This window comes from Zhenpiania hominis, assembly GCF_014333425.1.
GTDB classification, from domain to species: Bacteria; Bacillota; Clostridia; order Peptostreptococcales; family Anaerovoracaceae; genus Hominibacterium; species Hominibacterium hominis.
The window spans coordinates 115,344-172,760 of the sequence record NZ_JACRYT010000002.1 but is presented as its reverse complement, the minus strand read 5'-3'; the positions used below and the strand labels follow the sequence as shown (position 1 = coordinate 172,760).

Annotated in this window: 62 protein-coding genes and 3 pseudogenes (2 of these 65 running past the window's edge); 56 read left to right on the top strand and 9 right to left on the bottom strand. The window is 50.4% G+C overall.

Annotated features, from left to right (window positions below; genetic code table 11):
• A protein-coding gene (locus tag H9L42_RS03660) for a S8 family serine peptidase (protein ID WP_187302049.1) crosses the window boundary here: on the bottom strand, window positions 1–48 show its beginning. Its footprint begins 2,157 nt before the window's first position; 48 of the gene's 2,205 nt are visible here — the first part of the coding sequence; its start codon is at window positions 46–48; its stop codon lies beyond the left edge, outside the window.
• Window positions 49–233: 185 nt separating this feature from the next.
• On the opposite strand from H9L42_RS03660, the gene H9L42_RS03655 reads away from it, so the two are divergent.
• From H9L42_RS03655 to H9L42_RS03490, 34 genes and pseudogenes are all read left to right on the top strand, one after another.
• Window positions 234–1,334 carry a glycosyltransferase family 2 protein gene (locus H9L42_RS03655; RefSeq protein WP_187302048.1) on the top strand — a complete coding sequence of 367 codons (1,101 nt, stop codon included), beginning with the start codon at window positions 234–236 and terminating at the stop codon, window positions 1,332–1,334.
• A gap of 521 nt (window positions 1,335–1,855) precedes the next feature.
• The gene (locus H9L42_RS03650) at window positions 1,856–2,800 is read left to right on the top strand and encodes a DUF6017 domain-containing protein (RefSeq protein ID WP_007860264.1); all 945 of its coding nucleotides are present in this window, start codon (window positions 1,856–1,858) and stop codon (window positions 2,798–2,800) included.
• A gap of 36 nt (window positions 2,801–2,836) precedes the next feature.
• Window positions 2,837–3,310: a PcfB family protein gene (locus tag H9L42_RS03645; protein ID WP_007860263.1), complete on the top strand. Its 474-nt coding sequence runs from the start codon at window positions 2,837–2,839 to the stop codon at window positions 3,308–3,310.
• A pseudogene (locus tag H9L42_RS03640) lies at window positions 3,307–4,263 on the top strand (type IV secretory system conjugative DNA transfer family protein); the annotation flags it as partial. The gene H9L42_RS03645 and the pseudogene H9L42_RS03640, both read left to right, overlap by 4 nt.
• Window positions 4,264–4,354: 91 nt before the next feature.
• Entirely contained in the window at window positions 4,355–6,235 is a 1,881-nt protein-coding gene (locus H9L42_RS03635) for a recombinase family protein (protein WP_187302046.1), read from the top strand.
• 26 nt (window positions 6,236–6,261) lie between these two features.
• On the top strand, window positions 6,262–6,615 hold the full coding sequence (locus H9L42_RS03630; RefSeq protein WP_187302045.1) for a TnpV protein: 354 nt from the start codon (window positions 6,262–6,264) through the stop codon (window positions 6,613–6,615).
• Window positions 6,616–6,731: 116 nt separating this feature from the next.
• Entirely contained in the window at window positions 6,732–7,403 is a 672-nt protein-coding gene (locus tag H9L42_RS03625; protein ID WP_187302044.1) for a response regulator transcription factor, read from the top strand.
• Window positions 7,391–8,500, top strand: coding sequence for a HAMP domain-containing sensor histidine kinase (locus tag H9L42_RS03620; RefSeq protein WP_346726282.1), 1,110 nt, complete (start codon window positions 7,391–7,393; stop codon window positions 8,498–8,500). Before H9L42_RS03625 ends, H9L42_RS03620 begins: the two co-directional genes overlap by 13 nt.
• A gap of 62 nt (window positions 8,501–8,562) precedes the next feature.
• Entirely contained in the window at window positions 8,563–9,237 is a 675-nt protein-coding gene (locus H9L42_RS03615; protein WP_106788806.1) for an ABC transporter ATP-binding protein, read from the top strand.
• Window positions 9,234–11,714, top strand: coding sequence for an ABC transporter permease (locus tag H9L42_RS03610; RefSeq protein ID WP_187302043.1), 2,481 nt, complete (start codon window positions 9,234–9,236; stop codon window positions 11,712–11,714). Before H9L42_RS03615 ends, H9L42_RS03610 begins: the two co-directional genes overlap by 4 nt.
• Before the next feature lie 485 nt (window positions 11,715–12,199).
• Window positions 12,200–12,613 carry an RNA polymerase sigma factor gene (locus H9L42_RS03605; protein WP_187302042.1) on the top strand — a complete coding sequence of 138 codons (414 nt, stop codon included), beginning with the start codon at window positions 12,200–12,202 and terminating at the stop codon, window positions 12,611–12,613.
• Between the two features lie 19 nt (window positions 12,614–12,632).
• Window positions 12,633–13,169, top strand: a complete 537-nt coding sequence (locus H9L42_RS03600) for a sigma-70 family RNA polymerase sigma factor (protein ID WP_465270640.1) — start codon at window positions 12,633–12,635, stop codon at window positions 13,167–13,169.
• The gene (locus H9L42_RS03595; RefSeq protein WP_465270639.1) at window positions 13,105–13,641 is read left to right on the top strand and encodes an RNA polymerase sigma factor; all 537 of its coding nucleotides are present in this window, start codon (window positions 13,105–13,107) and stop codon (window positions 13,639–13,641) included. Before H9L42_RS03600 ends, H9L42_RS03595 begins: the two co-directional genes overlap by 65 nt.
• Window positions 13,638–14,177 (top strand): RNA polymerase sigma factor, encoded by a 540-nt coding sequence (locus H9L42_RS03590; protein WP_187302041.1) that lies wholly within the window; start codon window positions 13,638–13,640, stop codon window positions 14,175–14,177. Before H9L42_RS03595 ends, H9L42_RS03590 begins: the two co-directional genes overlap by 4 nt.
• The gene (locus tag H9L42_RS03585; protein ID WP_002596399.1) at window positions 14,117–14,413 is read left to right on the top strand and encodes a DUF3847 domain-containing protein; all 297 of its coding nucleotides are present in this window, start codon (window positions 14,117–14,119) and stop codon (window positions 14,411–14,413) included. Before H9L42_RS03590 ends, H9L42_RS03585 begins: the two co-directional genes overlap by 61 nt.
• Window positions 14,414–14,600: 187 nt before the next feature.
• The gene (gene mobQ, locus H9L42_RS03580) at window positions 14,601–16,046 is read left to right on the top strand and encodes a MobQ family relaxase (RefSeq protein ID WP_187302040.1); all 1,446 of its coding nucleotides are present in this window, start codon (window positions 14,601–14,603) and stop codon (window positions 16,044–16,046) included.
• Window positions 16,047–16,144: 98 nt separating this feature from the next.
• Window positions 16,145–16,321, top strand: a complete 177-nt coding sequence (locus tag H9L42_RS03575) for a hypothetical protein (RefSeq protein ID WP_002596503.1) — start codon at window positions 16,145–16,147, stop codon at window positions 16,319–16,321.
• Complete coding sequence (locus H9L42_RS03570; RefSeq protein WP_087173340.1) at window positions 16,302–16,700, top strand: cysteine-rich VLP domain-containing protein; 399 nt, start codon at window positions 16,302–16,304, stop codon at window positions 16,698–16,700. The genes H9L42_RS03575 and H9L42_RS03570 overlap by 20 nt, the downstream gene beginning before the upstream one ends.
• A 112-nt stretch (window positions 16,701–16,812) precedes the next feature.
• The gene (locus H9L42_RS03565) at window positions 16,813–17,565 is read left to right on the top strand and encodes a phage replisome organizer N-terminal domain-containing protein (RefSeq protein ID WP_187302039.1); all 753 of its coding nucleotides are present in this window, start codon (window positions 16,813–16,815) and stop codon (window positions 17,563–17,565) included.
• On the top strand, window positions 17,562–18,425 hold the full coding sequence (locus H9L42_RS03560; protein WP_187302038.1) for an ATP-binding protein: 864 nt from the start codon (window positions 17,562–17,564) through the stop codon (window positions 18,423–18,425). The genes H9L42_RS03565 and H9L42_RS03560 overlap by 4 nt, the downstream gene beginning before the upstream one ends.
• A gap of 43 nt (window positions 18,426–18,468) precedes the next feature.
• Window positions 18,469–18,660, top strand: a complete 192-nt coding sequence (locus H9L42_RS03555; RefSeq protein WP_187302037.1) for a transposon-encoded TnpW family protein — start codon at window positions 18,469–18,471, stop codon at window positions 18,658–18,660.
• A gap of 78 nt (window positions 18,661–18,738) precedes the next feature.
• Entirely contained in the window at window positions 18,739–19,104 is a 366-nt protein-coding gene (locus tag H9L42_RS03550; RefSeq protein WP_106788796.1) for a hypothetical protein, read from the top strand.
• A gap of 87 nt (window positions 19,105–19,191) precedes the next feature.
• Window positions 19,192–20,034 (top strand): annotated as a pseudogene (locus tag H9L42_RS03545) (VirD4-like conjugal transfer protein, CD1115 family); the annotation flags it as partial.
• 63 nt (window positions 20,035–20,097) lie between these two features.
• On the top strand, window positions 20,098–20,238 hold the full coding sequence (locus tag H9L42_RS03540) for a Maff2 family mobile element protein (RefSeq protein ID WP_007860219.1): 141 nt from the start codon (window positions 20,098–20,100) through the stop codon (window positions 20,236–20,238).
• A gap of 641 nt (window positions 20,239–20,879) precedes the next feature.
• A complete protein-coding gene (gene tet(W), locus H9L42_RS03535; protein WP_002586627.1) occupies window positions 20,880–22,799 on the top strand; it encodes a tetracycline resistance ribosomal protection protein Tet(W) in 1,920 nt (639 codons plus the stop codon).
• A 50-nt stretch (window positions 22,800–22,849) separates the two neighbouring features.
• A complete protein-coding gene (locus tag H9L42_RS03530; protein WP_002586626.1) occupies window positions 22,850–23,617 on the top strand; it encodes a class I SAM-dependent methyltransferase in 768 nt (255 codons plus the stop codon).
• Window positions 23,618–23,788: 171 nt separating this feature from the next.
• Window positions 23,789–24,211, top strand: a complete 423-nt coding sequence (locus H9L42_RS03525; protein WP_002586616.1) for a sigma-70 RNA polymerase sigma factor region 4 domain-containing protein — start codon at window positions 23,789–23,791, stop codon at window positions 24,209–24,211.
• A complete protein-coding gene (locus tag H9L42_RS03520; RefSeq protein ID WP_002586615.1) occupies window positions 24,204–24,416 on the top strand; it encodes a helix-turn-helix domain-containing protein in 213 nt (70 codons plus the stop codon). The genes H9L42_RS03525 and H9L42_RS03520 overlap by 8 nt, the downstream gene beginning before the upstream one ends.
• A gap of 161 nt (window positions 24,417–24,577) precedes the next feature.
• On the top strand, window positions 24,578–25,312 hold the full coding sequence (locus H9L42_RS17415) for a plasmid mobilization protein (protein WP_008396259.1): 735 nt from the start codon (window positions 24,578–24,580) through the stop codon (window positions 25,310–25,312).
• The gene (locus H9L42_RS03510; RefSeq protein ID WP_439895554.1) at window positions 25,275–26,909 is read left to right on the top strand and encodes a relaxase/mobilization nuclease domain-containing protein; all 1,635 of its coding nucleotides are present in this window, start codon (window positions 25,275–25,277) and stop codon (window positions 26,907–26,909) included. Before H9L42_RS17415 ends, H9L42_RS03510 begins: the two co-directional genes overlap by 38 nt.
• Window positions 26,899–27,285: a cysteine-rich VLP domain-containing protein gene (locus H9L42_RS03505; RefSeq protein ID WP_002596231.1), complete on the top strand. Its 387-nt coding sequence runs from the start codon at window positions 26,899–26,901 to the stop codon at window positions 27,283–27,285. Before H9L42_RS03510 ends, H9L42_RS03505 begins: the two co-directional genes overlap by 11 nt.
• 72 nt (window positions 27,286–27,357) lie before the next feature.
• A complete protein-coding gene (locus H9L42_RS03500) occupies window positions 27,358–28,152 on the top strand; it encodes a replication initiator protein A (protein ID WP_006356266.1) in 795 nt (264 codons plus the stop codon).
• Entirely contained in the window at window positions 28,149–28,991 is an 843-nt protein-coding gene (locus tag H9L42_RS03495) for an ATP-binding protein (protein ID WP_002596233.1), read from the top strand. The genes H9L42_RS03500 and H9L42_RS03495 overlap by 4 nt, the downstream gene beginning before the upstream one ends.
• Before the next feature lie 14 nt (window positions 28,992–29,005).
• Window positions 29,006–29,200, top strand: coding sequence for a transposon-encoded TnpW family protein (locus tag H9L42_RS03490; protein ID WP_002596234.1), 195 nt, complete (start codon window positions 29,006–29,008; stop codon window positions 29,198–29,200).
• Between the two features lie 64 nt (window positions 29,201–29,264).
• Here the strand turns inward: H9L42_RS03490 and H9L42_RS03485 are convergent, their stop codons facing one another.
• Complete coding sequence (locus tag H9L42_RS03485; protein ID WP_002596235.1) at window positions 29,265–29,465, bottom strand: hypothetical protein; 201 nt, start codon at window positions 29,463–29,465, stop codon at window positions 29,265–29,267.
• Window positions 29,466–29,690: 225 nt separating this feature from the next.
• On the opposite strand from H9L42_RS03485, the gene H9L42_RS03480 reads away from it, so the two are divergent.
• From H9L42_RS03480 to H9L42_RS03410, 15 genes and pseudogenes are all read left to right on the top strand, one after another.
• Window positions 29,691–31,307 (top strand): recombinase family protein, encoded by a 1,617-nt coding sequence (locus H9L42_RS03480; protein ID WP_002596236.1) that lies wholly within the window; start codon window positions 29,691–29,693, stop codon window positions 31,305–31,307.
• Window positions 31,308–31,394: 87 nt separating this feature from the next.
• Window positions 31,395–31,490: pseudogene (locus H9L42_RS16940) on the top strand (Maff2 family mobile element protein); the annotation flags it as partial.
• Window positions 31,491–31,560: 70 nt separating this feature from the next.
• Window positions 31,561–32,424, top strand: coding sequence for a VirB6/TrbL-like conjugal transfer protein, CD1112 family (locus tag H9L42_RS03470; protein WP_007860210.1), 864 nt, complete (start codon window positions 31,561–31,563; stop codon window positions 32,422–32,424).
• Window positions 32,425–32,440: 16 nt separating this feature from the next.
• Entirely contained in the window at window positions 32,441–33,337 is an 897-nt protein-coding gene (locus H9L42_RS03465) for a radical SAM protein (protein ID WP_007860209.1), read from the top strand.
• A 1-nt stretch (window position 33,338) separates the two neighbouring features.
• Window positions 33,339–33,731: a PrgI family protein gene (locus H9L42_RS03460; protein ID WP_007860207.1), complete on the top strand. Its 393-nt coding sequence runs from the start codon at window positions 33,339–33,341 to the stop codon at window positions 33,729–33,731.
• Entirely contained in the window at window positions 33,673–36,087 is a 2,415-nt protein-coding gene (locus H9L42_RS03455) for a VirB4-like conjugal transfer ATPase, CD1110 family (protein WP_465270645.1), read from the top strand. The genes H9L42_RS03460 and H9L42_RS03455 overlap by 59 nt, the downstream gene beginning before the upstream one ends.
• On the top strand, window positions 36,084–37,040 hold the full coding sequence (locus H9L42_RS03450; RefSeq protein WP_007709580.1) for a DNA-methyltransferase: 957 nt from the start codon (window positions 36,084–36,086) through the stop codon (window positions 37,038–37,040). The genes H9L42_RS03455 and H9L42_RS03450 overlap by 4 nt, the downstream gene beginning before the upstream one ends.
• Entirely contained in the window at window positions 37,037–39,004 is a 1,968-nt protein-coding gene (locus tag H9L42_RS03445) for a C40 family peptidase (protein WP_007860203.1), read from the top strand. The genes H9L42_RS03450 and H9L42_RS03445 overlap by 4 nt, the downstream gene beginning before the upstream one ends.
• A 21-nt stretch (window positions 39,005–39,025) precedes the next feature.
• Entirely contained in the window at window positions 39,026–39,292 is a 267-nt protein-coding gene (locus H9L42_RS03440) for a DUF4315 family protein (RefSeq protein WP_003508256.1), read from the top strand.
• Window positions 39,282–40,022 (top strand): DUF4366 domain-containing protein, encoded by a 741-nt coding sequence (locus tag H9L42_RS03435; protein ID WP_007860202.1) that lies wholly within the window; start codon window positions 39,282–39,284, stop codon window positions 40,020–40,022. The genes H9L42_RS03440 and H9L42_RS03435 overlap by 11 nt, the downstream gene beginning before the upstream one ends.
• Window positions 40,019–42,094 carry a type IA DNA topoisomerase gene (locus H9L42_RS03430; RefSeq protein WP_007860201.1) on the top strand — a complete coding sequence of 692 codons (2,076 nt, stop codon included), beginning with the start codon at window positions 40,019–40,021 and terminating at the stop codon, window positions 42,092–42,094. The genes H9L42_RS03435 and H9L42_RS03430 overlap by 4 nt, the downstream gene beginning before the upstream one ends.
• Entirely contained in the window at window positions 42,091–42,459 is a 369-nt protein-coding gene (locus tag H9L42_RS03425) for a cysteine-rich VLP domain-containing protein (protein WP_007860200.1), read from the top strand. Before H9L42_RS03430 ends, H9L42_RS03425 begins: the two co-directional genes overlap by 4 nt.
• Window positions 42,460–42,585: 126 nt before the next feature.
• Window positions 42,586–45,615: an antirestriction protein ArdA gene (locus H9L42_RS03420; RefSeq protein WP_007860198.1), complete on the top strand. Its 3,030-nt coding sequence runs from the start codon at window positions 42,586–42,588 to the stop codon at window positions 45,613–45,615.
• 4 nt (window positions 45,616–45,619) lie between these two features.
• The gene (locus tag H9L42_RS03415) at window positions 45,620–45,829 is read left to right on the top strand and encodes a transposon-transfer assisting family protein (protein ID WP_007860197.1); all 210 of its coding nucleotides are present in this window, start codon (window positions 45,620–45,622) and stop codon (window positions 45,827–45,829) included.
• Window positions 45,830–46,195: 366 nt separating this feature from the next.
• Entirely contained in the window at window positions 46,196–46,957 is a 762-nt protein-coding gene (locus H9L42_RS03410; RefSeq protein WP_007860195.1) for a hypothetical protein, read from the top strand.
• Window positions 46,958–47,027: 70 nt separating this feature from the next.
• Here H9L42_RS03410 and H9L42_RS03405 read toward each other — a convergent pair whose 3' ends face one another.
• From H9L42_RS03405 to H9L42_RS03395, 3 genes are all read right to left on the bottom strand, one after another.
• Window positions 47,028–48,362 (bottom strand): relaxase/mobilization nuclease domain-containing protein, encoded by a 1,335-nt coding sequence (locus H9L42_RS03405; RefSeq protein WP_007860193.1) that lies wholly within the window; start codon window positions 48,360–48,362, stop codon window positions 47,028–47,030.
• Window positions 48,323–48,652, bottom strand: coding sequence for a plasmid mobilization protein (locus tag H9L42_RS03400; protein ID WP_002584958.1), 330 nt, complete (start codon window positions 48,650–48,652; stop codon window positions 48,323–48,325). Before H9L42_RS03400 ends, H9L42_RS03405 begins: the two co-directional genes overlap by 40 nt.
• Window positions 48,653–48,853: 201 nt before the next feature.
• On the bottom strand, window positions 48,854–49,210 hold the full coding sequence (locus H9L42_RS03395) for a helix-turn-helix transcriptional regulator (RefSeq protein WP_002584957.1): 357 nt from the start codon (window positions 49,208–49,210) through the stop codon (window positions 48,854–48,856).
• A 398-nt stretch (window positions 49,211–49,608) separates the two neighbouring features.
• Here H9L42_RS03395 and H9L42_RS03390 point away from each other — a divergent pair, with 398 nt between their 5' ends.
• The 6 genes from H9L42_RS03390 to H9L42_RS03365 all read left to right on the top strand — a co-directional run bounded on the left by H9L42_RS03390 (window position 49,609) and on the right by H9L42_RS03365 (window position 54,443).
• On the top strand, window positions 49,609–49,794 hold the full coding sequence (locus H9L42_RS03390; RefSeq protein ID WP_003431289.1) for a cysteine-rich KTR domain-containing protein: 186 nt from the start codon (window positions 49,609–49,611) through the stop codon (window positions 49,792–49,794).
• A 16-nt stretch (window positions 49,795–49,810) separates the two neighbouring features.
• Window positions 49,811–50,794, top strand: coding sequence for a 23S rRNA (adenine(2503)-C(2))-methyltransferase RlmN (gene rlmN, locus H9L42_RS03385; protein ID WP_002584956.1), 984 nt, complete (start codon window positions 49,811–49,813; stop codon window positions 50,792–50,794).
• Between the two features lie 473 nt (window positions 50,795–51,267).
• Complete coding sequence (locus tag H9L42_RS03380) at window positions 51,268–51,705, top strand: sigma-70 family RNA polymerase sigma factor (RefSeq protein WP_002604474.1); 438 nt, start codon at window positions 51,268–51,270, stop codon at window positions 51,703–51,705.
• On the top strand, window positions 51,689–51,931 hold the full coding sequence (locus tag H9L42_RS03375; RefSeq protein ID WP_002604473.1) for a helix-turn-helix domain-containing protein: 243 nt from the start codon (window positions 51,689–51,691) through the stop codon (window positions 51,929–51,931). Before H9L42_RS03380 ends, H9L42_RS03375 begins: the two co-directional genes overlap by 17 nt.
• Before the next feature lie 47 nt (window positions 51,932–51,978).
• Window positions 51,979–52,665, top strand: coding sequence for a DUF6870 family protein (locus tag H9L42_RS16935; protein ID WP_205123935.1), 687 nt, complete (start codon window positions 51,979–51,981; stop codon window positions 52,663–52,665).
• A gap of 95 nt (window positions 52,666–52,760) precedes the next feature.
• Entirely contained in the window at window positions 52,761–54,443 is a 1,683-nt protein-coding gene (locus H9L42_RS03365; protein WP_007860184.1) for a recombinase family protein, read from the top strand.
• 83 nt (window positions 54,444–54,526) lie between these two features.
• On the opposite strand, the gene H9L42_RS17145 is transcribed toward H9L42_RS03365, so the two are convergent.
• Window positions 54,527–54,898 (bottom strand): hypothetical protein, encoded by a 372-nt coding sequence (locus tag H9L42_RS17145; protein WP_283243207.1) that lies wholly within the window; start codon window positions 54,896–54,898, stop codon window positions 54,527–54,529.
• A 25-nt stretch (window positions 54,899–54,923) separates the two neighbouring features.
• On the opposite strand from H9L42_RS17145, the gene H9L42_RS16925 reads away from it, so the two are divergent.
• On the top strand, window positions 54,924–55,382 hold the full coding sequence (locus H9L42_RS16925) for a hypothetical protein (RefSeq protein WP_243235635.1): 459 nt from the start codon (window positions 54,924–54,926) through the stop codon (window positions 55,380–55,382).
• A 67-nt stretch (window positions 55,383–55,449) separates the two neighbouring features.
• Here the strand turns inward: H9L42_RS16925 and H9L42_RS03355 are convergent, their stop codons facing one another.
• The 3 genes in view from H9L42_RS03355 to H9L42_RS03345 are tightly spaced (at most 15 nt apart) and all read right to left on the bottom strand, a layout consistent with a single transcriptional unit that may run on beyond the window.
• On the bottom strand, window positions 55,450–56,337 hold the full coding sequence (locus H9L42_RS03355; RefSeq protein WP_187302036.1) for a sensor histidine kinase: 888 nt from the start codon (window positions 56,335–56,337) through the stop codon (window positions 55,450–55,452).
• A gap of 15 nt (window positions 56,338–56,352) precedes the next feature.
• Window positions 56,353–57,177: an ABC transporter permease gene (locus H9L42_RS03350; protein WP_187302035.1), complete on the bottom strand. Its 825-nt coding sequence runs from the start codon at window positions 57,175–57,177 to the stop codon at window positions 56,353–56,355.
• A protein-coding gene (locus H9L42_RS03345; RefSeq protein ID WP_187302034.1) for an ATP-binding cassette domain-containing protein crosses the window boundary here: on the bottom strand, window positions 57,170–57,417 show its end. The gene runs 667 nt beyond the window's last position; only the last 248 of its 915 coding nucleotides appear in the window; its start codon lies beyond the right edge, outside the window; it ends in the stop codon at window positions 57,170–57,172. Before H9L42_RS03345 ends, H9L42_RS03350 begins: the two co-directional genes overlap by 8 nt.

Here is a 57,417-nt window from a genome sequence, read left to right as displayed (position 1 = left end):
TAAGAGCAGGCAAAAAAGCAGTCTCCTTCTTTTTTTCACACTTTTCACACTTCTTCTCCTATCTGTCTTAATATAAGCGTCATTATTGTAACATTTTTTCGCTGTATGAAACAAGCGTCTTTGACAATCATCATAAAGTATTAATATTTTGTTCCCTGACCAATCCTTCGTTCACCTATAGGAGCCTTTTGCCTCTGTTGTGCATACAATAAGGAAGAAAGCGGAGGGATAGTATGGTTACAATCAGCCTGTGCATGATCGTAAAAAATGAGGAAGCTGTTTTGGAGCGGTGTCTCAATTCAGTGAGCGATCTGGTAGATGAAATTGTAATTGTCGATACCGGATCCGAAGATCGAACCAGAGACATCGCCCGAGCCTTTACACAGAAGCTTTATGAGTTGCCGTGGAATGATGATTTTGCCGCAGCCAGAAACGCGTCTTTCGAAAAAGCGGAAATGGAATACTGTATGTGGCTGGATGCGGACGATGTAATTCTGGAAAAGGATCGGCAGCGATTTCGGGAAATGAAAGAGAAGCTGTCCGGAAAAGAAGATATTGTGATGCTTCCCTATCATACGGCCTTTGATGAAGAGGGCCGCCCGATCTTTATCTATTATAGAGAAAGACTGATAAAAAATTCCGGAAAATTCCGGTGGGAAGGGGAAATTCATGAAGCTGTTACACCGTCAGGGACAATTCTCTACGGAGAAGCCTGTGTGACACATAAGAAGACAAAGCGTGGAGACCCGCAAAGGAATTTGCGGATTCTGGAAAAGAAAAAAAGGTCCGGGCAGATCCTTTCTCCCAGGCAAAAATTTTATTACGGACAGGAATTATATTTTAACGAGCGGTATGAAGAAGCCGCGGCTGCATTGGAAGCATTTATGAAAGAAGCTGGAGGCTGGATTGAAAATAAGCTGGAGGCGTGCAAAACTCTGGCCGCCTGCTACCGGAAGCAGGGCAGGGAAGATCAGGAGGCAGAAGCTTTGATGAAGAGTCTGCTGCTTGATGTTCCCCGCGCTGAAATTTGCTGTCAGATAGGGGAACATTTCTTTAATAAAGGAAAGTATGCTCAGGCAGCTTTCTGGTATGAAACGGCACGGACCAGAGAAATGAACGTCAGAACAGGAGGGTTTGTTCAGACAGAATGTTACGGCTACCTTCCGAATATACAGCTCGCTGTCTGTTATGACAGAATGGGTATGTATCGTCTGGCCAGTGAATGTAATGAACGTGCTGGCGTTTTCAAGCCAAATTCGGATGCAGTAGCGTATAATCGGGTTTATTTTGAAAACAAATTAAACGAAAAAGGGGAGAATGAGAATGACTTATAAAACTGATTTTTATCAGTTAGGTGATAGAGTATTAATTCGAGATTCGCGCAGCAATGATACGGGTGGAAGTGAGAATTGCGGCTGCGGCTGCGATGGATCTTCAGGAAGCTGCGGCTGTGGATGCGGCTGTGCTTCTCGGCCGGAACCCTGCTGCTCCGGTCCAACGGGTCCCACTGCCCCGTCAATATATGCACAACAAGGAAAATGCCGTAACCATGCGGCTTTCAGCACATTAAAGACAATTAAACAACCCCTATAATTACACCTAAAACGCCGTAGCAAGGTTGGACAAGCCTTGATATGGCGTTTTTAAGTGAGTAGGATATGTCGCCGCAGCTTGAAAAGAGTTGCGGTTTTTTTATGCCCGAAAACAGGCGGTAACGTGGAACGTTAGGCGCGAAAAAGCCCTTGCAATACAAGGCTTTTCAGACACAAAAACGGCAAAGGCATACTGCAATACCAAAACCGCCGAAAACGGCTTTCTAATATTCCACGCAGACCAAGAGAGGAAGTGATGAAACATGGCAGTTTTCAGAGTGGAACGCAATACGGGATATACCGTTATGAGCAACCACCACTTGCGCAATAAGGAACTCACCTTAAAGGCAAAAGGCTTGCTTTCGCAAATGCTGTCTTTGCCCGAAGATTGGGATTATACCCTTGCGGGCTTATCTCACATCAACCGCGAGAAGATCGACGCAATCCGCGAAGCGGTAAAAGAACTCGAAAAAGCCGGATATATCGTGCGCAGCCGGGAGCGCGACGAGAAAGGACGCTTGCGGGGCGCGGATTATGTCATATACGAGCAGCCGCAGCCGCGAGAGCCGGAAGCAGCTACCAGCGGCGAACAGCCGTCTATATCGGATTACCCTACATTGGAAAATCCAACATTGGAAAATCCAACATTGGATAATCCAACGTTGGAAAAACCTACGTTGGAAAATCCAACGCAATTAAATAAAGATATATCAAGTAAAGAACAATCAATTACTGATTTATCAAGTACCCATTCCATTCCTTTCCATTCCCCAAACCCCTTGCCCTTTGCACAGGACGAAGCGGCTACGCCGCCGGAAAGGAAAAGAACGGAAGCGAAAAGCAATAGCGCAGTAGAGATTTACAGGGAGATTATCAAGGACAATATCGAATACGACCATCTCATTCAAAACTGTAAAATCGACGCAGACCGCCTAAATGAGATTGTTGACCTTATGCTGGAAACCGTCTGCACAGCCCGAAAGACAATCCGTATTGCCGGGGACGACTACCCCGCCGAACTTGTCAAATCCAAGTTTTTGAAGCTGAACAGCAGCCATATTGAATTTGTTTTGGACTGCATGAGGGAAAACACAACCAAAGTGCGCAATATCAAGCAGTATCTAAAAGCGGTGCTGTTCAACGCGCCGAGTACCATTGACAGCTACTATACCGCCCTTGTCAATCACGATTTTTACGGCGGCGAATGAGCATAGCCACACTTTACCGGGAAAGGAGTTGATACCTTGCAGGAGGAAGTAACCCAAAAAACGATTGCCCTATACGTCAAAGTGGGAAAAGGCGCGGCGCGGCTTACCGAACAGGCGTTGCAGAAAGCAATCCGAAAGTTTTTGGAGCAGAAAAGCAAGCCCGCGCATGGGAAACAGACCATGCGCCAGCTTATGAAGCAGAACGCGGGCGTTTCCAACATCGAGATCACCGACAGCAATATTAAAGCCTTTGAGAGTACGGCGAAGAAATACAACATAGATTTTTCGCTGAAAAAGGTTAAGGGCGAGCAGACCCGTTACCTTGTGTTTTTCAAAGGCCGGGACGCGGACGTTATGACCGCAGCATTTCAAGAGTTTTCCGCAAAGAAGCTGAACCGGGATAAAAAGCCCTCTATCCGCAAAGCCCTTGCCGCTGCAAAGGACAAGGCGAAGCAGCTTAACGCCGCCCGCGACAAGGTAAAGAAAATAGACAGGGGGCGCGAGATATGAAGCAAATAAACTACAAAAAGCTGATACTTCCGAATATCCCCTATGTGTTCTTTGTCTATCTCTTTGATAAAGTCGGACAGGCGGTGCGACTTGCCCCCGGCGCGGATATATCCGCAAAGATACTGAATATCACAAAAGGATTTTCCGCAGCATTTGAAAACGCCTTGCCGAGCGTGTACCCGCTGGATTTGCTTGTTGGCATTGTAGGCGCGGTGGTTATCCGCTTGATTGTCTATGTCAAAGGGAAAAACGCAAAGAAATACCGCAAGGGCGCGGAGTACGGCTCTGCCCGATGGGGCAACGCCGAAGATATAAAGCCCTACATTGACCCGGATTTTCAGAACAACATCATTTTGACGCAGACCGAACGCCTTACCATGAACAGCCGCCCGAAGCAGCCGAAATATGCGAGAAATAAAAACGTCGTGGTGATCGGCGGCAGCGGCAGCGGCAAGACAAGGTTTTTCGTAAAGCCTAATTTAATGCAGCTTCATTCTTCCTACGTCTTGACCGACCCAAAAGGCACCGTCCTAATCGAGTGCGGAAAGCTGCTGCAACGGGCAGGCTACCGCATTAAGGTACTGAACACGATAAACTTTCGGAAAAGTATGCACTATAACCCCTTTGTCTATATCCGCAGCGAAAAGGACGTGTTAAAGGTTGTCAATACCCTTATTGTCAATACCAAAGGCGAGGGAGAAAAAAGCGCGGAAGATTTTTGGGTGAAAGCCGAGAGATTATTATATTGCGCGTTGATCGGCTACATTTGGTATGAAGCCCCCGCCGAGGAAATGAACTTTACAACGCTGCTTGAACTTATCAATGCAAGCGAAGCACGCGAGGACGACGAGGAATACCAAAGCCCCGTTGATCTGCTCTTTGCCGATTTAGAAGAACGCAGCCCCGACCATTTCGCGGTGAAGCAATATAAAAAATACAAATTGGCGGCGGGGGATGTATGCTCTAAGTGACTTCTTAATCATGGTTTTTGTCATGGTTAGTGAAGCAGTCACTTAGAGCATTTTCATTTCAGGAGGTACAGCCATGAGAAACGAGAAAATCACCCCTCTGTATGAGCGTTTGAGCCGCGATGATGAGTTACAAGGCGAGAGCAATTCCATATCAAACCAGAAAAAGATGTTAGAGGACTTTGCCCGCCGGAATGGGCTGCCGAACCCCACCCACTTCACCGATGACGGCGTATCGGGAACCCGTTTTGACCGCCCCGGCTTTCTGGCGATGATGGAGGAAGTCGAGGCCGGACGGGTGGAGGCCATTGTTATCAAAGACATGAGCCGCCTGGGGCGCGACTATCTGAAAGTCGGCCAGGTCATGGAGATTTTGCGGCAGCGCGGCGTCCGGCTGATCGCCATCAATGACGGTGTAGACAGTCTGAAAGGCGATGATGATTTTACCCCTTTCCGCAACATTATGAACGAGTTTTACGCCCGCGACACCAGCCGGAAAATCCGCTCCGTGTTCAAATCCAAAGGTATGAGTGGTAAGCACCTGACCGGCACTGTCATTTACGGCTATTTGTGGGATGAAAAGCGGGAACACTGGATTGTTGACGAAGAAGCCGCCGCTGTGGTACGCCATATTTTCGCGCTTGCGATGGAGGGCTACGGCCCCTATCAGATCGCAACCAAGTTGTCAGAAGAAAAAATCGAAATGCCTGCCGTTCACCTTGCCCGCTATGGCGAAGGAGTAAACAAGAATAAAACCTTTGCGGATATTTATCGTTGGAGTGCCTCTACCGTTGTTGAAATCCTGAAAAAACGGGAGTATTTAGGCCATACGGTCAATTTCAAAACCCGCAAGCACTTCAAGGACAAGAAAAGCCACTATGTGGATGAAAGCGAGTGGACGATTTTTGAGGACACCCATGAGGCCATTATTGACCAGGAAACCTTTGACAATGTGCAGCGTATCCGGGGAAACGCCAGACGCTACCCGGACGGCTTTGGGGAGGCCCATCCCCTGACCGGCCTGATGTACTGCGCCGATTGCGGCGGCAAGATGTATGTTCACCGCACATACAACGGCAAGCGCGTCCCGCAGTACACTTGCGGCCAGTATGGGAAGTATCCTATCGGCTCTCTTTGCCCGACACAGCACCGTATCAAGGCCGAAGCCGTTCTGACCCTGATTGCCGATATGCTCCGGGCCATCGCAGAGTATTCCAAGAATGACCGGGCCGAGTTTATCCGCACTGTCCAGGAAACGCAGGCCGCCCAGCAGACCGCCGACATATCCAAAAAACGGAAACGGCTGGCCGCCGCCCAAAAGCGGGCCGGGGAACTGGAACGGCTGATTTGCAAAATCTATGAGGACAACGCCCTGGGTAAGTTGCCGGACGCCCGGTATGAGGCCCTGGACGCACAGTATGCCAAAGAGCAGGACGCTCTCAATGCGGAAATCACGGAACTGGAAAAGGCCGTTACCGGCTATGAGCAGAGCCGGAAATCTGCGGAGAAGTTTATTGCCCTGATTGACAAGTACGAAAATTTCGATACGCTGACAAATACCATGCTCAACGAGTTTGTAGAGAAAATCCTTGTCCATGAACGCGCCCGCAAAGGCAGCCAGGACACCACGCAGGAGGTTGAAATCTATTTCAATTTTGTGGGCCGGTATATCCCGCCCGCCTTGCAGCCAGTTCCCCTGACCCCGGAGGAACAGGAAGAACTGCGGAAGAAGGAGGAACGCAAAGACAGGCTTCACCAGAACTACTTACACCGCAAGGCAAACGGCAAGCAGAAGGAATGGGAAGAACGCTATAACGCCAAGCGCAAGGCAAAAATGGAGGCAGCAAAGGCCGCAATCCGGGCAGAGGACATGAAAAAAGGCATTTTTATCCCTGTCAGCCAGTTACCTAGGCAGGAGCCGCGCAAGGCCACCGTATCGGCCAGTGCCGCAGTTTAACCATCACAGCGCAAAGGAGAATGAACATGAGCGAATTGACTTACACCCGCTGCGGAGATTACTACATCCCCGACCTGAAACTTTCCGAGCAGCCGGAGGCCCCCATCGGCAAGTATGGCCGTATGCGGCAACGCTACCTGAAGGAATACCGACCCGGCCTTTACAGCAGCTTGATTTTGAGTGAAAAGCTGTACCCGCACCTGTCGGAGATTGACAGGGCGGCGCGGGAGCGCATGGACGCCATGCTGCCCCGCATGATGGAGGCGGCAGGCGTCACCGAGGAACTGAAATCCCGTGACCCTATGCGGTGGGTGGGGCTGATGAACACGCTGAAAGCACAGGCAGAGGAAGTTATTTTTCAAGAGATAACGATGATTTAAGAGTACTAGCGTGCCTGCAAATTTTATTCAGCTATGATATAATGAAAATGTCAGGCTTTGAGATTTTCTTGAGATTTGAAAGATACAATATCGGATGTGAAATGGAGGAAAAGATCGTGAAAACAAAGATTTTGATTGTCGATGATGAACACGGTATCGTCGATATGATACAAAGTTACTTTCAAAAACAATATGATATTCTGACAGCATATAGCGGCCAAGAAGCACTCCAAAAAATCGCAAGCAACCCTGATTTGATTTTGCTGGACATCAATATGCCGGATATGGACGGGCTGACCGTATGCCAGAAGGTACGGGACTACATCACTTGCCCCATTTTGTTTTTGACCGCCCGCATTGAATCCAGCGACAAAATCATAGGCTTTCAAGCTGGAGCAGATGACTATATTGTAAAACCCTTTGATCTGGACGAATTAGGGGCACGTATTGCCGCACACCTGCGACGGGAGCAGCGCCGCCAAAGTAATTCTGCGGTTCGCTTCTTTGGTGAATTGGCATTAGATTACTCTGCCCGGACAGCTACAATCAATAGCCAGAGCATTCCGTTGTCCAAGCGGGAGTTTGAAATTGTGGAGCTTCTTTCCCTCAATGCAGGCCAAGTCTTTGACCGAGAACGAATTTATGAACTTGTGTGGGGATTGGATGGGGACGGGAATAGCGACACGATCATGGAACATATTCGGAAAATACGGGCTAAGTTTGCAGCACATACGCTGCACAATTACATTGAAACAGTTTGGGGGTGTGGTTATCGGTGGAACGCCTAAAAAATATGGGGTTAAAAAAGTCTTTTCTTGTTTTGTCTGTTTCCTGTGTTTTACTGGCTCTCCTGCTATTGGTGCTCGTTTTTGTGGTGTGTAATGTGATTAGCAGCACCTTTCCCACTGGTGGAATACAGATTTCTCCAGATGGTACAATAGTTAAACTGGAAGAACCGACAGCATCCCAGCAAACTATATTGTCAGTATTAGGTATCATACAAGTTGTATCTTGCATTGCGCTTCCTATGGGTGGGCTAGCCCTATCAGGAGTTCTATATTACCACATTAAATTGAAGCAACCGATTGCCGTATTGCAAAATGGTATTACAAGGATTCAGAACCACGACCTTGATTTTATTATGCCGGTTCGTTCTGGTGATGAATTGGGGCAACTCTGTGTTGCCTTTGATACTATGCGCGAAGAACTTTTGAAATCAAATCAGGAACTATGGCGGCAGATGGAAGAACGCAAAAGATTAAATGCCGCGTTTTCCCACGATTTAAGAAATCCGATCACAGTTTTGAAAGGAACTGTGAAATTACTGCGTCAGGGTACAGCAGATAAGCAGACGATTGACAGACTGGAAAGCTATACCCAACGTATAGAGCAGTATGTGGAAGCTATGAGCAGCATACAAAGATTGGAACAAATGCCACTGCGGGTAAGCGAGTGTTCCTATTCCCTATTGCGCTCGGAATTAGAAGATACTACAAAACTTCTTGCTGGAACATTCCAGCTATCCATTTCTGCACCTGATAATGGAACTGTACAAATAGATCATGCGTTATTTCTGATTGTCGCGGAAAATTTGATTGGAAATGCAGCTCGTTTTGCAAAAAGTGAAATTATAATATGCCTGCAACAGCGGGAAAACCTCTTGCTTTTGTCGGTCACAGATGATGGCCCCGGTTATCCCGCAGAGTTGGTACAAAACGGCCCAAAACCGTTTGGAAAACTGAATGGAGATTCCGCACACTTTGGGATGGGGCTTTATAGCAGCCAGACATTATGCCTAAAACACGGCGGAGCACTTACGCTGACGAATAGAAAGGATCATGGCGCAATAGCTACTGCTTCCTTTCAAACAAATCGGAAACCTTGAGCAATTTTTGAGATTTTTATTTTACACTCTCCTTATACCACAAATAAGGAGAGTGTTTTTTTATGAATATTGAGGCAAAAGAACTATCAAAAATCTACGGCAGCGGCGAAAGCCGTGTTGTCGCGTTGGATAAAGCCAATCTTGAAATTGCATCCAGCGACTTTATCTCCATCATGGGGCCTTCTGGCAGCGGAAAAAGTACCCTGCTTCATTTATTGTCAGGGCTGGATAAGCCAACTTCTGGCAGCTTGACATACGATGGAAAAGACATATACAGTTTCAACGACAAAGCTCTATCTGCTTTTCGTCGCCAGCGTATCGGTTTCATCTTCCAGCAGTTTAACCTGCTTCCCGTCTTGACCGCAAAAGAAAATATCATTATGCCTCTATTGTTAGATAAAAAGCAGCCGGATGAAGCCTATCTAAAGCAGCTTACGGAATTGCTGGGGATTCGGGAGCGCCTTACCCATTTACCCCATGAGCTTTCCGGCGGTCAGCAGCAACGTGTAGCGATTGCCCGCGCTCTGATTGCAAAACCCGATATTATCTTTGCGGATGAACCAACTGGGAATCTGGATAGTAAAAGTGGCAGCGAGGTTATGGAAATGCTGCAAAACATATGGAAGAAGATGGGGAAAACGCTTGTTATCATTACCCATGACAGCCGTATTGCAAGAATGGCAGACCGGCAATTTGTCATTGTGGACGGGGTTCTTTCGGAGGTGACGGCAAAATGAAATCCTATTTAGCACTTACATGGAAAGAACTAAAAGCGCAGAAAATCACAGCAATCTTGATTTTGATTGCGGTTATCATGTCTACGATCATGACAACGGTAGTCGGTCAGTCCATTGGGATATTACAATCTATGCGGATGGAGCAGGCGGCGAGTCTGAATGGAAACCGCTATGCAACCTTCCATCAGCTAAATCAAGAACAGGCGCAAAAGCTGCACGAAGATGACCGTCTGTACGATGTAGGAGATATAATCTTTGTCGGCAGTACGCCGTTAGGCAGCAGCAGTTTATCTCTATACCTTCGGGAATATCACGATAACGCTCTATCTATGTATCCGTCAATCGGAACTATAAAAGAGGGACGTTTACCAGAGGCCGCAAACGAAATTGCATTACCAGAAGATAGTATCCAATATCTCGGATTAGATGTTGCGATCGGGGATACTGTTTCTCTGGATATGCGTGTGTCTGTTATGGATGGTTCTCTGCCAGAATTTGAATATTCCGGCAATTTTATATTGACGGGTATTCTTGAAAGCAGCTATATCGGATATACAACCGGCACAGTTTCGGGAATTGTGGGAAACGGAACCGCAGAAAATTTACTGCCGGAAGAATATTTGCTTTATTCCACTGACTTTAAGACCCATGACAAGCAAAACTTTCAGAGCATTGTTTATAATCTTGCGACGGAGTTGAATGTAGAGGAACGGTATATCCAATACAACTGGGTTTTACTTGACGCCATCGGTATTTCGTATGACGAGGCAACCAGCAGCGATGCTGGTTCAGGCTTTCCTTTTATGACAGTGGCGTGTATTTTGGTAGGCGTATTGGTCTTGTTTGCAGCCGGATTGGTTATTTACAACATTCTCAAAATTTCCATTACAAAACGCATTAAAGAATATGGAACGCTTCGCGCAATCGGTGGAGAGCGAGGGCAGATATATCGTCTTGTTTCCTTGCAGCTCTTGATCCTTTGCGGGATTGGTATCCCTATCGGGCTGGTACTCGGTACATTGTCAACGAAGGGAGTGCTGATTGCTGCTACGAGTGTTCTCAATCCCGATATATTCATGGTAAATAGTGCTTCCGAATTAACTGCGGCCATCAGCGCAGCCAGTTCAGTGAAGTTAGCCATGCTCCTTGCCAGTGTTGCAGTCACACTTTTATTTGCTTTGCTGGCTGCGTTTCCTGCTGCACGATACGCATCCCGTGTATCTCCGACAGTTGCTATGTCTGGCCACGCTGTGAAGATCAAACGTCGTGGAAAACGAAATCGCAAAATCTATCATTTTGAATCTTACTACGCAAGGCTGAATTTGAAACGTGGGCGTGGCAGAACACTGGTTACGATTCTTTCTCTTGTTATGAGCATTACCGTCTTTGTCGCTTTACAAAGCTTTACCAATCTGCTGGATGCCAGTAGTTCAGTTCAGGATATGTATTTCAGCGATTACGCTGTTACAAATGAAACATTGGGTATTCCGGCGGAAGCTGTAGATACATTGAAAGCAAACGACGCAGTAGAAAGCCTTTCCACCACCAGACTTTCCGTATTTATGCAAGGCGCTGGTGACGAACTTCCCTTTGAAACAGATTTGTCTGTGCAAAGCTACGAAACCTTTCAGCTTGCAAATATTGACGATGGGCTATTAGAGATCTACGCACCCAACCTTTCGGATCAGGATAAGCAGGCATTAAACGATGGAACAGGCTGCCTCGTCAAAAATCCTATCCCATTTTCCTACGGGGATACGCCTATGGAGTACACAGAGCTTGCTGTTGGTGATACGGTTCAGTTGGGAGGCAGAACACTTCGGGTAATAGCGTTGATTGATAATCCAATTTCAATCAACAATGAAGGATTTGCCAACGGTGTCCAGATTATTGTGAATGAAGAAATATATTGCTCGCTGCTTGAAAATGACAGCTATTCAGAAATCTATCCGACATTACAGGATAGTGCTGATACAGATTCCTTTGAAAACTGGTTGGATAACTGGTGTCGTGAATATCCGGGAACTCATTGGCTTTCTTATCTTGAAAGCAGCAACGAAATGGCAGAAAGCTTTGAACAAATCAAAATGCTTTGCTGGGCGCTGATTATCTTTATCGGAATTATTGGTATATTGAATATCATAAACACGGTTTACAGCAATATCCATACCCGTGTCAATGAGATTGGTATGCAGCGGGCCATTGGAATGAGTGCAGCAAGCCTATATAAAACATTTCTGTGGGAGGGCGCTTATTACGGGATTTTTGCATCATTGATTGGTGCAGTGCTGGGCTATATCTGTTGCGTCTTTGTTAATGCTGCACAGACAGACACTTTACAGCTCGTTTCTGTCCCCGTTTTGGCGATCGCTGAAGCTGCGATTATTTCTATTTTGGCCTGTTTGTTGGCAACGGCGATTCCACTGCGAAATATCTCCAAAATGAATATTGTGGATTCGATAGAAACTATCGAGTGAATCTCCGAATTTCAATATAAAGCTATCCTGCCCCGCTAAACGGGGAAAGAAAAAAACCGTTGCAGGGCAGGTAGCTTCGTGCGCCTATAATGGATTTTCAGGGTACTGCGGCGGTTTTGAGTAACATCAAGGCCGCCGTTCCTTATGCCCTCGACAAAGGAGTGACGCCTATACGCTGACACGGCGGCTTTAGGAGGGAGCCGCCATGAAGCACACTGACCGCCGACAAATTCAGACGATATTTGTACTATCGTCAAAAAAAGCCCGGCCACCGAACAGGCCCCGTCTGGCAGCCAGTGCGAAAATTGTCACAATGTAACTGAATACCGTGTTTTTTGCGCTCGAATAGCTTCATGCTGTCCGGGCGTTTTTCATACCTATGGGGCCGGAACATCGGGCCAACATGGCCCGAACCCTGTCCCCGGTGCCGTTCCCCGCCGCCCCGTTCAGATTTTCCCGCAAAAATCTGAACGGAGGAAAGGCTGATGGAAGTCACCATCAATTATAACGGACAAGCTGTGGCCGTGGAGGTCACGCTGGAAGTCTATGAATTTCTTGACCGGGCCGACCACAAAGCCGAGAACCTGTCCCATGAGCAGCGGCGGCATTGGGATGGCCGGGAGTTTGACGAATACATAGTTGCCACCGAGGACGTGGGTATCTACGGCGAAACGCCGGAGGAATACCTTTGCCGCATGGAAACGCTGGATGAGCTGATGGCCGTCCTGGAAACCTGCACCGAGGCCCAGCGCCGCCGGTTCCTGCTCTATGCCCTGGACGGGCTGAGTTTTTCGGAGATTGCTGCCCTGTGCGGCTGCTCCAAGAGTTCGGTGCAAGGCTCCATTGAAGCGGTCAGAAAAATTTTTCAAAAAAATTTGAGAAACCACCCATACGAATGACCCCTTTTCGGGCTACCAAGTGAAAGGGATTGTTTCCCTTATCCCAGCGGGAGGCGGACAGCGGACAAGCTGCCCGCCTCTCCCATTTTCAGGAGGTAAGCCTATGAAAACAATCAATCTGCGGTGGATTTATCCCCACTACCGGCATGACGAGTTTGTGGAGGTCAGCGATGAAGTTTGGGAAGTCATGCGACAGGCCCAGCGCGAGATGAACAACTATGAGCGCCGGAAGGTCTACCACCGCGCCTACTACTCCCTGGACGCGTATAGCTGGACGGAGAACTATGCGCTGGAACACGGCAGATCGCCGGAGGAAATCCTTTTGGAGCGCGAGGAACGGGCCGCCCATCTGCGGCTGCTGGCTGCCTTGCCGGAGGCTCTGGCCCATGCCACCCCCACACAGGCCCGCCGCGTCCGGGCCTACTACATCGCCGGTATCAGCCAGCCGGAAATCTCCCGGATGGAGGGCGTAGACAGCAGCAAGGTCAGCGTTGCTATCCGGCGGGGCCTGCGGAATATGCGCCGCTGCTATGACTGCCTTTTCCCGGCAGAGTGAGGGCGGGCCTATGCAGACCATCAACCTAAAGCAATATTACCCGTTCTGCACTGAGGACACCTTTGTGGAGGTGTCGGATGAAATTGTCGAGGCGTTCCTACTGGACAAGCGGGCCGAGGCCGCCAGGGAGCGCAAGATGTACCGCTACAAGGCGTTTTATTCCCTTGACTGCAATGATGGGATTGAGAACGCCGCCATCGGCTGGGCGCAGCCTTCGCCGGAGGATTGCCTGATGGAAAAGGAGGCGCAGGCCGAATATGCCGAACTGCTCCGGCGGCTCTATGAGGCCATTTCCTCTCTGACCCCAACGCAGGCCCGCCGCGTTCATGCCCGGTATATGCTGGGGATGAAAGTGAAGGACATTGCCGCGATGGAGGGCATTACCCCATCCCAGGCTGGAAAGTCCATCCATGCGGCGCTCCGGCGGCTGCGCCGGTACTTCATACGCCGGAAATGGACAAGCGGCCTATGAAAACCATCAACCTGAAAAAATACTACTATCCGATTTGCAAGAAAGACACTTTTGTGGAAGTGCCGGACGAGGTTGCAGACGCCATTGTGGAGGAAAGCCGCGCAGAGAACGCAAATGACGCCAAGCAGCACTATCACTGTTATTCTCTGGACGCATCCCCCGGCATAGAAAACCATTTCCCGGAACAGGTCATTTCCCCGGAAGATATTCTGATGGAGAAAGAAACGGAACGGGAACAGGAGGCCGCCCATGCCCTGATGATGGAACGGCTCCGGGAGGCCCTTGCCACCCTGACGCCCCGGCAGGCGAGCTGCCTTCATGCCCGGTTTTGGGAGGGCAAGCAGTTTAAGGAGATTGCCGAGGCCGAAGGCTTCACGACATCAGCAGCCATTGTCACGGTTCGCAACGCTATTATCAAGTTACAGAAATATTATATCAAGCGCGGCTGGATGAAGCCGCCAAAGGAGAAAGCGATATGCACAAAGACAGCACCACCCAAGCGAAACAGAAAAAAGACGAGCGCGAAGAAGTCCTGAAGGAAATCCGGCAGCTTGAGAACCGCCAGAAGATTTTGGAGAACAAGCAGCGCAATGAGGAACGCAAGGCCCGCACCCGCCGCCTGATTGAGCGCGGGGCCATTTTGGAGGGCATTTTCCCTCTGGCCCCCGCCCTTCCCGGCGTAGAGGTCAAGGCGTTCCTGATTGCCCTGTCCCATCTTCCAGGGGCGGCGGAACTGGCCGCGAAACTGCCGAAATCCGGGGACAAGCCATAAGTCCCTTGTTTACAAGGGCGCACTTATACACCGTTGCCGGTGTCGTGCGCCCTGCCGGGGGCTGTTGCGCTCTCTGAGCGCGATGGGGCGCTACACTCCCCAAACCCCTTGTGCGCCCCGCGCAGCCAAACACCCGCTTCGCGTCTGTTCGGCTCCACGGAGCCTGAAATATCCCCGCCGAAAGGAGGTGCCACCCATAGATTTTTGTCATTTTCCCGTCAGTATCATCAAGCGCAGCGAGGGCCGTTCCGCTGTTGCCGCAGCCGCCTACCGAAGCGGAACCAAACTGACGAATGAATGGGACGGCCTGACCCACGATTACACCCGGAAAAGCGGCGTTGTCCATGCGGAAATCATGCTGCCCGCCCACGCCCCGCCGGAGTTTGCAGACCGCTCCACCCTCTGGAACAGTGTGGAGCAGATTGAGAAAGCCAGGGACAGCCAGCTTGCCCGCGAGATCGAGGCAGCTTTGCCCCGCGAACTGTCCAGGGAACAGCAGCTTGCCCTTGTCCGGGCCTATGTGAAGGACAACTTTGTGGACAAGGGGATGTGCGCCGATTTTGCCATCCATGACAAGGGAACCGGCAACCCCCATGTTCATATCATGCTGACCGTCCGGCCCCTGAAAGAAAATGGCGCATGGGGCGCGAAGTGCCGCAAAGCATACGACCTGGACGAGAACGGCCAGCGTATCCCGGACGGGAAAGGCGGCTGGAAGAACCACCGGGAGGACACCACCGACTGGAACGACAAAGGGAATGTGGAGATTTGGCGGGCGGCATGGGCGGCTTATACCAACCGGGCATTGGAGGCCGCCGGTCAGCCCGCCCTGGTAGACCACCGCAGCTACAAGCGACAGGGCATTGATAAAATCCCCTCTGTCCACCTGGGGCCAGCAGCCAGCCAGATGGAGAAACGCGGTATCCACACCGACAAGGGAGAAGTCAACCGGCAGATCGCCGCCGATAACAAACTGCTCAAAGAAATCAAGGCCCGCATTACCCGCCTCTACAACTGGTCTAAAGCCGAGGCGGAGAAGCCGGAGAGCCAGCAGGCCAGCATGATGGACTTGTGGGAGGCCCAGCAGCAGCTCAAGCGGCCCGACACTCGTACCGGCAAAGTCCGGGCTTTGCAGGAGAGCGCCGCCCTGTTCAGCCTTTTGCAGGCAAACGGAATCAAGTCCATGCAGCAGCTCCACGATAAAATCTCTGAGATGAACAGCAGCTACTATGACCTGCGGGGGAAAATCGTCAAGGCCGAGCGCCGGATCGCCACCCTCACCGAGCGCGGGGAGATGTGGGCGCAGTACAACAAGTACAAGCCCATCCGCAAGCAGCTTGCCAAGGTAAAGCCGGAGAAACGGGAACTGTTCGAGCAGCGCCACAGCCGGGAACTGATCCTCTATGATGCGGCGGCCCGGTATCTGAAGGAACTGAAGGACAGCGGTGAGGAAATCACCCCCAAGGCATGGCAGCGCGAGATCGACCTGCTGACCGCCCAGAAGCAGGTGGACACCATCGACATGAAAGCCATGCGGGAGGAACTGAAAGCCGTTGAACGGCTCCGCAAGGCCGCCGACCAACTGGCCCGCCAGGGACAGGACAAGTCCCATGACCGGGGGCCGGAACGGTAAAGGGTACGGCGTTTTGCCGCCCCCCTTAGGTGCGTCGCGTTTCACGACACCCCTTTGCACAGAACTGTCAACATTCACTCACGGAAGGAGATTGCCCTATGAAGCAGATTATTTTACCCGTCACTGTCCACCTGAATATCCGCCTGCCCCTTGCCCTCTTGCAGCCGGAACCGGCAGACGCGCCTACCGGCCCGGAGCCGGAGGCCCATGCCTGCCAGGGCTGTGGCAACTGCGGCGGGTGTGGGAAGTGCCAGCATGAAGAAAAGCAAGCCTGAACCCATCCTCGTCATGGACTACCGCCAGTACCGCAGAGCGCGGCGGCTGGTACATGAGTGCTGCAACTATGACGGTGGCAACTGTATCGCGCTGGACGATGGGGAGGAATGTGTCTGCGTCCAGTCCATTTCCTACTCCCTGTTGTGCCGGTGGTTCCGGGCGGCGGTGCTGCCGCTGGACAGGGAACTGGAAACGGCCCTGTTCCACCGCCTGGACGCCAAACGGTGCGCCGTCTGCGGGGCGCTGTTCACCCCCGGCTCCAACCGGGCCAAATACTGCCCGGAATGTGCCGGACGCATGAAGCGTATCAAAGCCGCCCAGCGCAAGCGCAAACAGAGGGCTAAGTGTCACGCTTTAGGGGCCGAAAACCCCTTGTAAATTAAGGACTTTTTCGAGGGTGTCGCTGGGGGCCTGATAGATTTATCCTCTGGCCCCCAAAACGGCCCTCTAAATGCGTACAGAAGCCCAAAACGAACCCAAGGAGGAACCCATGTCAGACAATCGAAAATATTACTATCTCAAGCTGAAAGAAAACTTTTACAACAGCGAAACGATGGTTATTTTGGAGAGTATGCAGGATGGCCTGCTGTACTCCAATCTGCTGCTGAAAATGTATCTCATGTCACTCAAAAGCGGCGGTATCCTCATGCTCAATGACCATTTGCCCCACACGCCCCAGACCATCGCCACCTTTACCCGCCATCAGGTGGGGACGGTGGAACGGGCCTTGAAGGTGTTCCTTGAATTTGGCCTTGTGGAGATTTTGACCGATGGGGCTTACTACATGGCCGACATCCAACTGCTGATCGGCCAGTCCTCTACCGAGGGGGAACGGAAAAAGAAAGAGCGTATGCGATTGAAGCGTCAAAAGCTGCTCCCATCCGGCGGGGCGGACATTTGTCCACCATATAGCCGGGGGGACATTTGTCCACCAGAGATTAGAGATAAGAGATTAGATATTAGAGATAAGAGTATAGAGAATAGAGAGAGTGAGGGCGCCCGCGCCTATGGCCGTTACCAGAATGTTTTCCTGACAGACGAGGAACTGGCAGACTTACAGGCCAGCTTTCCCACGATATGGGGCCAGTACATCGAAAAGCTGTCCGAGTACATGGCTTCTACCGGCAAGCGGTATCAGAGCCATGCCGCCACCATCCGGCGCTGGGCCGGTGAGGACGCCAGGAAAGCAGCCCCGTCCTCTCGCAATCGGGATTACAGCGTAAAGGAGGATGAAACCGTATGATTGAGATTACCGCAGAAATCCGGGCGCTGATTGACAAGGCAGCCGCCGGCGTGGAGCTGGCCGGGGACGAGTACATAGACCCGGCAGACGGCCTCATTCACTGTAAGAAGTGCGGCGGCCAGAGACAGACCGTTGTGCCGAGGTTTGGGAAACCTGGCTACTTCATGCCCCGCTGTATCTGCCAGTGCCAGCGGGAGGCCGAGGAACAGCGCAAGGCCGCTGAGGAACGGCAGCGCCGCATGGAGCGTATCAAGCGCCGGAAGGCCCAGGGCCTGCAAGACCGCTATCTGTACGACTACACCTTTGCCAACGATAACGGCCAAAATCCTCTGATGGACAAGGCCCGCGCCTATGTGGAGAACTGGAAGGAGGCATACCGAAACAACACCGGCCTGCTTCTGTTTGGGGATGTGGGAACCGGCAAGTCCTTTTTCGCCGGTTGTATCGCCAACGCCCTGCTTGACCGGGATGTGCCGGTGCTGATGACGAACTTTCCCACCATCCTGAACCGCCTGACAGGGATGTTCGACCAGGACAGGGCCGACTTTATCGCCAGCTTTGACGAGTACGACCTGCTCATCATTGACGATTTGGGTGTGGAGCGCAGTACCGAGTATGCGATGGAGCAGATGTTTTTCGTCATTGACAGCCGCTACCGCAGCCGCAGGCCCATGATAATCACCACCAACCTGAAGCTGGCTGAACTCAAGAACCCGCCCGACCTGGCCCACGCCCGCATCTATGACCGTATCCTGGAACGGTGCGCCCCGATCCTCTTTGCCGGGAAGAACTTCCGGGAGGAAAACGCTGGGGCCACCAAACAGGCGGCGAAAGACATTGTGAACCGTAAGCATGAGTAATTTTTTGCCGGACGGAGCAGCCCCGCCCGGAGAAAGGAGCGCCATGAGCGAAGAAACCCGTACCATGCAGACCGCAAACACCACTCCGGCCAGAGCGCCGGAGGACGCCCCCGCGCTGGTAAAGAAAATCGGCAAGACCACCTACAAGGTGCGCGTCCATTTCAGTGATACCAGCACCGAAACCATGAGCGACAAAATCAAGCGTATGCTCAAAAACGAGATACAGCAGATGTGACCGGCTGATAAAGCCAGCCGCCTTGTGTTAAACTGATGATGGTACACACCAAAACTTTTAGCCAAGGAGGACATGGAAATGCTGTACGAAGAAACGGAAAAGAAAGAGATTGAGAGGGTTTACGCGGTGTTTGCCGACTACATCCGGGAAAGCCCGTATCTGGAATGGTTCTGGTCTGACAAGCTGGGCTACCTGCTGCTGAAAATCGGCGCGGAGAAGCGGTATATTGCGGAGAATGTAATCGTCTATACCGCCGAGCAGCTTGCCCGGATACTGTTTTCCGAAGTGTCGATGGATGTGTTGCAGATGACCGGCAACGACCACACCGAACAGACCGCCGACCCTCTGGAATTGGCCGAGATAAAGCGGCGCTGGCAGCCCTTCCTTGAACGGTTGCCGGAATACCAGACCGTTTGCAAAAAAATCCTTGCCGGGGAAAAGTAACCCCACCCGCCTGAGTGTCAGGAGCATGAAAGTGCTTCTGGCACTTTTTTTGTAGCTTTTTTGTGAATTTGATTAAAAAGTCCTTGACAACTCGTTTCGGGCAAAACGGCAAAATCAATCCTTATTTCTTGCGGTGCGCGTCTTGCCCCTTTTGATATAGAGGAACTCCGGGAACTCATGTCCTATGATGAATTGGAACTTGATACATTGGGCGACAGGAAAACCGCGCTTTTCCTCATAATGAGCGATACCGACGACACCTTTAATTTTGTTATCGCTATTCTGCAATCGCAGCTTTTCAATTTGCTTTGTGATAAAGCGGACAACGAATACAACGGCAAATTGCCTATTCATGTCCGGTTTTTGCTTGATGAATTTGCCAACATCGGGCAGATACCCCGCTTTGATAAGTTAATTGCGACCATTCGCAGCAGGGAAATGTCCGCTTCTATCATTCTGCAATCGCAGAGCCAACTAAAAGCCATTTACAAGGACGCGGCAGAAATCATACTTGATAATGCCGACAGCACCTTGTTTTTGGGAGGACGTGGGAAAAATGCAAAGGATATTTCGGATAACTTGGGACGGGAAACAATCGACAGTTTCAATACTTCCGAAAATCGCGGCACGCAGGTTTCTCATGGACTTACTTATCAAAAATTAGGAAAGGAGCTGATGACACAGGACGAAATAGCAGTTATGGACGGTGGGAAATGTATTTTGCAGCTACGCGGTGTGCGTCCCTTTTTAAGCGACAAATACGACATCACGAAACACCCGAACTACAAATACCTTTCCGACTTCGACAAAAGAAACGCTTTTGACGTGGAACGGTATATGTCTACCCGTCCGGCAATCGTAAAGCCCGATGAAGCCTTTGACATATACGAAATAGATTTGTCCGACGAGGACGCAGCCGCCGAGGAATAACGGCGGCATTTTCATTTTCAACAACTTTTTTTGAGCCGCACAGCGGCAGAAAGCGAGGTTTATATGGAGTTTTTCAACAGCGCAGTTGGTGTATTGCAGACTTTGGTTATCGCGCTTGGCGCAGGTCTTGGCATTTGGGGTGCCATTAACCTCATGGAGGGTTACGGCAACGACAATCCGGGCGCAAATGCTCATGTACGGTAAGGAAGCAAGCAACCGAAAACAAGAGATAGACCGCCAGCACTACACTATTCCGAACCAAAGACCAAAAGATAAGCATTGTGGGAAAATCTAAACTTTTGGATTTTCCTACAATGCCAACTACGGCGGAATCCCTCCCACTCCTTATATCTTTCTGTATACATTGAATTTGTATTTAGTAAAATGCAGACAACACCACGGATCGGCTTTTGGTTGGACAATTCCAACCAAACACCACAGCAGACAGCAGAAAACATTCTGAACGCTAGGAAGCCGGTATGATTGTTACATATAAGGGGAAGAAAAATTTCTTTTAGGTACTTGCTTTCCTAAAACTGATGTGATATAATAGCTTCATTCCAGAAAAGGAGTAAAAAATATGCGGCAAGGTATTCTTAAATAAAACTATAATCAAATAGTGGGAACAAAGGATTATGATAGTTCCTTTTGTGGGGGCTTGATTTTTTGTACCCAATTTAAGAATACTTTTGCCTTATCAATTTTGACATATCCAAAAAAACAGCAGTCACAAATAGGTGTATGCTGTATATGTGTATGTCCGCAAATTATAATCCCCAGTGGTAAAAGTATTTTACTGCTGGGGATTTTTGTGCCCTTTCGGGCTGTAAAAGGAGGACAATCACATGAAAATAATCAATATTGGCATTCTTGCCCATGTAGACGCTGGAAAGACGACCTTGACGGAGAGCCTGCTATATGCCAGCGGAGCCATTTCAGAACCGGGGAGCGTCGAAAAAGGGACAACGAGGACGGACACCATGTTTTTGGAGCGGCAGCGTGGGATTACCATTCAAGCGGCAGTCACTTCCTTCCAGTGGCACAGATGTAAAGTTAACATTGTGGATACGCCCGGCCACATGGATTTTTTGGCGGAGGTGTACCGCTCTTTGGCTGTTTTAGATGGGGCCATCTTGGTGATCTCCGCTAAAGATGGCGTGCAGGCCCAGACCCGTATTCTGTTCCATGCCCTGCGGAAAATGAACATTCCCACCGTTATCTTTATCAACAAGATCGACCAGGCTGGCGTTGATTTGCAGAGCGTGGTTCAGTCTGTTCGGGATAAGCTCTCCGCCGATATTATCATCAAGCAGACGGTGTCGCTGTCCCCGGAAATAGTCCTGGAGGAAAATACCGACATAGAAGCATGGGATGCGGTCATCGAAAATAACGATGAATTATTGGAAAAGTATATCGCAGGAGAACCAATCAGCCGGGAAAAACTTGCGCGGGAGGAACAGCAGCGGGTTCAAGACGCCTCCCTGTTCCCAGTCTATCATGGCAGCGCCAAAAATGGCCTTGGCATTCAACCGTTGATGGATGCGGTGACAGGGCTGTTCCAACCGATTGGGGAACAGGGGGGCGCCGCCCTATGCGGCAGCGTTTTCAAGGTTGAGTACACCGATTGCGGCCAGCGGCGTGTCTATCTACGGTTATACAGCGGAACGCTGCGCCTGCGGGATACGGTGGCCCTGGCCGGGAGAGAAAAGCTGAAAATCACAGAGATGCGTATTCCATCCAAAGGGGAAATTGTTCGGACAGACACCGCTTATCAGGGTGAAATTGTTATCCTTCCCAGCGACAGCGTGAGGTTAAACGATGTATTAGGGGACCAAACCCGGCTCCCTCGTAAAAGGTGGCGCGAGGACCCCCTCCCCATGCTGCGGACGACGATTGCGCCGAAAACGGCAGCGCAAAGAGAACGGCTGCTGGACGCTCTTACGCAACTTGCGGATACTGACCCGCTTTTGCGTTGCGAAGTGGATTCCATCACCCATGAGATCATTCTTTCTTTTTTGGGCCGGGTGCAGTTGGAGGTTGTTTCCGCTTTGCTGTCGGAAAAATACAAGCTTGAAACAGTGGTAAAGGAACCCTCCGTCATTTATATGGAGCGGCCGCTCAAAGCAGCCAGCCACACCATCCATATCGAGGTGCCGCCCAACCCGTTTTGGGCATCCATAGGACTGTCTGTTACACCACTCTCGCTTGGCTCCGGTGTACAATACGAGAGCCGGGTTTCGCTGGGATACTTGAACCAGAGTTTTCAAAACGCTGTCAGGGATGGTATCCGTTACGGGCTGGAGCAGGGCTTGTTCGGCTGGAACGTAACGGACTGTAAGATTTGCTTTGAATACGGGCTTTATTACAGTCCGGTCAGCACGCCGGCGGACTTCCGCTCATTGGCCCCGATTGTATTGGAACAGGCATTGAAGGAATCGGGGACGCAGCTGCTGGAACCTTATCTCTCCTTCATCCTCTATGCGCCCCAGGAATACCTTTCCAGGGCTTATCATGATGCACCGAAATACTGTGCCACCATCGAAACGGCCCAGGTAAAAAAGGATGAAGTTGTCTTTACTGGCGAGATTCCCGCCCGCTGTATACAGGCATACCGTACTGATCTGGCCTTTTACACCAACGGGCGGAGCGTATGCCTTACAGAGCTGAAAGGATATCAGGCCGCTGTCGGTCAGCCGGTCATCCAGCCCCGCCGTCCAAACAGCCGCCTGGACAAGGTGCGCCATATGTTTCAGAAGGTAATGTAAAGATACATAATCGTCAAGACGGCAACAATCAGAAGTTATGGAGGGTAACAATGGAATATAGTAAGGAAGATTTAATGGAAGCAAAAAAGCAAATTTGGGGAGTGGGAGAGAACATGGGAACAGAGGAAAGTAAAAAAATCTGGGAGGAGAACGCACAATTTTGGGATAATGCAATGGGTGACGAATCTAATGAATTTCACAGAGAGGTAGTGCGTCCCAAAGTAACGGAACTTCTATCTCCTAATCCTGCGGATTACATTTTGGATATTGCGTGTGGCAATGGAAATTATTCTTCGTATCTTGCACAAAGAGGCGCTTCGGTTGTCGCTTTTGATTACAGCAAAAAAATGATAGAATTGGCTAAAAGACGGCAATCACAATATGCAAAACAAATTGAATTTTGTGTGGCGGATGCGACCGATAGAAAAAGTATATTAGAATTAAAAAGAAATCGAGCCTTTACGAAAGCAGTTTCTAATATGGCAATTATGGATATTACGGATATTGAACCACTTCTTATGGCTGTTTATGAACTGTTGCAGGAAAGCGGAATTTTTGTCTTTGCAACGCAACACCCTTGTTTTGTCACGTTGACTGAAAAATATATGACACCGCACAGTTACTATGATATAGCGATTGAAGGGCAACCGAAAGAGCAGATTTATTATCATCGTTCCATACAAGATATTTTTAACCTTTGTTTTAGAGCTGGATTTGTCATTGATGGATTTTATGAAGAATGTTTTAAAACCAACAAAGAAATTCCTATGGTAATGATAGTAAGGCTTAAGAAGGTAAAACGTGATAGCTTAAAATAAATTCAAGTTTGTCGGGTAAATAGCAAACCCAGCCGAGCCAGTCAACGGTCAAGATGAACGGCGCATATGCGCAGCCGTTGACAGCCCCGCCCGCCTTTGCTGGTAGGCAATCAAGGGGCGACAGCAAGAAGTGCCACCGCCCCGCACTATTATTCAGAAAGGGGAATTTCCATGACCGACCAGATAGCCTATCAAGAATATATCCAGCGCAGGTACAACGCCTTTTGCAAGACTGTTATCCGCTGTGCCGCCTTGGACAAGATTTTGAAGCTTAAACGGCAATGGGAACGGCAAGTTTCCCTTGACTATCTGATGAACGAGAAGTTTGTCCAGTTTGCCGCGTCGGAGCCGGACGAGGAATACCCATTTACCGTCTGCGGTCAGACCGTCCTGCTCTGCAACGCCGCCCTTGCCGACGCGATCTCTGTTTTGCCGGAGCAGACGCGGGAAGAAATCCTGCGCTATTACTTTCTGCGCCAGCCGCAGCGCGTGATCGGCGCGTGTATTGGCCGGTCACGCAGCACAGCGGGGCGGCATATCCAGCTTGCCTTGCAGCGGCTACGCGAAGAAATGGGGGTGAGCCGGTATGAGTAGACTTCTCCCCTATGAAACAATCCTCAAAGCCCGTGAGGGCGACCCAGAAGCCGTGAACGCTGTCCTGCTCCACTACGCCGGATATATCCGCTATTTCTCAAAAGTGAACGGGCAGGTCAACGCCGAGGTGGAGGACTATGTAAAGCAGCGGTTAATTGACTGTCAATTCAAGTTCCGGCTTGACGAACCACCGGACAAGTCATAAAAACTGAATACCAGCCGCCACCGACGCGGCCAGCGAAAGCAGTAAGTCTTGAAAAAGATTTACTGCTTTTTTTGTTGTCCGGCTCCGCTCCCGGCCATTTTGCCCCCTGCCGGTTGTAGTAGTAAGCGAGGAGGGAATTTTTCTGCCCTGGTGTTTGGCATTTGGAGCATTTACCCGTAGTAGAGGGCAAAGAGAAAGGATTTCTCCAACACCGGGTAGAAACCACTGCGTCCGGTGTCATTTTAGCGAAAGCGGGCAGGAATGCCCTTTACAGGATTAGTAGTAGCAGAAAAAGAGAAACAAACTTTTGTGGTTGCAGTTTTCCAAAAAAGTGGCGGACGGAAGTGAGAGAAAGTTTGCAGTCACGGAGAGCAAGTTTCTACCACGGTGCCAAAATCCGCAATTCTGCAGTTTTGCCCCTCGCGGGAAACTTGTTGGGGAGTGCCTTCCCCAAACCCTGCTCATGCGCCCTTACGGGCGAGAAAGGAGGTCACACCATGCGAAAGAAATACAACACGCCCCACCGCAGCCGCGTTGTGAAAACCCGGCTGTCCGAAGATGAGTATGCCGACTTCACAGCGCGGCTTGCGCCCTATGGTATCAGCCAGTCCGAATTTCTCCGGCAGGCGATACGGCGGGCGACCATACGCCCGGTTGTCCATGTGTCGTCGGTCAATGACGAGTTGCTTTCCGCTGTCGGGAAGCTGACAGCCGAGTACGGCAGGATCGGCGGCAACCTCAATCAGATTGCCCGGTATCTGAACGAATACGGCGTACCCTACAACACCCTTTCCGGCGAGGTACGCGCCGCCATATCCGACCTTGCCGTCCTCAAGTATGAAGTCCTCAAGAAAGTAGGTGACGCGGTTGGCAACACTCAAGCATATCAACTCTAAAAACGCCGACTACGGAGCCGCCGAGCAATATCTTCTCTTTGAGCATGACGAGTTTACCATGAAGCCCGTCCTTGATGAAACCGGCAGGCTTATCCCCCGCGAGGACTACCGGCTGTCCACGCTGAACTGCGACGGGGAGGATTTTGCCGTTGCGTGTATGCGGGCCAATCTCCGCTATCAGAAAAACCAGCGGCGGGAAGATGTGAAAAGCCACCACTACATCATCAGCTTTGACCCGCGGGACGGGCCGGACAACGGCCTGACCGTAGACCGGGCGCAGGCGTTGGGGGAACAATTCTGTAAAGAGCATTTTCCCGGCCACCAGGCCCTTGTCTGCACCCACCCGGACGGGCATAACCACAGCGGCAACATTCATGTGCATATCGTCATAAACAGCCTGCGGATTGAGGAAGTGCCGTTCCTGCCCTACATGGACAGGCCGGCCGATACGAAAGTCGGCTGCAAGCACCGATGTACCGACGCTGCCCTGCGCTACTTCAAATCCGAAGTCATGGAGATGTGCCACCGGGAGGGGCTTTATCAAATCGACCTCTTGAACGGCAGCAAGAACCGCGTCACCGACCGGGAGTATTGGGCGCAGAAAAAGGGACAGGCCGCGCTGGACAAGCAGAACGCCCCCATGATTGCCGATAGTATCACGCCCCGGCAGACCAAGTTTGAAACGAACAAGGAGAAGCTGCGGCAGACCCTACGGAAAGCCCTTGCCACCGCCGCCAGCTTTGACGAGTTTTCCTCTCTGTTGCTGCAGGAGGGTGTGACCGTCAAGGAGAGCCGGGGGCGGCTTTCCTACCTCACGCCGGACAGGACAAAGCCAATTACCGCCCGGAAGCTGGGCGACGATTTTGACCGCGCCGCTGTCTTTGCCGTTTTAGAGCAAAACGCCGCCAGAGCAGCCGAAGCGCCAGCCAGATCCCCCGATCCCCCACGCACCATAAAAGACCGCTTGCAGGTTGCCAGAGCCGAGATAGCCGCCCCGAAACAGGACGGAGTGCAGCGGCTTGTGGACATTGAGCAGAAAATGGCCGAGGGCAAAGGCCGGGGCTATGAACGCTGGGCGAAGATACACAATCTGAAGCAGGCCGCCAAAACGCTGTCCGTCTACCAGCAATACGGCTTTACTTCCCCGGAGCAGTTAGAAGCCGCCGTTGACACCGCCTATCAGAAAATGCGCCAGACCAGCGGCGAACTGAAAGCACTGGAAACGAAGCTGCAAGGGAAAAAGAAGTTGCAGCGGCAGGTGTTGGCCTACGCCCAGACCAAGGCCGCCCGCGACGGGCTGCGGGCACAGAAATCCGAGAAAGCCCGCGCCGCATACCGGCAGGCCCATGAGAGCGATTTTATCATAGCCGACGCAGCAGCCCGGTATTTCAAGGCGCATGGCATTACCAAGCTGCCCGCCCGGAAAGCGTTGCAGGCCGAGATCGAGCAGCTTATCTCCGAGAAAGACGGCCTGTATAACACCTATCACGAACAGAAACAGCGGTTCAAGGAGTTGCAGACCGTCAAGCGGAACATCGACCAGATTTTGCGCCGGGACGAGCCGCACCGCAGAAAGGAGCAGAGCCATGAGCGATAACCTGCCCCACATGGACTACCGCCAGCACCGGCGGGCGCGGCGGCTGGTACATGAGTGCTGTAACTACGATGAGGGGAACTGCCTGCTATTGGACGACGGGGAGCCTTGCGTGTGCGTCCAGAGCATTTCCTTTTCCCTCATGTGCCACTGGTTCCGTGTGGCTGTCCTGCCCCTTGACGGGGAGCTGGCCGCAGCCCTCTTGTGCCGGGGAAGCCGGAAACGGTGTGCCGTCTGCGGGGCGGCCTTTGTCCCCAAATCCAACCGGGGAAAATACTGCCCCGACTGCGCCGGGCGCATGAAGAAAATCAAAGCCGCCGAGAGAAAGCGGAAACAAAGGCAGAGATGTCACGCTTTAGAGCCTTTCAAACCCGCATAAATCAAGGCTTTTTTCGTGGGTGTCAAAGGGTACGCGATACATTTATCCTTTTCCCCCGGAAACGGCGTTTTAATGCGTGACAATACGCCAAAATCAACCCGAACACAGGGAGGTGATCCTATCGCTGATTATATCAGGGCAGACACGCGGCTGCCCGCCTATCTGCCGTATCCCCGTTTCCTGCTGAAAATGGAGATTTCACAGACCGCCAAGCTGCTGTATTCGCTGCTGTTAGACCGTTCCACCCTCTCCCAGAAAAACAAGTGGCTGGACGACGAGGGCAGGATTTATATTATCTATCCCATCGCGGAGATAGCAGAAATACTGGATAAAGGCAGCACCACCATCAAGGGGGCGCTTAATGAACTGGACACGGCGGGGCTGTTGGAACGGGAACGGGGCGGCTTCTCCGCACCGAACCGGCTTTATGTCAAAGTACCGCCAGTGCCACAGGTACAGTTTTCAGACCAACTGATGGCCGGAAGTCCGCCCCTCATAGAGCCGGAAAACCGTCCTACTGATGGTCAGAAAACCGACCTTATGATGGTCGGAAAACCGTCCCCTAACCAAACTACTATAAACAACCTTACAGAGAGCCAAACAAAGGGAGTGAGTGGGGGGCCGTCCGCGCCCTATGGCCGATATGGAAATATTTTTCTGTCACAGACCGAATACGACGAGTTGCAGGCAGAGTACCCTGACAGGCTGGAACGGTTCATCGAGGAAATGAGCCGCTACCTTGCCGCCAACGGGAAAAGCTACCAGAACTATGCCGCCGCCCTGCGGATATGGGCGGGGAACGACAAAAAGGAAGCCCCTAAAAAGGGCATACCAGACTACTCATGCAAGGAGGGCGAGAGTTTATGAAGAATGAAATCAACGCGGTTTTGGAGAATATGACGACCACCATCCCGGAGCCGGAGGACTACACCGGCGAGGACGGTTTACTGTACTGCGGCAAGTGCCGCAAGCCGAAAGAAGCCTATTTTGCGCCGGATAAGGCCGCTATCTTCGGGCGCGACCGCCACCCGGCAGAGTGCGACTGCCAGAGAACCGCCCGCGAGGAACGGGAAGCCGCCGAAAAGCGGCGCAGACACCTTGACACCGTGGAAGAACTGAAACGCCGGGGCTTTACCGACCCCACCATGCGGGACTGGACTTTCGAGAACGACAACGGCAGGAACCCGCAGACCGGGCTTGCCCGCCGGTATGTGGAGCATTGGGAAGATATGCGGACAGACAATATCGGCTGCCTGTTCTGGGGCGGCGTAGGCACCGGCAAAAGCTACCTTGCAGGCTGTATCGCAAACGCCCTCATGGAGAAAGAAATCCCCGTCCGCATGACGAACTTTGCTCTTATCCTCAATGACCTTGCCGCCAGCTTTGAGGGGCGCAACGAGTACATTTCCCGCCTTTGTCGTTATCCGCTGCTGATCCTTGACGACTTCGGCATGGAACGCGGGACGGAATACGGGCTGGAACAGGTGTTCAATGTGATTGACAGCCGTTACCGCAGCGGCAAGCCGCTGATCGTCACGACCAACCTTACGCTGGACGACCTGCACAACCCGGAGGACACCGCCCATTCCCGGATTTATGACCGCCTGCTTTCCATGTGCGTCCCGGTACGCTTTACCGGCGACAACTTCCGGCAGGAAACCGCCAAGCGGAAAATGGAGAGCATGAAGAAACTGATTACCGACTGAAAGGAGTATTGCCTATGGCAGATAACAAGCAGCACGACACCCGCACCACCCGCCGCCCTGACTGTGTGACGGAAATCCGCATGGGCAATTCCGTCCTTGTCGTGTCCGGCTATTTCAAGAAAGACACCACAACCACAGCCGCCGACAAAATGGCGCGGGTACTGGAAGCGGAAGCCGCTGCTACACAGGAGCCGACTTATCCGGCGTGAACCGGGGCATGGAAAAGCGGCCATGCCAGGGAGCATGACCGCTGGAACGAAAATCGGAAGTGCTTTAGCAATTCTTAATCTCATTCTCTATAAAATAATTTGCAATTTCAAAGGCTTTTATTCTTCTCTTTGCCAATGTGATTTGTGATTTATAACGCTCGGAATTATCCTTTGATTCAAATGTTTTTACTGTTTCTCTTAGCTTGTGCAGAGTTGAATCAATTTGCCTTTTGGCCGCGGTTAATTCATCTATTGTATACTTCATGTTTTCTCCTTTAACTTCTGATTTTTTTGTTAAATCAGAGTATACCACGGAGTTATGAACTTTTCTACTGCAAATATGGGACGACAACCCATACCATAAAAATCGGAAAATTGAAAAGCTGTAAAGAAGCAAATTTAACGCTTTTGCCGCTGTACAGCCCCCGCCGTTCCGTGGTACAATGAAACCACGGAATAGTGGGGCTGGCTGTCGGAAACGGAGGATTTTATGTTAAGACAAGCCACCCAAAACCTCATTACCGCCCTTTATCCGAGATTGTCCCACGAGGATGAATTGCAAGGCGAGAGTAATTCCATATCGAACCAAAAAAGGATACTCGAAACCTACGCAAAACAGAACGGCTTTACCAATCTGCGCTGGTACACCGACGACGGTTTTTCCGGCGCGAACTTCCAGCGGCCCGGATTTCAAGCCATGCTTGCGGACATTGAAGCCGGGAAAGTGGGTACGGTCATCGTCAAGGACATGAGCCGGTTAGGGCGAAACTACTTGCAGGTAGGGTTTTACACGGAAATGCTGTTCCCTCAAAAGGGTGTGCGTTTTATCGCTGTCAACGATAATGTGGACAGTGCCAGCGAGGGCATGGACAACGATTTTACCCCGCTGCGAAATCTGTTCAATGAATGGCTGGTGAGAGATACGAGCAAGAAAATCAAGGCAGTGAAAAAGTCAAAAGGCATGAGCGGCAAGCCTGTTACCAGCAAGCCGGTTTACGGCTATGTGATGGACGAGGACGAGAATTTTATTATAGACGAGGAAGCCGCCCCGGTGGTGCAGCAGATTTACCAGCTTTGCCTTGCCGGGAACGGCCCGACCAAGATTGCCCGTATGCTGACGGAGCAGCAAATCCCCACGCCGGGGACGCTGGAATATCAGCGGACAGGCAGCACCCGCCGTTATCACCCAGGCTATGAGTGCAAATGGGCGACCAACACCGTCGTTCATATCCTCGAAAACCGAGAGTACACCGGATGTCTGGTGAACTTCAAAACGGAAAAGCCTTCTTATAAGGTCAAGCACAGCATAGAGAACCCCGTCGAGAAGCAGGCCATTTTCGAGAACCACCATGAGCCGATCATCGACAAGGAAACATGGGAACGGGTGCAGGAGTTACGCAAACAGCGCAAACGCCCGAACCGCTACGATGAAGTGGGGCTGTTCTCCGGGATTTTGTTCTGCGCCGACTGCGGCCATGTGCTGTATCAGCAGCGGTATCAGAACAAAGACCGCAAACAGGACTGCTACATCTGCGGCAGCTACAAGAAGCGCACCCGCAACTGTACGGCGCACTTTATCCGCACCGATCTGTTGACCGCTGGTGTCCTGGCAAATCTCCGGCAAGTGACCGAATACGCAGCCAAGCATGAGAGCCGGTTTGTGAAACTACTTGTCCAGCAGAACGAGATCGGCGGCAAGCGAAAGACCGCCGCAGCCATCAAGCAGCTTGAACAGGCGCAGGAACGCATTTCTGAAATCAGCCGCATTATCAAGCGGCTGTATGAGGACAATGTAAACGGCAAAATCAGCGATGAGCGTTTCATGGAACTGTCGGCTGACTACGAAGCCGAGCAAGCGGAGCTGAAAAAGAGAGCCGCCGCCCTGCAAGCCGAACTGGACAAGTCACAGGCAGCTACCGTCAACGCCGAGAAATTTATGGGCATTGTCCGCAAGCACCTTGCCTTTGAAGAACTGACCCCCACTCTCTTGCGGGAAATGATCGAGAAAATTGTGGTGCATGAGTGCAGCTATGATGAGAACGGCACCCGCAGGCAGGACATTGAGATTTATTACAGCTTTGTCGGCAAGATTGACTTGCCCGAATAACCGCCCGACCTATCCGACACAATGGCCAAGTGTCGGATAGGAACGGCAAAATTTTTTGCACTTCTATTGCTTCTTTATCACACATAAGCAAAGAGCCAGGGCATGAAGCAGCTCATGGCGGGCGGCGGCGTCGCTTTGATCGGCGGCACCCTTGTTCCCCTGCTTTCTCAACTTTTTGGATAATGCCTAAAACAAATACCACCCGCCGCGCCCTCTCGGAAACGGGAGGGCGCGGGAAAGGAGGGATTAACTTTTGATATGGCAGATGATTGAAGATTGGTTTCGCGGCATTTTGACAGACGGGATTTTATCGAACCTTTCCGGCTTGTTTGACAGCGTAAATACAGAGGTTGGAGAAATCGCAACACAAGTCGGCACGACCCCCGCCGGGTGGAACGCGGGCATATTCAACATGATACGCAGCCTTTCGGAAAACGTCATTGTACCGATTGCGGGCGTTATCATTACCTTTGTCATGTGTTATGAACTAATCCAGCTTGTAATTGAAAAAAACAATCTGCACGATCTCGACACTTGGATTTTCTTCAAATGGATTTTTAAGACCTTTGTTGCGGTGCTGCTGGTAACAAACACTTGGAACATCGTCATGGGAGTTTTCGACGTTACGCAGAGCGTCGTCAATCAGAGCGCGGGGGTTATCATATCCGATACAAGCATAGACGTTACCACCGTCATTACCGACATTGAAGCAAAACTCGACGCTATGAGCGTGGGCGGTCTTTTGGGGTTATGGTTTCAATCCCTCTTTGTAGGGCTTACCATGAAAGCCCTGTCAATCTGCATTATGCTTGTGGTGTATGGGCGCATGATTGAAATATATCTTGTAACGAGCGTTGCCCCTATCCCGATGGCAACAATGGTAAATCACGAATGGGGCAGCATGGGACAGAATTACTTAAAATCTTTGCTTGCGCTTGGTTTTCAGGCGTTTCTGATCTTGGTGTGTGTCGGCATTTATGCGGTGTTGATACAAACAATCGCAGCGACCGACGACATTTCCGGCGCGATCTGGGCTTGCATGGGCTATACCGTCCTCTTGTGCTTTACGCTTTTCAAAACGGGAAGCCTTGCAAAGAGCGTCTTTTCGGCACATTAAGGGGGTGAGTTATGATTTGAAAATCGGTTTAATCGACGTTGACAGCCATAATTTCCCCAACCTCTGCTTGATGAAGCTATCCGCGTATCATAAAGCAAAGGGGCATACGGTGGAATGGTGGAACGCAAAGGGGCGGTACGACCTTGTATATAAAAGCCGCGTCTTTACGGACACCTATTCCAAAGACACGATAACCGTTACCAACGCGGAACAAGTTATTTTCGGCGGTACGGGCTACGACACGAAAAACCGCTTGCCGCCGGAAGTGGAACACAGTTACCCGGATTATTCTATCTACCCGCAGTTTTTCGGGATTGCCTACGGCTTTTTAAGCCGGGGTTGTCCGAGAAATTGCGGGTTTTGCATTGTCAGCAGTAAAGAGGGACGCAAAAGTGTTAAGGTTGCGGATTTGTCCGAGTTTTGGAAATGGCAGCCGGAAATAAAAATCATGGACGCTAATCTGCTTGCCTGTCCCGACCATGAAAATCTCATTGAGCAGCTTATACGAAGCCGCGCATGGGTGGATTTTTCGCAAGGGCTGGATATTCGCCTTGTGAACAGGGATAATGTCAGCCTGTTAAATCGGGTACGGATAAAAGCGGTACATTTTGCATGGGATAATCCCGACGAGGACTTAACCGGGTATTTCCAACGTTTTTTGGATTTGACCGCCATTAAGAGCAGCCGCCAGCGGCGCGTGTATGTTCTTACCAACTACGGCAGCACTCACGAACAGGATTTATACCGCGTGAACACCTTGCGGGCTATGGGCTTTGACCCGTATGTGATGATTTACGAGCGTCCAACCGCCCCGCCTGTTACCCGCCATTTGCAACGGTGGGTAAATAACAAACGGCTTTTCTATGCTGTCCCCCGTTTTGAAGATTACATTCCGGGCAGAAAGGAGGTTTGAAATGGCGTATGTAACCGTCCCAAAGGACTTAACAAAAATCAAAAGCAAGGTAATGTTCAACCTTACGAAACGACAGCTAATTTGTTTCAGCGCGGCGGTAGCAATCGGACTGCCGCTGTTCTTTTTGGTAAAAGACAGCGTTGGAACAACCACAGCGGCATTGTGCATGGTGCTTGCCATGCTGCCTATGTTTTTGCTTGCCATGTACGAGAAAAACGGGCAACCGCTGGAAGTGATTATTCGGCAATTTGTGGAAGTGAAGTTTCTTCGCCCCAAAGAGCGACCTTATCAGACCAACAATTTTTATGCCGCCCTTGCGCGGCAAGAGCAATTAGATAAGGAGGTACGGGCGATTGTCAAAGGAAAAGAAAAACACCCAAAACGAAAAGCGTAAACTTTCCCGACAGGAAAGAAAACAGATAGATACCCTTATCCGACAGGCAAAGGGCGACGGGAAGCCCCATACGGCGCAGGACAGCATACCGTTTGAGCGAATGTATAAGGACGGGATTTGCCGCCTTGCAAACGGGCGGTATTCCAAGTGCATTGAGTTTGAGGACATCAACTATCAGCTTGCGCAGCCGGACGACAAAACCGCCATTTTTGAAGCCCTTTGCGATATGTATAACTCGTTCGACGCTTCTATCAGCGTGCAGCTTTCCCTAATCAGCCGCCATGCGAACAAGGACGATTTCAAGAACAGTATCACGATTGCGCCGCAGAATGATGACTTCGACAGTATCAGAGCAGAATACACCGAAATGCTTAGGACGCAGCTTGAACGCGGAAACAACGGGCTTATCAAGACCAAGTTTCTCACCTTTACCGTTGAAGCAAAGGACATTAGATCGGCGCGGGCGCGTCTTGCCCGCATTGAAACGGACACCCTCAACCATTTTAAGGTGATCGGCGCGGCGGCGCGGGTATTGGACGGGAAACAGCGTCTTGAAGTGCTGCATGGGATTTTCCACCCGGACGGGGAACGCTTTAACTTTGCGTGGGAACGGCTACCCGCAAGCGGTCTTTCTGTCAAAGACTTTATCGCCCCGTCCTCTTTCCGATTTGGCGACGGGCGAATGTTTCAAATGGGCGGCAAGTTTGGTGCGGTTTCCTTTTTGCAGATCGTCGCGCCGGAACTTTCCGACCGTATGCTTGCTGACTTCATGGACGCGGAAAACGGGATTATCGTCAATCTGCACATTCAGAGTATCGACCACAACGAAGCAATCAAGACGATTAAGCGCAAGATCACCGACCTTGACCGCATGAAGATTGAAGAACAAAAGAAAGCAATCCGCAGCGGTTATGACATGGATATTATTCCGTCCGACCTTGCCACCTACGGCGGGGAAGCAAAAAACCTACTCCGCGATTTGCAGAGCCGCAACGAAAGAATGTTTCTGCTTACGCTGCTTGTCTTAAACCTTGCAGATACCAAGCAGAAATTGGATAACGAAGTGTTCGGGGCGGCGGCAATCGCACAGAAATACAACTGCATTTTGACCCGCCTTGACTACCGGCAGGAACAGGGGCTTATGTCCTCTATCCCGTTGGGGGAAAACCTTATCCATATCCAGCGCGGCTTGACGACCAGCAGCACCGCCGTTTTCGTTCCCTTTACGGTGCAAGAGCTGTTCCAAAGCGGCGAAGCATTGTATTACGGCTTAAATGCCCTTTCCAACAACATGATTTTGTGCGACCGAAAGAAGCTGAAAAACCCCAACGGCTTGATACTCGGCACACCGGGCAGCGGCAAAAGTTTTTCTGCAAAACGTGAAATCACAAACGCTTTTCTTATCACGTCCGACGACATTATCATTTGCGACCCCGAAGCCGAATATTACCCCCTTGTCGGACGTTTGAAAGGACAGGTTATCAAGGTTTCGCAGAACAGCACGCAGTACATTAACCCTATGGATATTAACCTCAATTACAGCGAGGGCGACACGCCCATAGCCTTAAAGAGCGATTTTATCCTTTCCTTTTGTGAGTTGATTATGGGAGGTAAAAACGGGCTGGAAGCTGTCGAAAAGACCTTGATTGACCGCGCTGTTATCAGCGTGTACCGCAACTACCTTGCCGACCCGAAGCCCGAAAATATGCCGATTTTGGGCGACCTCTACGACGAGATCAAGAAGCAGCCGGAAAAGGAAGCGCAGCGTATCGCGGCGGCATTGGAACTCTATGTAAACGGCAGCTTGAACATTTTTAACCACAGGACAAACGTTGACATTCATAACCGCCTTGTCTGCTTTGATATTAAGGAACTCGGTACGCAGCTTAAAAAAGTCGGTATGCTTATCGTCCAAGACCAAGTATGGAACAGAGTAACGGTAAACCGCAGCGAGGGCAAGGCGACGCGGTATTACATCGACGAGTTTCATTTGCTGCTCAAAGAGGAACAGACCGCAGCATACAGCGTCGAGATTTGGAAGCGTTTTAGGAAGTGGGGCGGTATTCCGACAGGTATCACCCAAAACGTGAAAGATTTGTTGTCGTCCCGCGAGGTGGAGAACATCTTTGAAAACAGTGATTTTGTGTATATGCTCAACCAAGCCCAGGGCGACCGGGAAATCCTTGCCAAGCAGCTTAACATTTCACAGCAGCAAATGACCTATGTAACCCATTCCGAAGCGGGCGAGGGACTTATCTTCTATGGCAACGTGATTTTGCCCTTTATTGACCGTTTCCCAAAAGATACGGAACTCTACCGCGTGATGACGACCAAGCCCGGCGAGGTGTCAGCATGAAGATAGAAACGGATAAAATCTATTGCGGCGACAGCTTGCAGGTGCTTCAAACCTTGCCGGATAACTGTATGGATTGTTGCGTAACGTCCCCGCCCTACTATGCTTTGCGCGATTACGGCACAGACGGGCAGATCGGACGGGAAGCAACGCCGGAGGAATATGTTTCCCGCATTACAGCGGTTTTCCATGAGGTAAAGCGGGTGCTTACGCCGGAGGGTACTTGTTGGCTGAATATCGCGGACACTTATTGCGGCACAGGCAGCAAAGCCGACCACCAAGACCCGAAATATCCCAAAGGCAGGAACGGGCAGCAAGTGGCGGTAAACCACCGCGCCCCCGGCTGCAAGCCGAAAGACCTAATCGGTATTCCGTGGCTTGTAGCCCTTGCCTTGCGGGGCGACGGTTGGTATTTGCGCAGTTCTATCATTTGGCACAAGGGAAACGCCATGCCGGAAAGCACGCGGGACAGACCGACGCGCTGCTATGAATATGTGTTTCTGCTTACCAAGTCGAAGAAATATTACTACGATTGGCAAGCAGTAGCCGAGCCGATAGCCCCCACAACGGCGGTACGGCTGAAAAGCGGAGTTGGGAAAGGCAACAAATATGCCGCTACCGTTCCGGGGCAAAACCAGCCGCAGAAAATCAACCGTCCCCGCAGGAAAGGCGCATACACCGACGAAATGATTTCCCCCGTCCGCAGCCGCCGCAACGTTTGGCAGATCAACACAGCTTCCTATCGCGGCGGGCATTTTGCAGCGTTCCCGCCCAAACTTGCGGAAACGTGCATTTTGGCGGGCTGTCCTGTCGGCGGGATTGTGCTTGACCCGTTTTTAGGCAGCGGCACGACCGCAGCGGCGGCAAAAAGCCTTTCCCGCCGCTATGTGGGTATAGAGATCAACCCCGAATACTGCACCCTTGCAAAACAGCGTATTGGAGGTGATGAACATTGAGCAAGGAATTAAAAGCCCCCGACAAGGTAACGCAGAAAATGACCCGCGACGGGGCGGTTGCGGAAAACCTTACGACGGGCGAAACAACGAGTATCAGCGAAAGACCGCCGGAGGAAAACTATTCAGCCCCCGTAGCGGGAGCAGCGGAAAAAGCCACCCAACGTATTGGCACAGAGGTTAGCCGCCACTTTGAAAAGGGCGCGGAGAAAAAGACCCTTGACGCAGCACAGCTTAAAACCCATACGTCCCGCTTGCAGTTTTCCGAAGCGGAACGGGCAACGCCGGACCTGCAAAAGGCAATCAAAAAATCCGATACGGCGGCTGACCGTTTAGACAAAGCGCGGGCAGCTATCCCCAAACAGACCAAAATCACAAAAGAGCGCGTTTTTGACGAAGCCAAAGGCAAAGCAAAGACGCGCCTTGCTTTTGAAAAAACGGATAAGCCCCCAAACGGCAAGTTGCGTCATAACCCGTTATCCCGTCCGGCGCAGGAATTGGACGCCGCCGTACATGGAAAAATCTATGAGGTGGAGAAAGAAAACGTCGGTGTGGAAAGCGGACACAGGATAGAACTTGTGGGCGAGAAAGCGGGCGGCATGACGACGCGGGCAGTAAAACGCGGCATACGCAGCCATAAGCTGAAACCTTACCGGGCGGCGGCAGCAGCCGAGAAAAAGGCAGCAAAGGCAAACGCCGATTTCCTCTACCAAAAGGCGCTGCATGATAACCCCGCCCTTGCGCACTCCAACCCGATTTCCCGTTTTTGGCAAAAACAGCGCATTAAAAAGCAGTATGCAAAGGCGTTGAAAACGGGCGGCAAGGTGAAAAAGACCGCCGAAGCCACCGCAAAGGCGGCGAAGAAAACGGCGCAGGAAACCAAACGGGCGACGTTCTTTGTCGTCCGGCATTGGAAAGGCTGCTTGATTGTGGGCGGGATTGCCTTTATCGTGCTTCTGTTTTTCGGCGGCTTGTCCTCTTGTTCCCTGTTCGGCGGCAACAGCGGCAGCGGCTTGATTGCGTCGTCCTATCTCTCCGAGGACGCGGATATTACAGGCGCAGAAAGCGCGTATGTCGCTATGGAAGCCGAGTTACAGGATATGCTGGATAACATCGAAAGCGAATACCCCGGCTATGACGAATACCGGGTAACGGCTGACGAGATCGAGCATGACCCGTATGTGCTAATCTCTATCCTCTCCGCTTGGCATGAGGGCGTGTTTACTCTCGATGAAGCGCAAAGCACCCTTGAAATGCTCTTTGATAAACAGTATATCTTGACGGTTACGGAGGAAGTCGAGGTACGCTACCGCACCGAAACGCGGACGGACAGCGAGGGCAACGAATACGACGTTGAAGTAGCCTATAACTATTACATTCTCAATGTGGATTTGGAAAACTTCAACCTCTCCCATGTTCCCGTTTACATTATGGGCGAGGAACAGCTATCCATGTACGCTATGTATATGTCGTCGCTTGGGAACAGACCCGACCTTTTCCCGCAATCCGGCTATATTTCAAAATACTATGAAAACCCGCCAGCGGATTATGAAATCCCGCCCGCCTATCTGGAAGATGAACAGTTTGCGCGGCTCATTGAGGAAGCGGAAAAGTATGTCGGTTTTCCTTATGTGTGGGGCGGCAGCAGCCCGGAAACCTCTTTTGATTGCAGCGGTTTTGTTAGCTATGTGCTGACGAACAGCGGCTTATACAATACGGGCAGACTTGGGGCGCAGGGGCTTTACAACATTTCAACCCGCGTTTCCAACCCGCAGCCGGGGGATTTGGTTTTCTTTACGGGTACATATGACACACCGGGGGTATCTCATGTGGGTATCTACGTTGGCGAGGACGGGGACGGAAGCCCCGTCATGCTGCATTGTGGCGACCCGATACAATACGCAAAACTTGATACAAGCTATTGGCAATCCCATTTTTACGCCTATGGGCGGCTACATTACAACTGACTTTGAAAGGAGTTTATTTCTATGGCAAACACGAAACTTGACCGTATCGAACGGGATATTGAGAAAACGAGGGCGAAAATCCTTGAATACCAAAAAAGGCTGAAAGACCTTGAAGCGCAGAAAATCGAGGAAGAAAACGCGCAGATCGTTCAAATGGTGAAAGCGGTACACCTCGACGGGGCGCAGCTTGCCGCGTTCCTCTCCGCTTACGCCAGCGGCGAAATTGCCTTGCCGCAGCCGGACGCAGACTATACCGACGAACAGGAGGAAACCGAAGATGAAGCATAAAAAACTGTTTCGCAGCGTTACAGCTTTGCTTGCCGCCCTTGTACTCATGGGCGGCTTTTCTGTTACCGCTTTTGCGGGCGGCGGTGATGTGAGCGACGAGCCGCCTACCCCCGTAACCGAAACCGAGCCGGAAGAAACGACGGGCGGCTATGAGCCGCAGCCCTTAACGCCGGAGGGCAACATGAGCCTTGTGGACGACATAACGGGCGAAGCGTCCGGCGATAAACAATTTATTACCGTCGTTACGAAAAACGGAAACTATTTTTACATCATCATTGACCGCGCCGAGGACGGAGAAAACACCGTCCATTTCCTCAATCAAGTTGATGAAAAAGACCTTTTGCAGCTTATGGAGGACGAACAGACCGAAACCCCCGCTTGTAGCTGTACTGAAAAATGCGTTGCCGGAAGCGTCAACACCGATTGCCCCGTTTGCAGCGTCAACATGAGCGAGTGCGCGGGCAAGGAAGCCGAGCCGGAGCCGGAAGAAACCGAGCAGCCGGAGCCGGAGGAAGATAAAGGCGGCGGCATGGGCGGTGCTATTCTGCTTGTCGTGCTGCTTGTTGCCGCAGCGGGCGGCGGCGCGTTCTACTACTTTAAGATTTTGAAGTCCAAAAAGGACGCGGCGAAAGGCAGCAACAACCTTGACGACCTTGATTTTGACGAGGACGACGAGGAAACGGAAGAAGTCGAAACCGAACAGACCGAGCAGGAGGACGAAAATCTATGAAATTGGTAATTGCAGAAAAACCGAGCGTCGGGGCGGCGATTGCCGCCGTTATTGGCGCAAATGAAAAGTGCAGCGGATATTATGAGGGCGGCGGCTACCTTGTGTCGTGGTGTGTCGGGCATTTGATTAGCCTTGCAGACGCGGCGACCTACAACGAGCAGTACCGTAAATGGAAGTACGACGATCTCCCCATTGTCCCGCAGGAGTGGCGGTTTATCGTTGCCAGCGGCAAGGAGCAGCAGTTTTCTATTCTCAAAGACCTTATGCACCGCAGCGACGTTACCGAGATTGTCAATGCGTGCGACAGCGGGCGCGAGGGAGAACTCATTTTCCGTTTTGTCTATGACCAGGCGAATTGCAAAAAGCCCTTTTCCCGCCTTTGGATTAGCAGCATGGAAGAAAGCGCAATCCGCGAGGGCTTTTCAAACCTCAAAGACGGGCGCGGTTATGACAACCTGTATCAATCCGCGCTTTGCAGAGCAAAGGCCGATTGGCTCATTGGCATTAACGCGACCCGCCTTTTCTCTATCCTCTACCATAAAACATTGAATGTCGGCAGAGTGCAAACGCCCACCCTTGCAATGCTGGTAAACCGCGACTATGCAATCAGCAGCTTTAAGAAAGAGAAATATCATGTCGTCCGGCTGGACGTTGGCGGCGTTGCCGCCCTTTCCGAAAGGCAGGACGACGAAGCGGCGGCGCGGCAGATGAAAGCGGCTTGCGAGAAATCGCAGGCCGTTTGCACTTCTCTTAAAAAAGAGAAAAAGACCGCAGCCCCGCCGAAACTGTTTGACCTTACTTCTTTGCAGCGGGAAGCAAACCGCCTATTTGGATTTACGGCGAAACAGACCCTTGACTATGCGCAAGCCCTCTATGAAAAACGGCTTTTGACCTATCCCCGCACCGACAGTAAATATATCACTTCCGATATGGAGGGCAGCACAAAGGAACTCATTACCGGGCTTTGTTCGCTGCTTCCCTTTATGCGGGACGTGAAGCTGCAAGCAGACCTTACAAGGGTTTGCGACAACAGCAAAGTAACCGACCACCACGCTATTTTGCCGACAGCCGAGTTTTTGAAAACGGGCTTTTCTTCCCTTACCGACAGCGAAACAAAACTTATGACCCTTGTATGCGCGAAGCTGCTTTGCGCCGCAGCCGCGCCCTATGAATATGAAGCGGTTACGGCGGTTATCTCTTGCGGCGGTTATACCTTTACCGCAAAGGGAAAGACGACGCTTTGCGAGGGGTGGCGTGAGATTGAAAAGCTGTCCCGCGCCGCGTCCGAGGAACAGGACGAGGACGCAGAGCCGGAAACCGTTTTGCCGCCGCTTGCCGAGGGGCAGACCTTTGACAATCCGGCAGCGGAGATCTCCGAGTGTTACACGCAGCCCCCGAAAGCATATACCGAAGATACGCTTCTGTCCGCTATGGAGAACGCGGGCAAGGAAGAAACGCCGGAGGACGCAGAGCGCAAAGGGTTAGGCACTACCGCAACGCGGGCGGGTATCATTGAAAAACTCATTAGTGCGGGCTTTGCCGAGCGCAAGGGCAAAAAGCTAATCCCCACAAAGGACGGGTATAACCTTGCCGCTATCCTGCCCGAAGTCCTTACGTCCCCGCAGCTTACGGCAGAATGGGAAACCCGCCTTACCGGGATTGCCAAAGGCAGCGACAGCCCGGACGATTTCATGCGCAGCATTGAGGAAATGACAGCGGGGCTTGTCAAAACCTATTCCGCGATTTCCGAAGATAAAGCGAAGCTGTTTACCCCGCAGCGGGAAGCAATCGGCACTTGCCCCCGTTGCGGCGCGACGGTTTACGAGGGCAAGAAAAACTACTACTGTTCCGACAGGGCTTGCAGCTTTGTCATGTGGAAAAATGACTTGTTCTTTCAGCAGCGCAAAAAGACTTTCACAAAGGCGATTGCCGCCGCCCTTTTGAAAGACGGAAAGGTAAAAATCAAGGGTATGTACTCCACCAAAACGGGAAAGACCTTTGACGGGGTTGTGCTGCTTGCCGACACAGGCGGCAAGTATGTAAACTTCCGCGTCGAGCAGAACCGAAAATGATTAGGCTTGATGAAAAGCAGTATCGAGCCGTTAAGAAAATGACCCGCGCCGCGTGCGCCAACAACGATTGCGGGAACTGTCTGCTATTGGACGACGGGGAAACTTGCGTGTGTGTGCAGAGTATCAGCTATTCGCTGTTATGCCGTTATTTCCGCGAAGCGGTTTTACCCGCAGACAGGCAGCTTTGCGAACAGATCACCCGCAGCGGGGAAACCGATTTGAAGCGTTGCGCGGTATGCGGCAGCACGTTTGCGGCGGGCAGCAATCGGGCGAAATACTGTCCCGATTGTGCGGCAAAGATACGCCGCAGGCAGAAAGCGGAAAGTGAGAGAAACAGGCGTTTACGGATAAAAACAACTACATAGCAAGCACAGCAAACGAGTACCCGTTTGCGAGAAATGCCCGCGCTGCTCTTGGAACGGCGCGGGCATTTTGCTTGTTGGGATAGTCCCAAACCCTTATATGACCGAGAAAGGACGTGATGAAACAATATGCCGTACACCTCATACGACCATGACAAATTAGAAGCCGCCGAAACCATGCGGATAGAACGCCGGATATATTTTGAAGCAAAGGACGGAGATATTGCCCCTTATGCTTCCTTGCCGATTGCGCAGCTACTTTCCATGCGCAGCGAAAGCGCGGCGGCAGAACAGGCGATTTTTGACAGCTTAAAGGAGCAAGCCGCCGCATGGGAAGAACAGGCGGGGAAAACGCTTTTGCTGGATAAAGCACTTGAATATGTGAGAACGCCGCACGTCCAGCACACCGCTAATGAGTGGCAGAAAAATGAATATGACCGATATACCCGCAGCAACCGGGTATATCAGATGAATTACTACATTTACGAGAATACCCGCTATGACAAAGAAGCGCAGAAATCTATCCCGTATTCATGGACGCTTACATGGAGCGTGCGCACCAACAGCCCAAGCAGAACCCAAGCGAAGATTGCCGGACAAGATAGAAAGGTTTTCACCGATAAGGCGGCTATGGAAAAGTATCTGAATGGGCGTATCAAAGCGTATGACCGCTTGTTTACGGAAATCTCCCCGCCTATCCCGCAGGAGTACGCCGACTATTTCAAAGTAAACGGTATGCTCATGCCGGACTACACCATAGAGGGCGAAGAACCCCCGCAGCAGCAACAGGCGGCAGCTATCCCCGAAAATACCGGGCAGGAAAAGGAGCGTGAACACATGAGCGAACAGTTTTCTATTATGATAGGCAACCGCAGCCGCTTTGAAGCGGGCGACCCAAGCGGCTATTGGCTGGATATGCCTGCCACAAAGGAGCAGTTACACGAAGCTATGCGGAACGTAGGCATTACCGCAGACAACCCGCAGGATTTTTCCATTCGCGGCTATTCCGACGACCCGGAGAAACATATTGCTTTGCCTTATGAAATGGTATGCGCCGCCGACGTGGACGAACTCAATTTTCTTGCGGCGCAGCTCGAACAGCTTGACCCCGCCGAGGTTGGCAAGCTGAACGCAGCTTTGCAGCAGAAAAACGGGCTTGCAAATATCGGACAGGTAATTGACTTCACCTACAACGTGGATTTTTACGTCCATATCCCCGAAGTACATACCTACCGCGATTTGGGCGACTATTACTTATATCAATCCGGCATGGTACAAATGCCCGAAGAATGGAAAGGCGGCATTGACCTTACTACTTTCGGCAGGAACGCCGCCGCGCAGGAAAAAGGCGCGTTTACCGAATACGGCTATATCGTGGAAAGCGGCGACGAGTGGGAACGGCAGTTTGAGGGGCGCGAAGTGCCGGAGGAATACCGCATTATGAGTTACCCGCAGCGGTCGCGCGGCGAACAGGACAAAGCCTATATGGACGCAGCCGAAACGCAGCAAGCAGCCGTACAGGCCGCAGAGCCGCAGCAGCCCCGCCCCGTCGTCCCCATTATCCTTACTTCCGAAAAGCCCGCCGAAAAGGTAAAGGAGATCACCGCCCGTTTGGAACAGGGCGTACAAGCGATTTTTGACAGCGACCGCTACAAAGAGTTTCTAACCGCTATGTCGAAGTTCCATGATTATAGTTTGAATAACACTATCCTAATTGCTATGCAGGGCGGCAATTTAGTAATGGGCTTCCGTCAATGGGAAAAGGAGTTTGACCGCCATGTAAAGAAAGGCGAGAAAGGCATTAAAATCTTTGCCCCCGCACCCTACAAGGTGAAAAAGCTGGTTGATAAAATCGACCCCGAAACGAGAAAGCCCATGCTTGACCGCGAGGGAAAAGTGGTAAAGGAAGAAACGGAAATCACCGTCCCCGCCTTTAAGGTTATAACCGTCTTTGATATTTCGCAGACCGAGGGCAAGGAGTTTCCCGACCTTTCCGTTAAACCGCTGCTTGCCGATGTGGAGCAGTACGAGGATTTTTTCGCCGCCCTTGAAAAAGCGTCCCCCGTCCCGATTACTTTTGAACAGATTACAAACGGCGCAAACGGGTATTTCAGTCTAACCGACAAGCGCATTGCAATCAAAGAGGGCGTGAGTGAATTACAGGCGGTAAAGACCGCCATTCACGAAATCGCCCATGCGAAGCTGCACGACGTGGACTTGAACGCCCCGCCGGAAGAACAAAACCGCGTTGACCGCCATACCCGCGAGGTAGAAGCGGAAAGCGTCGCTTACACCGTCTGCCAGCACTTTGGGCTTGATACGTCCGATTATTCTTTCGGCTATGTGGCGGGTTGGAGCAGCGGCAAGGAAATGACCGAGTTAAAAGCGTCCCTTGAAACGATACAGGCCACCGCAAAGGAACTCATTACCGAGATTGAGGGGCATTTTACCGAGTTGCAGCAGCAACGGCAAGCCGAGCAGGAACAGCAAACCCCCGTATTTGACAAGCTGCCGCCCGAACAGCAGCAAGCCTTGTCCGACACCGTAAAAAACACCTTGCAAATGCTGGTTGACGCAGATAAGCGGATTTATGGCGACGTTACAGGCAAGACCCTTGAAGCAATCGCGGCGCAAGGATATTCCTACAAGGACGGGCAGCTTGAAAAGCAGCAGCCGGAAGCGACCCCCGAAAGCCTTTTGACGGGTGAAACCGTTAGAACGCCGAGGGGCAATTTTCATATTACCGATATGAGCCGGGAACAGATCGAAGCGTCGGGCTTTGGTTTTCACCATGCGTCGGAGGACGGGAAGTATCTCATTATGGGGAACGGCACACAGGCTTACGCCATAGCCGCCGAGCAGCCGCAGCGGGATAATCCCTTAAAGCACGTCGAGGACACCATAGAGCAGAACGACAACAATTTTGACGGGATTATCAATAACACGCCGCAAACGCCCACCGTCGCAGATTTGGAGCAGCGGGCAAAGGCGGGCGAAGCAATTTCCGTTACCGACCTTGCGAAAGCGGTAAAAGCCGAGAAACGGGAGCAGCCGCAGAAAAAGCCCTCTATTCTGAAAAAGCTGGACGAGTATAAGAAACAGGCGGCGCAGCAGCCGAAAGATAAACAGAAAGAGCATAAAAAGGATTTGGAGGTTTGATAGCATGAATATCTGCTTTACCATAGAGGAAGAAAACATTGTTGCGATCTACGCCGAGGACAGCCGAGAAACAACGCTTGAAAATATCCTTGCCGCCATGCCCTACATGGACGAGGATATGCGTCAGCTTGCCGCCGCAACGGTAAACAAGCTGCAAGCCATGACGGACAGCGAGTTTTCTGAACGGGAGTTTATCTTGACCGACGAGGAATAGTCCATAGAAAACAGGGGCGCGGTTGCCGATTTCCGGCGCCGCGCCCCTGTTCTTTTTTGTCCTTGCGTGGACAATTAGAAAGCCGTTTTTGCGGGTTTGAATATAAAGTATCGTCTACGCCGTTTCCCCGCGCTGGAAGCCGCAGAAATACAGGCGTTTTCAGCCCTTAACATTCCACTTGTTACCCTTGCTTTTCTAAATTAACCGAGCAACAATTTTGAATTTGCATGGGTGATAGTAAAACCCATTTTCTTTAATCCATGTCTTTTCATATTTCTTGGTAGAATGAAACAGTTGGATATGGTATAATAAAAAAGCACATTGTGCTTTTTAGAACTCTAAATTCAATAAATGAGGTGCAAAGGAATGAGGAAACTTCTATGTGCCATTTCGATGGCAGCTTTATTGGTAAGTATGACGGCCTGCAATTCATCGCAGGATAATTTTACGCCTGATTATGAATCGGCGATAGGGGCAATTTTTATAAACAATGAGCAAGAGTTGCCGGAAAATACAAAGGTCTATGCGGATTTTGCAGATAATAGCTACTCATTTGATTTGGACGCTGCTTGCGTATATTATTTCTCTGCCAGTGCAGATGTTGCTTATGCTGGAGATCAGAACTTTACCAGTATGACGTTTGGGGCAAACTTGGACAATGATTCCGTGGGTGCTGAAGGCGCGATAGCATATCTTCCGCAAGAGGAATCCGAAAACTCTGTTACAGCTTACTATCTGTATCATGATGAAGAAGGGGTATATTTTGATACAGAAACTTATTTTGACCGCATGGAAATCACTGATCAATGTGCCATGACAGGAATTGATTATTCCTGCCAAGTTACATTTGAAATTCAACAACCGACAACATCTTTTTCCATGATATATTATGATGAAAACCATTCGGAAATCTCCAAAACAGATTACACCCCAGAGGAAGTTACTGACTATCAAACCTTTGAATTAGGGAGTGAAGTTGGTTCGGTGGAAATCATTTGTTATGACGCTAATGGTTCAGAATTAGAAACAATGACAATTACTCCGGATAATCCCAGTACGGTGATTTGTTTTGATGATGGAGGGCAGATTCTTGCCAGCCGGTATCTCCGCTTTACTTGGGAAAAGTAATCTTGAGTTATCAAGCAGTACCAGTAAGGACAGCCGAGTAAATCGACTGTCCTTTTTATTTATGTTTGGTTTATCGCTCCTGCTCCCGCGCCTTGCTTTGGGACGGGTAAAGAATACTATCGACGTTCTTTTTGACAATGCCGTACTCCTGCATTTGCTTTTTCGCTTGGCGGTAATCCTCATACAATTTGCTTTTCCTGTCGTTTAAGCTGCTATACTCCTTGCGCAGCGCGGCGAGATCGGGCAGCTTCTTTATCTGCATTTCCCGGAGTGCCTTTGCCGCAGCTTCAAACAGGATAATTTCGCTTTCATGCCCCCGCAGATACTTTTCCTTGTCCCGCGACTTCTTGTATTCCTCGTAAATCGGTTTTAACTGTCGGTATGTGGTGGTGTGCTTGATAAGCAGCGACAAATCAGACATACGCTGTTCTACCTCTTTAACCGCCCTTGCCGCCGCGTCATGGGCGGTCATAATATCCGCAATTTTGCTTTCAAGGTCGCTGTAATACTCAATCTTGTTTTCGGTTAGGAAGTTCATGCTTTTAGCAGCCTGTTTCAGATTATGGATTTTCGCCCACCGTTCATAGCCCGCCGACTGTTGGGCTTTGATACTGTTTTCAAGATCGACGACAAGCCGGATTTTCTTATCTTCCCGCAGCGTTTTTGTTTTGGCAACATACACGCCCTTGATACGCTCCTTTATCGCTTCTTCCGTATAGGCCGCGCCGAGCGTCTTTGTGCGGGTAAACCGTTCCTGTCCGGCAGCGCGAAAGGAAATGTATTTGCCCTGTTTGATTTCATACCCCATTTCCTGCAAGCGGCGCAGCAGTTCGTCAAAATCTTTCACTTGGGGAATGAGAGTATCTATCGCCGTTTTCAGCTTTGCTTTGTAGCTTGTCCCTTGCTTTTCGGCGGTGTATTCTGCATAGCTTTTTCCCTTGTCCTGTCCCGGTACGACGACGGATAGCCCATGCTCTTTACATATCCTGTCGCTGGTGCGCCGGATAAAGTGATAGCTTTGCTTGTTGGAATGGTACTTTTTGTAGTCAACGAAGCTAACCGCGTTGAAAATCAAGTGATTATGCAGATGGTCTTTATCGACGTGAGTTGTCAAAACAAACTCATACTTGCCGCCTAATACCGCCCCGGCAAGTTCCATGCCGATTTTGTGCGCTTCTTCCGGTGTGGTTTCTCCCACCGCAAAGGATTGTATCAAGTGCCGCCCTAAATGTGTGCCGCGATCTCCGGCAGCTTCCCGCGTCCATGCAAACTCAATATCGGCGGTTTCCAGCCCGCAGCCGAAAGAGGACGCAAGCAGCTTCCCGTCTGTCTTTTCGGGATTTAAGATATAGTCTATCGCAGCCTTTAAGGTTGATTTAATAGGGTGCGTCTTTGTAACCGCCATATCTCGTCCACCGCCTTTTTAATGTCCTCTATATCCTGCCTGTAAACCGTCCCCGTCGCATTGGCGCGTTTTGCAATTTGGTTGATGTTCCGGCTCACCGCTTGCAGTTCCCGGATATATGCTTTTGTGTCGCTTCGGTCAACGACAAGAATATACCCGTCTATCGCCATTTTACGGAAGTATGCCCCATACTGCTTTATGGGAAGCTGCTTCATCTTCTCGTCGATCAGCCGCTTTTCTTCTTCCGTAACGTAAAACTTCATCTGTATATTTCTCTTTCGGTTTTCCATTTCCGCACCGCCTTTCGGTATAAGGGTTTGGGATTATCCCAACAAGCATTTTCCGCAAACGGGTACTCGTTTGCTGTGCTTGCTATCTACTCCATACCCCCACCGAAAGGCGGTATTTGTTGCGCGTTCCTTTGATTTTGGACGCAAAAAAAGATTGCAGCCGCCATGCGCTGCAATCTCCCGATTTCTCATATTGTGAGGTTAATCCTCTGCTTTTTCGACTTCCGTTATCTCCCTTGCTGTTGCGGTTACAATCCGTATGCCTTTATCGCTCATACCGTCCAGCAGCGCGTCAAGCTGCCGCCGCCCGGTGGATTTCTCCGCATTGCTGTTCGGGAAGAAAAATTGATCTACCGAAATATGATACCGGGTTACAAGGTCATAGAATACCTGTAAACTCGGCTGTTGTCCCTTGTTCTCGATATTCGCAAGGTAGCGCGGGGAAATATATAACTCGTCGCTTACCTTTTTGCGGCTCTCGCCGTATTCATTTCTCGCGGCTTTTATAGCTGCCCCGAAAGCCTTAAAGTCGTACAATGGTACGGGTCTTTTTGCCATTTTCATTCACCCTGTTACATTTTACAGTTCACCTTTCTTTTTGGATATGTCCACACAATTCATATCATTAGGTTAAATACTTCCTGTTGTGTATTGACAGTAGACTGATTTTCTGATAAAATAAAATTTATGTAAAAGGAGGCGGCGTTTATGTTGCATAGCATGCGTATTAGATAAGCATTGAAAAAAAGGATTTTCCCATTTTCAACATGGGCTTTTTTGTCATGCTTATTTTGCGGATGCTATACAAAAAACTAACGACGTATAGATATAGTATAGACATAGTGCAAGCTATGCCTTAGTTTTGTTGTACTGCTCTGTGCATTATAAATGCAGGTCAATGCTCATGTTGAGGATTGACCTGCATTTTTTTGTGTAAAAAGGACGAGTGAAATATAATGCTTAAAAAATATTGGATAAAATGTCCGATTTGTAACGGAAAGACGAGAGTTCAAGTATTTCATAATACTGTATTAAAAGATTTTCCTCTTTTCTGCCCTAAATGCAAATTGACGCATATCATTGATGTAGAAAAATTAGAGATTGTAATCAAAAATACAGAAAAACAAACTTTTATTATTTAGAAGAAAGGATATAAAAATGAAACGTTTACCTAAATATACGCCTGCGGAAGTACGGAATGATCCATACGGATTTACTTACAAAGAAATGTCGGAAGTTATTGGCGAGAATGAAGCAAAAGCCTTATATGAAGAATTATATAAGCAATTACCACGCAAAAAAAATCTATCAATGTTGGTAAAAAATATTTGCAAAAGCAGTGATACTGAAAAGTATGTTTACGAACTGAAAGACAACAAATACATTGAAACGGTTTTTATCAAGCGGCGAGATGGTGGAACTGTTTGCGTGAGCACACAAGTCGGTTGTCCTGTTGGTTGTATTTTTTGTGAGTCCGGGCGAAATGGCTTTGTTCGTAATCTAACATCGTCAGAAATCGTACAACAGATTATATTGTTGCGTCGAAAAGTAAACCGTATCGTTTTTATGGGTATGGGAGAGCCTTTATTCAATTATGACAACTTGATAAAAGCAATCCATATTCTCCGAGATAGATATGGGCTCAACTTTCCAACCGACGGCATTACCATATCAACAGTTGGTCCGGTCGATCAATTAAAAAAATTGCGCGAGGAACATCTTAAAATTCAGTTGACAATATCTTTACACGCAGCAACACAATCTGCAAGAAATCGTATTATTCCTCACATGCGCATATATGCTATTGAAGATGTTGTTAAGCAAGCCTTATCCTATTCTGAAAGGCATAATCGCAAAATTGTCTTTGCGTATTTGCTTTTACCGGGTATAAATGACCGGCCCTCAGATGTAAGACAACTTGCAAAATGGTTTCGGGGCAAAAAAGTTATGATTAACGTGTTACAATACAACCCAACAAGCAATTCAAGAATTAAAGCACCACAGAAACGGGAAATAGTTGCATTCAAACATCAATTAGAGCAAGCAGGACTTGAAGTTACTATGAGAGTTTCTCATGGCAGAGAGATTAACGCGGCTTGTGGACAGTTAGCTAACACATATAATAAATTCAAAAAAAAATGATTAAAAGTGCCAGACGCATAGACGCAGAGCCGATAACGCATTAGGTCAAAAAACCTATGTGTTATCGGCTTTTTTATTTAATATTGCGCAAAAGCCGCTGTTCCCTATTATAGAATGGATTGCGGGTAGTGTATTAAAGTCGCCCTTTTTTAAGGATACGGCGGTATCGGGGAGGTATCGCCGTGTCCATTTTTATTTACTGTAACCCGCCTAATGCTTTGCGGTCAAAAAAAGCTATGCTCCGCAAGCGGGATATTCCGGCTATGAATGTGAACTGTCAATACATTTAGCTACTGCTTACATTTCCTTTGCGCCCGTCCGCGTCTTGCGGACGGGCGCATTTTGCTTTTTTCAACTTTTTTCTGAAAAGCGCACTCAAGAGCCATCTCCCGAACGGGTACGGAGCGAAAGGGGCAGAGAGGACAAGCCCTTAACTCCCGTCCTCTACTCCACGCGGGAAGGAGGTGAACTCTATGGAGCTATCTTCTTCCGACAAGGAAAGAATACAACATCAGTACGACGCATTAGCAAAGAAAACTTTGGTCGGCGAAGCGAAAAGCCACCGCCGCACTCTTGCGAAACGCGCAGCACGCGAAGTTACTTTTTCGGATTTGAGCGAAAGCGAACTCGCGCAGCTTTTCACAACGGACGAATACGAAAGCGATTATTTCCGTTTTCAAGTGTCCGGCTTTGATGTACTCGTCAAAAATGAACTGCTTGCCGAAGCCCTTAACGCTTTGCCCGAAAGGAAACGCGACATTATCCTTTTGTCCTACTTCTTGGATATGAGCGACGCGGAAATTGGCGAACTGCTGAATGTTGTACGCACGACGGTTTTCCGGCACAGGAAATCCGCGCTTGCGAAAATCAAACAGTATTTGGAGGGAAAAGCAGATGATGAATACCGTTAGGAAATCTGAAAATCTGTTGCCGTTCCCTGTCATTTCCGCAGCGGCAAACGGCGACACAACCGCCATGTGCGCGATCTTGAAGCATTACGAGGGTTACATAGCGAAACTTTGTACCCGCACGCTGAAAGACGACGCGGGCAATACCTATTCCTATGTGGACGAGGAAATGCGTAACAGGCTGCAAGTGCGCCTTATTACCCGCACCCTTGCTTTTCATGTAGGATAATCTTTTAGCCCATGCGGGGAGCGTGTCCCCTTTCCACGATTCCCGTTATGGGCTATTTGTCGTTCCGCAAAAGCATATCCGCTGTTGATGTGCTTTTGCAGGCCGACAAAGCCTATTGTAACTTGACAAAGAAAGCGACCTTTGGTGCGCAGCATAACAGGCAACGGGTACATTCCGTCTGTATCGAGCCAGTCGGCGGGTACGCCATGACAGCTTTTCCCCTACGGGGAAAAGTCGAGCGACAACTACCGCGCCGTAAAACAGGTTTAGCAGCTTGTGGGCGACGACATACAAGGCGGCACAATGATACTCCCGCGTTGAACACCCTCAAAGTATTGCGCGGCGCACCCATAAGCATGGGCCGGGGTGAAACTCCCGTGAGGTTGCAGCTAACAACCGCCCGTTTCAGCCTTATTTCTCATATCGTACAAGCCGGAGCGCATATTCTGTACTATGCCGCTAACCGGGAGGGAAAGAAGATGATTACCAAGTTACAACTTCAACAAATGAGAAATGTTGATATTACACAGGTTGACCGCAGCACTTTGGTTGATATTCGTAATATCCATATTGACAGTTCTTTGCCAGCAGCAAAGAAAATGCAAAGCTACTTTGAGCAGATTGTAAATCCATACTGTTTTCTTTGTGGTGATACACCCGTAAGAATACGGTTTGTCGCAGAGGATAGAACGCTAAAGCAATCATTGTGTGATTACTTTTTAAGTCTGAAATAACCGCCGACTTTCCCTAACTCTACGGGTAAAGACCTTGTGATTACGGGGCGAAAATGGTATAATTAACTCGTAATTATAGGGGGAAAGGAGGTATAATGCCCCGCATACGCAAAGACAAAATGGCACGCAGTTATGCAGAGCCGTTTTGGAAAATTGGGCTATACATTCGACTATCCAGAGAGGACGACAACGAGGACGAAAGCGAGAGTGTTATCAACCAAGAAAAGATACTCCGCGACTTTGTAGACAGCTATTTTGAGCCGGGAACCTATGTGATTGTAGACGTGTTTGCCGACGACGGATTGACAGGCACCGACACAGCGCGACCAAACTTCAAACGGCTTGAGGGCTGCATTGTCCGCAAAGAAGTAAACTGCATGATTATCAAATCCCTTGCACGCGGTTTCCGCAACCTTGCCGATCAACAAAAGTTTTTGGAGGAGTTCATACCCATTCACGGCGCAAGGTTTATTTGCACAGGCACGCCATTTATTGACACTTACGCTAACCCCCATTCTGCAAGCGGTCTTGAAGTACCTATTAGGGGAATGTTCAATGAGCAGTTTGCCGCGACCACTTCCGAAGAAATCCGCAAAACATTCAAGATGAAACGGGAGCGCGGCGAGTTCATAGGCGCGTTTGCCCCTTATGGCTACAAGAAAGACCCAAACGACAAAAACAGCTTGATTGTAGATGAAGAAGCAGCGGAAGTTGTCAAAAGCATTTACCATTGGTTTGTCAATGAGGGGTACAGTAAAATGGGGATTGCAAAGCGGCTTAACCAAATGGGAGAGCCGAACCCCGAAGCCTATAAGAAGAAAAAAGGCTTTAAGTATAACAACCCTAATTCCGACAAAAACGATGGTTTGTGGTCTGCCAGCACGATTGCAAGGATATTGCAAAATGAAGTTTATACGGGCGTAATGGTGCAAGGCCGTAACCGCGTAATAAGCTACAAAGTACACAAGCAGATCAACGTCCCCGAAGAAGAATGGTTTGTCGTCCCCAACACACACGAAGCGATTATTGACAGGGAAACATTCGAGAAAGCGCAAGCCCTACATAAGCGCGACACAAGGACAGCCCCCGGCAAACAGGAAGTCTATCTCATGTCCGGCTTTGTCCGTTGCGCGGATTGCAAAAAGGCCATGCGGCGCAAAACCGCCCGTGATATTGCCTACTACTCTTGCCGTAGCTACACCGATAAGAAGATTTGCAGCAAACATTCTATCCGGCAAGACAAGTTGGAAAACGCGGTATTGGCAGCGTTGCAAATGCAAATTGCCCTTGTAGATCGGCTTGCAGAAGAAATTGAACGGATTAACAACGCGCCTGTTATCAACCGGGAAAGCAAGAGATTATCCCATTCCTTGAAACAGGCAGAAAAGCAGCTAAAACAGTACAATGACGCTTCCGACAGCTTGTACCTTGATTGGAAAAGCGGTGAGATTACCAAAGAGGAATATCGCCGCTTGAAAGGCAAGATTGCAGAACAGATACAACAGCTTGAAGCGAACATCTCCTATCTGAAAGAGGAAATGCAGGTAATGGCTGATGGTATCGGAACCGACGACCCGTATCTAACCGCCTTTCTGAAATACAAAAACATTCAGAGCCTTAACCGCGGGATTATGGTTGAACTCGTAAAAGCGGTTTGGGTGCATGAGAACGGGGAAATAACGGTTGACTTCAATTTTGCCGACGAGTACCAGCGAATTATTGATTACATTGAGAATAACCACAACGTTATCCGAGTGATTGAGAACAAGGCAATCTAACGGCTTGCCTACTCAACACAAAGGAAAATCTAATGTTGTGCATAAATACACGGCTCTACAGGGCCCACCGGGGCCACCGGATCTCAGGGTCCCATCGGTCCGCAGGGACCGGAGGGTGAACAGGGTCCAACCGGGCCTACGGGGGCAACGGGCCCTTCCGGAGCGACCGGACCCAGCGGCCCAACCGGCCCAACGGGAGCGACAGGCCCTTCCGGCGCGACCGGACCCAGCGGCCCAACTGGCCCAACGGGAGCAACGGGGCCTTCCGGCGCGACCGGTCCCAGCGGTCCAACAGGCCCTACCGGTCCAACAGGTCCGACAGGAGCGACGGGCCCTTCCGGAGAAGCAGGGGCTGCAGGTACAACTGGCGCCACAGGTATTGCGGCAACCGTCAGGATCGGTACTGTTACTACGGCAAATCCGGAGCAAGACGCCGCGGTTACTAATTCCGGCACGGATCAGAACGCGATTTTTGATTTTGTGATTCCCAGAGGCGCAACAGGAACTTCCGGGGCGCCAGTGGAGTTCCTGTCCGCGTATTCCACTCCGCCGCAGCCAGGCAATTCCGGTACAGCGCTGATTTTTGACAAAAATGGAAACTCCGCGGGAACTGCGGTTTCCCATACAGAAAATACGTCAGAAATCAGCATTCAGGAACCGGGTTTTTATGAAGTGTCCTTTCATGGAACGGCGGCGCCGGCCAGCGGAGTGACTTTCCCTCTGGCAGTTCTTTTCTATCTGCAGCAACAGGGGAGTACAGTAGCGGGAGCCGCGTCCTCGCACACATTCCACACATCATCAGACGCGGCGAACCTTTCGTTTTCACAGATTATTGATGTGACAGATACGCCAGCGGTATTAGAGGTCATTGGAAGTGGAGGAAATTTCATTTACAGCAATATCGGGATCACAGTTCAGAAAATTGGAGAAAACAGCTGAGGAAAAACGGAAAAATAAAGCGGGCTGCCGGAAAACGCGGCAGCCCCGTTTTCCGCAATCTTTTAATTTACATACGGGCAGAAAAAGAGAGGAAAATAGAAAGCCGCTCCTGTCGATATTCTGCCCGGATCGTTCCTCCCATTCGCTCGGTCAGTGTCTTTGCGATGGAAAGGCCCAGACCGGAAGCTTCTCTGGCGCCGGTTTTCACTGTATAAAATCGATCAAAGAGACGGCCTGCGGCGACAGGTGTAAGATCGCGAGCCAGATTGGAAAAGCGCATTTCTCCCGATTCATCCAAAAAAACCTGAAAATCGCCGTCGCTGTATTTGATGGCGTTGCTGATAATATTATCCAGGATACGGCAGAGGAAAGAACGGTTAAGACTGCGGGATACCGGATTTTCGGTAAGATGGATTTCGGGAATGATTCCTTCTTTCTTAAAATCACTGTAGTGGGAGGCCAGGCATTCCTGCAAAACAGAATTGAGAAGGACCGTTTCCGGTTCCCAGTCCTCTTCCGCGAGAAGGACCGAGTAGCGGAATAACTCTTCTGTCAGAGTTTTCAACAGTTCCGTACGGTTTTCTAACAGATCAAAATAACGGGAAGGCAGACAATCCTGTTTTAGAAGCTCCAGGTAACCGCAGACCGCCGTCAGCGGGGTGCGGAGATCGTGGGCCATATTGGTGATGGCTTCTTTAAGTTCCCGATCCCCCTGCTGATATTTGTGCCGTCTGTCCCGAAGCAGACGGAGCTGGGTATTCAGCTGAGCTGCCAGTGAGCGGATGCTGGAATCCCGGCTGGAGACCCGGAGCAGTGTGTTGGTGTCTTCCTCCAGCTTTTCCTGCAGCTCTCTGCAAATTTCCCGTAAAGCCCTGCGCATCAGCAGAATTTTCAGGATGACCAGCAGCAGAGCTGCTGCCAGCAGAAAACAGAACACACACAGCCAGGTAATCATAAAGGTCTCCTTTCTCTACTTCAGATTTTTTCGATTAAAAAGGTAAATTCCGATTAGGTTTAAGAGGACGGTAACTCCCGAAGAATACAGCAGGATCTGAATCGGATGTGCCACTTGCGCGGAAGCAATCTGCAGAGCCTGACCGGATGGGAGCAAGTCCACAAAAAACTGATAAAGGATCCGTGTGCTTCCGGTCAGATATTTGGGATTGGCTGCCTGAGAAACTACGGGACTGCCGTCTACCATCTGAACCTGCTGGATCAACTCCGGCTGGGCCAGCCTTTGAAGCAGCAGACTGGCCGCTACCAGCAGCAAAAGGCTCAGAGCCATGCAGATAATGGCAGAGGCGGATTTGCTGGAGTTCAGCATGGATACCAGATGGAAAAGCGCCACATGCACAAGGTTTAGAAGAGCGCTTGCCGCAAAAATCAGGAGAAGCCCACCGGGATCTCCCTCAAAGAGGCCAAAAACCGGAATCCCCAGGACGCACAGGACTGCCATATAGGCAAAGGTGGACAGGAGCATAGCCGCGGCGCAGGTCAAAAAGCCGGACAAATAGATTCGGGTGCGGCTGCATCCGATAATGATTTTGTTCCGCAGAATGCCATCGCTGTGTTCTCTTCCGGTAAACAGACTGCAGAAAGCGGCTGACGCAAATCCGGTCAGCACGGCAAAACTGAAAAACATACTGTCAAGGGAGGCCTGTTCTCCATAGCGGATTTTATCGCTGTAATGGTTCAGGAAAAGAATGATGGCCCAGATTGCCATAACGGCTGTCAGAACCCAGAACAGACGGTCGCGCAGCAGCCGGCGGAAATCCGCGTGAAGCAGGTTATTCATGATCCTCACCTCCCAGCAGGGTCATATAGTAACTTTCGAGGCTTTCATCCTGCTTACGGATCTGCAGGATTTCGCAACCCTCTTTAGAAAGAGCCAGTACGAGGCGGGTAACGCTGATTTCGCCGTAAATATCGGCTTCTTTGTCGGAACAGATGGTATATTCCAGACCCAGGGCGTCGAGCCCCCTGACAAGAGCCCGGATGTCCGAAACTTCCACCCGTATGGACTTACGAGCGGAGG

Bases quoted from the DNA above. Each gene is read 5' to 3' on its own strand.
- H9L42_RS03365 (WP_007860184.1), top strand. From the start codon at position 52,761: ATGCCCCGCATACGCAAAGACAAAATGGCACGCAGTTATGCAGAGCCG.
- H9L42_RS03570 (WP_087173340.1), top strand. From the start codon at position 16,302: ATGAAGAAAAGCAAGCCTGAACCCATCCTCGTCATGGACTACCGCCAG.
- H9L42_RS03375 (WP_002604473.1), top strand. From the start codon at position 51,689: ATGATGAATACCGTTAGGAAATCTGAAAATCTGTTGCCGTTCCCTGTC.
- H9L42_RS03405 (WP_007860193.1), bottom strand. From the start codon at position 48,362: ATGGCGGTTACAAAGACGCACCCTATTAAATCAACCTTAAAGGCTGCG.
- H9L42_RS03390 (WP_003431289.1), top strand. From the start codon at position 49,609: ATGCTTAAAAAATATTGGATAAAATGTCCGATTTGTAACGGAAAGACG.
- H9L42_RS03350 (WP_187302035.1), bottom strand. From the start codon at position 57,177: ATGAATAACCTGCTTCACGCGGATTTCCGCCGGCTGCTGCGCGACCGT.
- H9L42_RS03650 (WP_007860264.1), top strand. From the start codon at position 1,856: ATGGCAGTTTTCAGAGTGGAACGCAATACGGGATATACCGTTATGAGC.
- H9L42_RS03540 (WP_007860219.1), top strand. From the start codon at position 20,098: ATGGAGTTTTTCAACAGCGCAGTTGGTGTATTGCAGACTTTGGTTATC.
- H9L42_RS03630 (WP_187302045.1), top strand. From the start codon at position 6,262: ATGAGCGAATTGACTTACACCCGCTGCGGAGATTACTACATCCCCGAC.
- H9L42_RS03615 (WP_106788806.1), top strand. From the start codon at position 8,563: ATGAATATTGAGGCAAAAGAACTATCAAAAATCTACGGCAGCGGCGAA.
- rlmN (WP_002584956.1), top strand. From the start codon at position 49,811: ATGAAACGTTTACCTAAATATACGCCTGCGGAAGTACGGAATGATCCA.
- H9L42_RS03635 (WP_187302046.1), top strand. From the start codon at position 4,355: ATGAGAAACGAGAAAATCACCCCTCTGTATGAGCGTTTGAGCCGCGAT.
- H9L42_RS03500 (WP_006356266.1), top strand. From the start codon at position 27,358: ATGCGTGACAATACGCCAAAATCAACCCGAACACAGGGAGGTGATCCT.
- H9L42_RS03410 (WP_007860195.1), top strand. From the start codon at position 46,196: ATGAGGAAACTTCTATGTGCCATTTCGATGGCAGCTTTATTGGTAAGT.
- H9L42_RS03605 (WP_187302042.1), top strand. From the start codon at position 12,200: ATGGAAGTCACCATCAATTATAACGGACAAGCTGTGGCCGTGGAGGTC.
- H9L42_RS03610 (WP_187302043.1), top strand. From the start codon at position 9,234: ATGAAATCCTATTTAGCACTTACATGGAAAGAACTAAAAGCGCAGAAA.
- H9L42_RS03530 (WP_002586626.1), top strand. From the start codon at position 22,850: ATGGAATATAGTAAGGAAGATTTAATGGAAGCAAAAAAGCAAATTTGG.
- H9L42_RS03525 (WP_002586616.1), top strand. From the start codon at position 23,789: ATGACCGACCAGATAGCCTATCAAGAATATATCCAGCGCAGGTACAAC.
- H9L42_RS03550 (WP_106788796.1), top strand. From the start codon at position 18,739: ATGCTGTACGAAGAAACGGAAAAGAAAGAGATTGAGAGGGTTTACGCG.
- H9L42_RS03450 (WP_007709580.1), top strand. From the start codon at position 36,084: ATGAAGATAGAAACGGATAAAATCTATTGCGGCGACAGCTTGCAGGTG.
- H9L42_RS03440 (WP_003508256.1), top strand. From the start codon at position 39,026: ATGGCAAACACGAAACTTGACCGTATCGAACGGGATATTGAGAAAACG.
- H9L42_RS03430 (WP_007860201.1), top strand. From the start codon at position 40,019: ATGAAATTGGTAATTGCAGAAAAACCGAGCGTCGGGGCGGCGATTGCC.
- H9L42_RS03420 (WP_007860198.1), top strand. From the start codon at position 42,586: ATGCCGTACACCTCATACGACCATGACAAATTAGAAGCCGCCGAAACC.
- H9L42_RS03495 (WP_002596233.1), top strand. From the start codon at position 28,149: ATGAAGAATGAAATCAACGCGGTTTTGGAGAATATGACGACCACCATC.
- H9L42_RS03460 (WP_007860207.1), top strand. From the start codon at position 33,339: ATGGCGTATGTAACCGTCCCAAAGGACTTAACAAAAATCAAAAGCAAG.
- H9L42_RS03585 (WP_002596399.1), top strand. From the start codon at position 14,117: ATGCACAAAGACAGCACCACCCAAGCGAAACAGAAAAAAGACGAGCGC.
- H9L42_RS03380 (WP_002604474.1), top strand. From the start codon at position 51,268: ATGGAGCTATCTTCTTCCGACAAGGAAAGAATACAACATCAGTACGAC.
- H9L42_RS03505 (WP_002596231.1), top strand. From the start codon at position 26,899: ATGAGCGATAACCTGCCCCACATGGACTACCGCCAGCACCGGCGGGCG.
- H9L42_RS03400 (WP_002584958.1), bottom strand. From the start codon at position 48,652: ATGGAAAACCGAAAGAGAAATATACAGATGAAGTTTTACGTTACGGAA.
- H9L42_RS03435 (WP_007860202.1), top strand. From the start codon at position 39,282: ATGAAGCATAAAAAACTGTTTCGCAGCGTTACAGCTTTGCTTGCCGCC.
- H9L42_RS03590 (WP_187302041.1), top strand. From the start codon at position 13,638: ATGAAAACCATCAACCTGAAAAAATACTACTATCCGATTTGCAAGAAA.
- H9L42_RS03415 (WP_007860197.1), top strand. From the start codon at position 45,620: ATGAATATCTGCTTTACCATAGAGGAAGAAAACATTGTTGCGATCTAC.
- H9L42_RS03575 (WP_002596503.1), top strand. From the start codon at position 16,145: ATGAAGCAGATTATTTTACCCGTCACTGTCCACCTGAATATCCGCCTG.
- H9L42_RS03395 (WP_002584957.1), bottom strand. From the start codon at position 49,210: ATGGCAAAAAGACCCGTACCATTGTACGACTTTAAGGCTTTCGGGGCA.
- H9L42_RS03425 (WP_007860200.1), top strand. From the start codon at position 42,091: ATGATTAGGCTTGATGAAAAGCAGTATCGAGCCGTTAAGAAAATGACC.
- H9L42_RS03485 (WP_002596235.1), bottom strand. From the start codon at position 29,465: ATGAAGTATACAATAGATGAATTAACCGCGGCCAAAAGGCAAATTGAT.
- H9L42_RS03520 (WP_002586615.1), top strand. From the start codon at position 24,204: ATGAGTAGACTTCTCCCCTATGAAACAATCCTCAAAGCCCGTGAGGGC.
- H9L42_RS03555 (WP_187302037.1), top strand. From the start codon at position 18,469: ATGAGCGAAGAAACCCGTACCATGCAGACCGCAAACACCACTCCGGCC.
- H9L42_RS03560 (WP_187302038.1), top strand. From the start codon at position 17,562: ATGATTGAGATTACCGCAGAAATCCGGGCGCTGATTGACAAGGCAGCC.
- H9L42_RS03490 (WP_002596234.1), top strand. From the start codon at position 29,006: ATGGCAGATAACAAGCAGCACGACACCCGCACCACCCGCCGCCCTGAC.
- H9L42_RS16935 (WP_205123935.1), top strand. From the start codon at position 51,979: ATGGGCTATTTGTCGTTCCGCAAAAGCATATCCGCTGTTGATGTGCTT.
- H9L42_RS03480 (WP_002596236.1), top strand. From the start codon at position 29,691: ATGTTAAGACAAGCCACCCAAAACCTCATTACCGCCCTTTATCCGAGA.
- H9L42_RS03655 (WP_187302048.1), top strand. From the start codon at position 234: ATGGTTACAATCAGCCTGTGCATGATCGTAAAAAATGAGGAAGCTGTT.
- H9L42_RS03565 (WP_187302039.1), top strand. From the start codon at position 16,813: ATGTCAGACAATCGAAAATATTACTATCTCAAGCTGAAAGAAAACTTT.
- H9L42_RS03355 (WP_187302036.1), bottom strand. From the start codon at position 56,337: ATGATTACCTGGCTGTGTGTGTTCTGTTTTCTGCTGGCAGCAGCTCTG.